This window comes from Anaeroplasma bactoclasticum (assembly GCF_003550015.1).
Taxonomy (GTDB): Bacteria; Bacillota_I; Bacilli_A; order Acholeplasmatales; family Anaeroplasmataceae; genus Anaeroplasma; species Anaeroplasma bactoclasticum.
The window spans coordinates 1-57,671 of the sequence record NZ_QXEV01000001.1; the positions used below are offsets into that span (position 1 = coordinate 1).

At 31.2% G+C, this 57,671-nt stretch carries 49 protein-coding genes and 1 tRNA gene (1 of these 50 running past the window's edge); 43 read left to right on the plus strand and 7 right to left on the minus strand.

Features of this window, described 5'->3' with window-relative positions; translation table 11 throughout:
* Nucleotides 1-72: 72 nt before the first annotated feature.
* The 3 genes from EI71_RS00005 (at nucleotide 73) to EI71_RS00015 (ending at nucleotide 3,036) form a co-directional block, all read left to right on the plus strand.
* Entirely contained in the window at nucleotides 73-825 is a 753-nt protein-coding gene (locus tag EI71_RS00005; RefSeq protein WP_162849603.1) for an SDR family NAD(P)-dependent oxidoreductase, read from the plus strand.
* A 225-nt stretch (nucleotides 826-1,050) separates the two neighbouring features.
* Nucleotides 1,051-2,016 (plus strand): double-stranded RNA binding motif domain-containing protein, encoded by a 966-nt coding sequence (locus EI71_RS00010; protein ID WP_119015189.1) that lies wholly within the window; start codon nucleotides 1,051-1,053, stop codon nucleotides 2,014-2,016.
* Nucleotides 2,017-2,091: 75 nt separating this feature from the next.
* On the plus strand, nucleotides 2,092-3,036 hold the full coding sequence (locus EI71_RS00015; protein WP_162849604.1) for an alpha/beta hydrolase: 945 nt from the start codon (nucleotides 2,092-2,094) through the stop codon (nucleotides 3,034-3,036).
* A 17-nt stretch (nucleotides 3,037-3,053) separates the two neighbouring features.
* Here EI71_RS00015 and EI71_RS00020 read toward each other — a convergent pair whose 3' ends face one another.
* Complete coding sequence (locus EI71_RS00020; RefSeq protein ID WP_119015191.1) at nucleotides 3,054-3,869, minus strand: ComEC/Rec2 family competence protein; 816 nt, start codon at nucleotides 3,867-3,869, stop codon at nucleotides 3,054-3,056.
* 78 nt (nucleotides 3,870-3,947) lie between these two features.
* On the minus strand, nucleotides 3,948-4,901 hold the full coding sequence (locus tag EI71_RS00025; RefSeq protein WP_119015192.1) for a DegV family protein: 954 nt from the start codon (nucleotides 4,899-4,901) through the stop codon (nucleotides 3,948-3,950).
* Between the two features lie 159 nt (nucleotides 4,902-5,060).
* On the opposite strand from EI71_RS00025, the gene EI71_RS00030 reads away from it, so the two are divergent.
* From EI71_RS00030 to EI71_RS00055, 6 genes are all read left to right on the plus strand, one after another.
* On the plus strand, nucleotides 5,061-6,701 hold the full coding sequence (locus tag EI71_RS00030; protein WP_162849605.1) for a DAK2 domain-containing protein: 1,641 nt from the start codon (nucleotides 5,061-5,063) through the stop codon (nucleotides 6,699-6,701).
* 25 nt (nucleotides 6,702-6,726) lie between these two features.
* Nucleotides 6,727-7,287, plus strand: a complete 561-nt coding sequence (locus EI71_RS00035) for a 4'-phosphopantetheinyl transferase family protein (RefSeq protein ID WP_119015194.1) — start codon at nucleotides 6,727-6,729, stop codon at nucleotides 7,285-7,287.
* A 2-nt stretch (nucleotides 7,288-7,289) separates the two neighbouring features.
* Nucleotides 7,290-9,185 carry an AMP-binding protein gene (locus EI71_RS00040; protein WP_162849606.1) on the plus strand — a complete coding sequence of 632 codons (1,896 nt, stop codon included), beginning with the start codon at nucleotides 7,290-7,292 and terminating at the stop codon, nucleotides 9,183-9,185.
* Nucleotides 9,182-10,489, plus strand: a complete 1,308-nt coding sequence (locus tag EI71_RS00045; RefSeq protein WP_119015196.1) for a lysophospholipid acyltransferase family protein — start codon at nucleotides 9,182-9,184, stop codon at nucleotides 10,487-10,489. Before EI71_RS00040 ends, EI71_RS00045 begins: the two co-directional genes overlap by 4 nt.
* Nucleotides 10,489-10,884 (plus strand): lecithin retinol acyltransferase family protein, encoded by a 396-nt coding sequence (locus EI71_RS00050; protein ID WP_162849607.1) that lies wholly within the window; start codon nucleotides 10,489-10,491, stop codon nucleotides 10,882-10,884. The genes EI71_RS00045 and EI71_RS00050 overlap by 1 nt, the downstream gene beginning before the upstream one ends.
* Before the next feature lie 93 nt (nucleotides 10,885-10,977).
* Nucleotides 10,978-11,955: a diaminopimelate dehydrogenase gene (locus EI71_RS00055; RefSeq protein ID WP_119015198.1), complete on the plus strand. Its 978-nt coding sequence runs from the start codon at nucleotides 10,978-10,980 to the stop codon at nucleotides 11,953-11,955.
* Between the two features lie 16 nt (nucleotides 11,956-11,971).
* Here EI71_RS00055 and EI71_RS00060 read toward each other — a convergent pair whose 3' ends face one another.
* From EI71_RS00060 to EI71_RS00070, 3 genes are all read right to left on the minus strand, one after another.
* The gene (locus EI71_RS00060; RefSeq protein ID WP_119015199.1) at nucleotides 11,972-12,814 is read right to left on the minus strand and encodes a DUF3473 domain-containing protein; all 843 of its coding nucleotides are present in this window, start codon (nucleotides 12,812-12,814) and stop codon (nucleotides 11,972-11,974) included.
* Complete coding sequence (locus EI71_RS00065) at nucleotides 12,811-13,773, minus strand: alpha/beta hydrolase (protein ID WP_162849608.1); 963 nt, start codon at nucleotides 13,771-13,773, stop codon at nucleotides 12,811-12,813. Before EI71_RS00065 ends, EI71_RS00060 begins: the two co-directional genes overlap by 4 nt.
* 101 nt (nucleotides 13,774-13,874) lie before the next feature.
* Entirely contained in the window at nucleotides 13,875-14,165 is a 291-nt protein-coding gene (locus tag EI71_RS00070; RefSeq protein WP_119015201.1) for a hypothetical protein, read from the minus strand.
* Nucleotides 14,166-14,274: 109 nt separating this feature from the next.
* Here EI71_RS00070 and EI71_RS00075 point away from each other — a divergent pair, with 109 nt between their 5' ends.
* The 30 genes from EI71_RS00075 to holA all read left to right on the plus strand — a co-directional run bounded on the left by EI71_RS00075 (nucleotide 14,275) and on the right by holA (nucleotide 52,962).
* Nucleotides 14,275-15,348 carry a glycosyltransferase family 2 protein gene (locus tag EI71_RS00075; RefSeq protein ID WP_162849609.1) on the plus strand — a complete coding sequence of 358 codons (1,074 nt, stop codon included), beginning with the start codon at nucleotides 14,275-14,277 and terminating at the stop codon, nucleotides 15,346-15,348.
* 4 nt (nucleotides 15,349-15,352) lie between these two features.
* Nucleotides 15,353-16,414: an alpha/beta hydrolase gene (locus tag EI71_RS00080; protein ID WP_119015203.1), complete on the plus strand. Its 1,062-nt coding sequence runs from the start codon at nucleotides 15,353-15,355 to the stop codon at nucleotides 16,412-16,414.
* A gap of 49 nt (nucleotides 16,415-16,463) precedes the next feature.
* Complete coding sequence (locus EI71_RS00085; RefSeq protein ID WP_119015204.1) at nucleotides 16,464-17,654, plus strand: pyridoxal phosphate-dependent aminotransferase; 1,191 nt, start codon at nucleotides 16,464-16,466, stop codon at nucleotides 17,652-17,654.
* A gap of 11 nt (nucleotides 17,655-17,665) precedes the next feature.
* Nucleotides 17,666-18,244, plus strand: a complete 579-nt coding sequence (locus tag EI71_RS00090) for a hypothetical protein (RefSeq protein WP_119015205.1) — start codon at nucleotides 17,666-17,668, stop codon at nucleotides 18,242-18,244.
* 285 nt (nucleotides 18,245-18,529) lie between these two features.
* A complete protein-coding gene (locus tag EI71_RS00095) occupies nucleotides 18,530-20,071 on the plus strand; it encodes a flotillin family protein (protein WP_119015206.1) in 1,542 nt (513 codons plus the stop codon).
* 82 nt (nucleotides 20,072-20,153) lie between these two features.
* Entirely contained in the window at nucleotides 20,154-22,106 is a 1,953-nt protein-coding gene (locus tag EI71_RS00100; protein WP_119015207.1) for a hypothetical protein, read from the plus strand.
* 62 nt (nucleotides 22,107-22,168) lie between these two features.
* Nucleotides 22,169-24,229 (plus strand): CotH kinase family protein, encoded by a 2,061-nt coding sequence (locus EI71_RS00105; RefSeq protein ID WP_119015208.1) that lies wholly within the window; start codon nucleotides 22,169-22,171, stop codon nucleotides 24,227-24,229.
* Between the two features lie 41 nt (nucleotides 24,230-24,270).
* Complete coding sequence (locus EI71_RS00110; RefSeq protein ID WP_119015209.1) at nucleotides 24,271-26,316, plus strand: DUF1295 domain-containing protein; 2,046 nt, start codon at nucleotides 24,271-24,273, stop codon at nucleotides 26,314-26,316.
* 106 nt (nucleotides 26,317-26,422) lie between these two features.
* Nucleotides 26,423-27,832, plus strand: coding sequence for an amidophosphoribosyltransferase (locus EI71_RS00115; protein WP_119015210.1), 1,410 nt, complete (start codon nucleotides 26,423-26,425; stop codon nucleotides 27,830-27,832).
* A gap of 92 nt (nucleotides 27,833-27,924) precedes the next feature.
* Nucleotides 27,925-28,704: a 1-acyl-sn-glycerol-3-phosphate acyltransferase gene (locus EI71_RS00120; protein WP_119015211.1), complete on the plus strand. Its 780-nt coding sequence runs from the start codon at nucleotides 27,925-27,927 to the stop codon at nucleotides 28,702-28,704.
* Nucleotides 28,697-29,524: a glycosyltransferase gene (locus EI71_RS00125; protein WP_119015212.1), complete on the plus strand. Its 828-nt coding sequence runs from the start codon at nucleotides 28,697-28,699 to the stop codon at nucleotides 29,522-29,524. Before EI71_RS00120 ends, EI71_RS00125 begins: the two co-directional genes overlap by 8 nt.
* Nucleotides 29,525-29,620: 96 nt before the next feature.
* On the plus strand, nucleotides 29,621-30,913 hold the full coding sequence (locus EI71_RS00130) for an alpha-amylase family glycosyl hydrolase (protein ID WP_119015213.1): 1,293 nt from the start codon (nucleotides 29,621-29,623) through the stop codon (nucleotides 30,911-30,913).
* A gap of 54 nt (nucleotides 30,914-30,967) precedes the next feature.
* A complete protein-coding gene (locus EI71_RS00135) occupies nucleotides 30,968-31,606 on the plus strand; it encodes a YgjV family protein (protein WP_119015214.1) in 639 nt (212 codons plus the stop codon).
* A 443-nt stretch (nucleotides 31,607-32,049) separates the two neighbouring features.
* On the plus strand, nucleotides 32,050-34,047 hold the full coding sequence (locus EI71_RS00145; RefSeq protein WP_119015216.1) for a clostripain-related cysteine peptidase: 1,998 nt from the start codon (nucleotides 32,050-32,052) through the stop codon (nucleotides 34,045-34,047).
* 106 nt (nucleotides 34,048-34,153) lie between these two features.
* Entirely contained in the window at nucleotides 34,154-34,492 is a 339-nt protein-coding gene (locus EI71_RS00150; RefSeq protein WP_119015217.1) for a zinc ribbon domain-containing protein, read from the plus strand.
* A gap of 207 nt (nucleotides 34,493-34,699) precedes the next feature.
* Nucleotides 34,700-36,184: an NAD(P)/FAD-dependent oxidoreductase gene (locus tag EI71_RS00155; protein ID WP_211320980.1), complete on the plus strand. Its 1,485-nt coding sequence runs from the start codon at nucleotides 34,700-34,702 to the stop codon at nucleotides 36,182-36,184.
* Nucleotides 36,171-37,424, plus strand: a complete 1,254-nt coding sequence (locus EI71_RS00160; RefSeq protein ID WP_119015219.1) for an NAD(P)/FAD-dependent oxidoreductase — start codon at nucleotides 36,171-36,173, stop codon at nucleotides 37,422-37,424. The genes EI71_RS00155 and EI71_RS00160 overlap by 14 nt, the downstream gene beginning before the upstream one ends.
* Before the next feature lies 1 nt (nucleotide 37,425).
* Nucleotides 37,426-37,767 carry a DUF1667 domain-containing protein gene (locus EI71_RS00165; RefSeq protein ID WP_119015220.1) on the plus strand — a complete coding sequence of 114 codons (342 nt, stop codon included), beginning with the start codon at nucleotides 37,426-37,428 and terminating at the stop codon, nucleotides 37,765-37,767.
* Nucleotides 37,768-37,775: 8 nt separating this feature from the next.
* Nucleotides 37,776-39,284, plus strand: a complete 1,509-nt coding sequence (gene glpK / locus EI71_RS00170) for a glycerol kinase GlpK (protein ID WP_119015221.1) — start codon at nucleotides 37,776-37,778, stop codon at nucleotides 39,282-39,284.
* A gap of 115 nt (nucleotides 39,285-39,399) precedes the next feature.
* Complete coding sequence (locus EI71_RS00175) at nucleotides 39,400-40,191, plus strand: hypothetical protein (RefSeq protein WP_119015222.1); 792 nt, start codon at nucleotides 39,400-39,402, stop codon at nucleotides 40,189-40,191.
* 40 nt (nucleotides 40,192-40,231) lie between these two features.
* Nucleotides 40,232-40,888, plus strand: a complete 657-nt coding sequence (locus tag EI71_RS00180; RefSeq protein ID WP_119015223.1) for a YjjG family noncanonical pyrimidine nucleotidase — start codon at nucleotides 40,232-40,234, stop codon at nucleotides 40,886-40,888.
* Between the two features lie 121 nt (nucleotides 40,889-41,009).
* The gene (rpsP, locus tag EI71_RS00185; RefSeq protein ID WP_119015224.1) at nucleotides 41,010-41,255 is read left to right on the plus strand and encodes a 30S ribosomal protein S16; all 246 of its coding nucleotides are present in this window, start codon (nucleotides 41,010-41,012) and stop codon (nucleotides 41,253-41,255) included.
* An 11-nt stretch (nucleotides 41,256-41,266) separates the two neighbouring features.
* Nucleotides 41,267-41,512 (plus strand): KH domain-containing protein, encoded by a 246-nt coding sequence (locus EI71_RS00190; protein WP_119015225.1) that lies wholly within the window; start codon nucleotides 41,267-41,269, stop codon nucleotides 41,510-41,512.
* Nucleotides 41,513-41,591: 79 nt separating this feature from the next.
* Entirely contained in the window at nucleotides 41,592-43,727 is a 2,136-nt protein-coding gene (locus EI71_RS00195) for an alpha-amylase family glycosyl hydrolase (RefSeq protein WP_119015226.1), read from the plus strand.
* Nucleotides 43,728-43,848: 121 nt separating this feature from the next.
* Nucleotides 43,849-46,191, plus strand: a complete 2,343-nt coding sequence (locus EI71_RS00200) for a PD-(D/E)XK nuclease family protein (protein ID WP_119015227.1) — start codon at nucleotides 43,849-43,851, stop codon at nucleotides 46,189-46,191.
* Nucleotide 46,192: 1 nt separating this feature from the next.
* Nucleotides 46,193-49,276: a UvrD-helicase domain-containing protein gene (locus EI71_RS00205; protein WP_119015228.1), complete on the plus strand. Its 3,084-nt coding sequence runs from the start codon at nucleotides 46,193-46,195 to the stop codon at nucleotides 49,274-49,276.
* Nucleotides 49,277-49,351: 75 nt separating this feature from the next.
* On the plus strand, nucleotides 49,352-49,843 hold the full coding sequence (gene rimM, locus EI71_RS00210; protein ID WP_162849610.1) for a ribosome maturation factor RimM: 492 nt from the start codon (nucleotides 49,352-49,354) through the stop codon (nucleotides 49,841-49,843).
* The gene (gene trmD, locus EI71_RS00215) at nucleotides 49,840-50,565 is read left to right on the plus strand and encodes a tRNA (guanosine(37)-N1)-methyltransferase TrmD (protein ID WP_162849611.1); all 726 of its coding nucleotides are present in this window, start codon (nucleotides 49,840-49,842) and stop codon (nucleotides 50,563-50,565) included. Before rimM ends, trmD begins: the two co-directional genes overlap by 4 nt.
* Nucleotides 50,562-52,025 carry a 4-alpha-glucanotransferase gene (malQ, locus tag EI71_RS00220; protein WP_119015231.1) on the plus strand — a complete coding sequence of 488 codons (1,464 nt, stop codon included), beginning with the start codon at nucleotides 50,562-50,564 and terminating at the stop codon, nucleotides 52,023-52,025. The genes trmD and malQ overlap by 4 nt, the downstream gene beginning before the upstream one ends.
* A 1-nt stretch (nucleotide 52,026) precedes the next feature.
* Complete coding sequence (gene holA / locus EI71_RS00225) at nucleotides 52,027-52,962, plus strand: DNA polymerase III subunit delta (RefSeq protein ID WP_119015232.1); 936 nt, start codon at nucleotides 52,027-52,029, stop codon at nucleotides 52,960-52,962.
* Nucleotides 52,963-53,055: 93 nt separating this feature from the next.
* On the opposite strand, the gene rpsT is transcribed toward holA, so the two are convergent.
* Nucleotides 53,056-53,319, minus strand: coding sequence for a 30S ribosomal protein S20 (gene rpsT / locus EI71_RS00230; RefSeq protein ID WP_119015233.1), 264 nt, complete (start codon nucleotides 53,317-53,319; stop codon nucleotides 53,056-53,058).
* Nucleotides 53,320-53,531: 212 nt separating this feature from the next.
* Nucleotides 53,532-54,545 (minus strand): A/G-specific adenine glycosylase, encoded by a 1,014-nt coding sequence (locus tag EI71_RS00235; protein ID WP_119015234.1) that lies wholly within the window; start codon nucleotides 54,543-54,545, stop codon nucleotides 53,532-53,534.
* A 267-nt stretch (nucleotides 54,546-54,812) separates the two neighbouring features.
* Between EI71_RS00235 and pgsA the strand changes: the two genes are divergently transcribed.
* From pgsA to EI71_RS00255, 4 genes are all read left to right on the plus strand, one after another.
* The gene (gene pgsA, locus EI71_RS00240) at nucleotides 54,813-55,427 is read left to right on the plus strand and encodes a CDP-diacylglycerol--glycerol-3-phosphate 3-phosphatidyltransferase (RefSeq protein ID WP_119015235.1); all 615 of its coding nucleotides are present in this window, start codon (nucleotides 54,813-54,815) and stop codon (nucleotides 55,425-55,427) included.
* Between the two features lie 15 nt (nucleotides 55,428-55,442).
* The gene (gene recA, locus EI71_RS00245; protein WP_119015236.1) at nucleotides 55,443-56,423 is read left to right on the plus strand and encodes a recombinase RecA; all 981 of its coding nucleotides are present in this window, start codon (nucleotides 55,443-55,445) and stop codon (nucleotides 56,421-56,423) included.
* A 99-nt stretch (nucleotides 56,424-56,522) separates the two neighbouring features.
* Nucleotides 56,523-56,613, plus strand: a tRNA-Ser gene (locus EI71_RS00250).
* A gap of 158 nt (nucleotides 56,614-56,771) precedes the next feature.
* Nucleotides 56,772-57,671: the 5' end (the start) of a carboxylesterase/lipase family protein gene (locus EI71_RS00255; RefSeq protein ID WP_119015237.1), read on the plus strand. The gene runs 909 nt beyond the window's last position; the window shows 900 of its 1,809 coding nt (coding positions 1-900); the start codon lies at nucleotides 56,772-56,774; the stop codon falls past the right edge of the window.

Consider the following 57,671-nt stretch of genomic DNA (forward strand, 5'->3'; position numbering starts at 1 on the left):
TTATACCATAAATAGATATCGATTTATACTTTAAATTAAATTTGAATGTGATATCATTTTATTGGTGATACTATGAAACAATGTGTAATTACAGGCGCAAGCCTAGGTCTGGGTCGAAGTCTATCAAAAAAATATGCCAGTATGGGGTATTCTTTAATTCTTATTTCTAGAAATAAGGATAATCTAGAAAAGCTAAAAGAAGAATTATTAAAGGAATATAAAATAGATATTGATATCATCCCATATGATTTAACGAATGAAACCATAATTTTTTCAAAAGAAATTTTAAATTCTTATTCTAATATAGAAGTATTAATCAATAATGCAGGAATGGGAATTGCAGATTCTATTCTTTATCATGATCCAATAGATGAAGAAAAGCTCATCGATTTAAATATAAAAGCTTTAACTATATTATCTATTGAATTTGCTAAATATTTTAAAGAAAAGGGCTATGGCAGAATCATAAATATATCTAGTGTAGGATCTATGATGCCAGGGGCATATATTTCTAGTTATTATGCTTCTAAAGCATATGTATCTAGCTTTACATATTCTATTAATTTAGAATTAAAGCAATATAATGTATATGCAGTAGCTTTTAATTTACCAAGAATTGATACAGATTTTGATTTACATGCCAAAAGAAAATCAAAATTAAAAAAGGGCAAGAATCCTATGATAATTGCAAATAAGATATATAAAAAAATGAATTCTAAAAAAGGTATAATCAATATAGGCTTATCTACAAAGCTTATGAATTTACTATCTCACATATTTCCAAAATCATTGATTTCTAAATGTATTGGAAGTAAATTGAAATAGTTTTTATTAATAATTCTGGAGGATTTTTATGAAAAAGTATTCTATTTTATATGTTTCTTTTAATGAAGAGAATTATTCTTTATATGTATTTAATACACAATGGTTTCCTAAACCTATAACCTTATAAACCGGCAAGTGTCCGGTTTTTTTATTGACAACAAAATTTCCGATTGCTATAATAAAAACCTAAGGGATAATTATAAAATTAGAGAGGGAATAGTTATTATGAATCCACAAGACATTAAAAGAATTGAAAATATTATTCAATATGAATTCAAAAATAAAAAGCTTTTAGAGGAAGCTTTTATTATAGAGGCAGAACCAGATAATTATGCATGCTCCTCTGAGGTTTTTAGAATTCCAGGTAAAAGAGCTATTAATTTTGCATTAACTCAAATCGTTATGGAAAGATTTGGAGAAATGGGAGAAGATGGATATAGCTTAATTACGGATAAGGAAAGTGTAAATTATATACTTAATAATTTATATACTAGAGATGTATATGCTAGAAATATTCAAATGCTTGGTCTTGCAGAATATTTAAATATTCCTGAAGAAGATGTTTATGATGATATGACAAGAAGATTATTTGAAGCATTAGTTGGTGCTGTAACTATTGATTCAAATTGGGATTTGTCATCTATTACCCCTTTTGTTGGATTCTTATTGGATTCAGATTTTTATATTGAATATGGCTTTGAAGATTATGATAAGCATTATGTAGCTAAAATATATAATTGGTGTGTAGAAAATAATAAATCATTCCCTGTGTATAGATTCCAAATAGAAAATGGAAAACCTGTATGCAAAGTAAAATTTGGTCCATCTATTGTAACTGGTAATGGTAAGAGTAAGACTTTAGCTAAATTTGATGCAGCAAAACAGGTGTATCAAATGCTTGTGGATGGTGGATATATTTTAGAAAGAGATAGTGAAGGATATATTATTGGAGATTTAAAAATGTCTTTGGATGAGGCCGTTGCTTATTTAGATAGCCAATATCAAAATGGTGCAATTGGAGAAATCACGTATTCCTCTGCAGTAGATAGCGAAAAAGGCTATATAGGTGTTTGCACAATTGAAAGTGATACCTTTACAGCCTCTGCAGATGATTTAGATGAAATGGTTGCAATGAAAAAGGCAGCTTATAAAATGGTGAAGCATTTACTTGGATATAGAGTAGAAGAATAAATTGAAAAAAGTCTCTTGTAGACTTTTTTTTATTATATTTTTTGTTGTATAATTATGATGATTTGAGGTACAAATATGGAACTATGGCAGATTATAGTCCTTATTGTAGGTGGACTAGTTTTATTTTTAATAATTTCATATTTCATTTTTCTATATAGCTTATTCCTTGTGTTATTTAAAAGAATGAAGCATGAGGTTTTATTAACCGATGTTGATTTAGAAAAAACACATTATAAGCCTTTTATGGATATGGTCATAAGAAATATTAAAGTATTTTCTATGATTCCATATTATAAAGTATCTATTATGTCTAATGATGGCTATAAGCTATATGGAAAATATTATAAAAATGGAGATTCTAAAAAGACATTAGTCTTTTTTCATGGATACCATGCGGATCCATTAAATAATATAAATACACCAGGCTTAATGATGTTAAAGAAGGGGTATAATATATTATTAATTACAGAAAGAGCCCATGGGGAAAGCGAAGGAAAATATATCACCTTCGGTGTAAAAGAAAAAGAAGATGCATTATTATGGTTATCTTATTTAAATGATAATTATCACCCAGAAAATATTGTTTTATGGGGTGTATCTATGGGATGCGCAACAGTAGAAATGATATCAAATAAGCTCCCATCAAATGTATCCTTATTAGTTTTAGATTGTGGCTTTACAGGGGCATATGAAGAAGTATTATATTCTTTAGAAAAAAGATGTAAATATAAGCCTAAGGTTACAATGCTCTTTTTATCCATCTTTGCTAGACTTCATGGCTTTAAATTAGAAAAAGGAGTCGCAAAGGACTCCCTTAAGGGATGCAAGGTTCCTGCACTATTCATTCATGGAGAAAAAGATTCCATGGTTCCATTATCTATGGGAATGGAAAATTATAATAGCCATAATGGAGTAAAAAAACAGTTAATTATTGATGCAGGACACGCAGTATCTATTTATGTTGGATATAAAGAAATAGAAGAAGAAATAGATAAACTTTTAAATGAACATGTAAAATGAAAAGCCCACTAGGGCTTTTATTGTTTAATGGAGATAGAATTACCAGTTGATGTTATGGTAATATCTCCATTTTTTGTATAATAAGTCTTTACCCCCATTGCAGTTAAATAAGATTCAACTTGGCTATCTCTAGGCTCTTCTAATGAATCTGTAATAATTGCATAGGATGGATTGATCTTTTTAAAGAAGGTACTTGTATTATCTTCAAGCTGTCCATGGTGTGGAACCTTTAATACATCGGATTCTAAATTAGGTGCTTTACTATTTAATTCCTTTAATCTTTCCTTTTCTGCATCTCCTGCAAAAAGGAAGGAATTTTTATTATATACACTTCTTACAACTAAAGAAGAATTATTACTTTGACTATTATTATATGTTTTTGATTCTGGTGGATAAATTGTATAAGAAACATCACCTAAATAAAAGGATGTTTCTTCACTTACCTCTTTAGGAGTAATTTCTTTTTGACTTAAAGCAACCTTGAATGCGGATAAGACATTTGATGTTTTTACCTCATAGGTTTGATAAACCTCTTTTACTGTAAAATTGTTTACTACACTGGATGCACCACCAACATGGTCTTGGTCAAAATGAGTAATGATTAATACATCAACGGTAGAAACATTTAATTCCTTTAATCTGTTAATGAAATATTCACTACTATCTATAGTACCAGTATCAATAATCATATTTTTATCATCATACTGAAGTAGTATCGCATCCGCTTTACCTACATTGAAGAATGTAACTTTGTAATCCTTATTATTTTTACAGCTAGATAAGGAAGCTATAAAAATAATAGAAAGAAGTAAGAATGAGAATAATCTTTTCATTTAGGCACCTCCGTTTTGTTTTATTATAATATAAATATTTAAATAAAAAAAGAAAAATGGCTCATCTGAGCCATCAATCTACTTAGAATTTAAGATTTGTGTAATATATTCCTTTTCTACGGATAAATCCTTAGAAATTTCTGTACCAAAATAATATGCAGCACATAGACCAGGTCCAATGTTGATACCATTTTGTGGATGAACTGTATTTACAATAACTTCCTTAGGCTGGAACTTTTCTTCAATTCTCTTCTTTAATTCTAATGCCTGTTTTTCTCTTGCAGTTTGAGCAATGAAGATAATTTGATCCTTTGGATCACGAATTGTCTTTTCAATATATTTAATACATGCATCATAGAATGCATTATCACCCTTAGTTTTACCAAGAACGCTAGGTAAGCCCTCATAAGAGAATTCAGCTAAAGGCTTAATACCAATCATTTGACCCATGAAAGCCTTAGGTTTAGAAATTCTACCTTTCATAGCTACAAAGGATAGGTCATCTAAGAAGCCCATCTGGTGGCATTTTGATTTATTTTCCTCAACCCACTTTGCACATTCCTCTAAAGTTAATCCTTCAGCTCTTTTTTCTGCAGCACGAACAACTAATAAGCCTAATCCTGTAGAATAACGTAAGGAATCAATTACGATAATCTTTCTATTAGGGTATTCCTCTTTTAATTGTTCAGCAGCCTTAGCTGCAAAATTATAAGTAGCACTTAAACCAGTAGAAATAGTAATAACTAATAAGTCTTCTCCTTTATCTAAATACTTCTTATATTCTTCTTTGAATTCATCAATAGAAGCAGGAGCAGTAGTATATAAGGATTGTTTTGTTTCAGGATTGAAATTCTTTTTTGCTTTAACATCCTTATAGAATTGCTCTGGGGTTGTAAAATCCCATTCTAGTGTAGTACGTCTTTCTGTACCATCAGGTAATGTCATATGTCCCATGACATACTCAATATTAAATCTTTCTCTTAGATCCTTTGTTAAATCGCATGCAGAATCTGATAAAATTACAAAACTCATAATATATAAATCTCCTTTTGTTTTGAAATCTAATCTATTGTACCAAAAAAGCCATATTTTGTAAATCGACAATGTGACATGAAAACGGTCCTTTGTTTACAAAGGACACAAATTGTTTTATAATTAGAATGTTAGAGTATGTCTAATCTGAGGTTTTATATGAGTGTTATGAATTTAGACGGAATAATGTTCCGTAATATGTGTAAGGGTGGTTTGGATGCAATCCTTGCGGTGGAGAAGAAAGTAAATAGCTTAAATGTATTCCCAGTACCCGATGGAGATACAGGTACAAATATGAAGCTAACATTAGAGCATGGAGTAAATGATTCTTATGATACGAAAAGTATTGGAGAATTCTCTTTAAAACTAGCTCGTGGAATGCTACTTGGAGCAAGAGGTAATTCTGGAGTTATATTATCTCAGCTATTTAAGGGCTTATCTCGTCATTTAAAGAATTTTGAAACTATTTCTGCAATCGATTATAAGGATGCGTTAATCTTAGGATATGAAACAGCCTATCAAGCAGTAATTCATCCAACGGAAGGTACTATTTTAACTGTTGCAAGATTAGGTATTGAAAATATTAAAGATAAAATTACAAATTCTACTTCATTTGAAGAATTATTTGCATTATATATTGCATCGATGAAGGATATCCTAAAGGAAACACCAGAAATGCTTCCAGTATTAAAGGAAGCAGGAGTAATTGATTCTGGTGGAGCAGGTTTAATTGCAATATATGAGGGAATGGAGGCAATCATTCTAGGTAAGGAGGTTCCTCATATTTTATCTGTTGATGATAAGAAGAAGGAAGAAGAAATCCTATTTAATGAGGATTCTGTTTTAGAATATGGTTACTGTACAGAATTTATCCTTCAGCTTCAGAATTCCAAATGTGATATAAAGAATTTCAATTTAGATCTATTTATCAAATTCTTAGAAGCTCATGGAGATTCTATTGTAGCATTAAAGGATGAATCTATCGTTAAGGTACATGTTCACACAATGGCTCCTGGTGATATTTTAAATGAAGCCCAAAAGTATGGTGAATTTATTACATTTAAAATGGAAAATATGTCGATTCAGCATAATGAGGTTATAAAGGAAAAGAAAGAAAAACTTCCTCATAAGCATATTGCCTATATTGCAGTTGCTCAAGGAGAAGGCTTTAAAAACCTATATAAGGATTATGGCTGTGATATCATCTTAGATGGTGGTAAAACATTTAATACCTCTGCAGAGGAATTCTTAAATGCAATGGATATGATTGATGCAGATGAAATCATTATTTTACCAAATAATAAAAATGTTCATTTAGCTGCAGAACAAGCAAGAAATATTAAAGATAAGGATCATATTCATGTATTACATACAAATTCCTTAGTTGAAGGATATTTTGCATTCTCTATGATGGATACTGTAGAAGAAGATATTGATGTTCATCAACAAATAGAAAACATGATTTCGGGAATCGAATCTGTTCATAGCTTTGGTGTTACTATGGCAGTTAAGGATTCTAGCTATAATGGTATTTCCATAGCTAGAGGAGATTACATTTCTGTATTAGATGGAGATATTGTATATACATCAAAGGATAAAAAGGAAGCTGTTACATTAGGCTTAAGGAAGATTTCTGATATTGACGAAAAGGAAATTATTATCTTATTTAAGGGTAAGAATTTATTAGAAGAGGAAAAAGATGGAATTATAGAAGCATTAGAAGAAGAATATCCTAATGCGACAGTAGGTGAAATTGATGGAGATCAAGATACCTACGGAGTATTAATTGGTATTAGTTAAAATCTTTAAAAAAGGAGTTTAAGGTATGATAACATTATACATTTATACAACAGATCAAGTTAAAGAAGTAGAATTACCAAAGAATTTAGATGAGCATTGTAATAAATATACACATTCTGTAACTAAAAGCTTATCTAGATATTCTTATTATTTATTACAAGGAAAGCTTGCAAAAAGTGGATATGACCCTAAATTAATTACCTTTGATGCTAAGGGTAAGGGAACTCATCCTCATATTTCATTTTCATTATCTCATTCCAAAGATTATATTGTAATTGCAATTTCAGAGGCATCTGTTGGTGTAGATGTTGAGGAAATCGTAATTGATGAAAAGCTAAATTTAGCTGCTAAAATCTTAACCGATGAGGAATATGAAATATTTGATAGAAAGCTAGATAAGAATGGTTATTTAACAGAAAAATGGACCCTTAAGGAAGCATTCGGTAAATTTTTAGGTATTGGTCTTACCAATTCTGTATTAATGACTACCGTTGAGGGCTTTTCATTAAATGTTAAGGGTGCAGTTGTATCTGTATACCCTAAACAGCCAGTTAAGATGTATTATAACGAAAGAGAGATTAGCTAATCATGGAGAATGTCAACAAGGTCGTTGATATAAGATGCAAGGGCCTTATTAATTCAAATCAACAATTTGAAGATATCTTTAGAGTAATGTTTTCTAAGGAAGATTATATATTAGGTGAATGGAACGATGGCTATAGAATAAAAACGATTAGCTATGGTGAGGCTAAAAGTAAAATATTAAATAAGGCGTATTCTATTAATACTATGTATCCTACTTTAAAGGATTCTTATATCGGTATTGCGATGGAATCTAGTGTCGAATGGATTATTACATTTTGGGCCATTTTAGCTTCTGGAAATAAACCATATTTAGTTAATTTAAGACACCCTAAGGCCTTAATTAATAATTTACTTAAAAGCTTAGATGTAAAATATTTAATTGAAAAAGAAAAAATGGATTATGATGCAGATGTCATTTTATATGATGATCTAACAGAAGAATCTTCTAATTTTACACCTAAGTTTTCTAATGAAATGGCACTATCTACAAGTGCTACTACCTTAAGAGAAAAGATTATTTTCTTTAGCGGAAATGAAATTGCTGCACAAATTTTAAATTGTAAGCAGGTATTAAAGGAAAATAAGCAGGTAAAAAAGCATTATAAGGGTAGATTAAAACAATTAGTATTCCTACCTCTATATCATATATTTGGCTTTATGGCTACATATATGTGGTTTTCTTATTTTGGTAGAACTATGGTTTTCCTTAAGGATTATTCCTCAGAAACCATTTTGCATACCATTCGTAAGCATGAGGTTACTCATATTTTTGCAGTACCTTTATTTTGGAATACCATTGAAAGAGAAATTCTTAAGGGTGTTAAGCAAAAGGGTAAAGAAAAGAAATTTAATAAGGGTTTAAATTTATGCTTAAAGCTACAAAAGTTATTCCCATCCTTAGGCTTATCCTTATCCAAAAAGCTTATGCATGAGGTTACCGATGAATTATTTGGTAAATCTGTATTATTCTGTATATCTGGTGGTTCTTATATAAAAGGGGATACCTTAAGAGTAATTAATGCATTAGGATATCCTTTATATAATGGATACGGAATGAGTGAAATAGGAATTACATCTGTAGAGCTAGGTTCCCTTAAGGATAGATTAAAAAATGCGATTGGAAAGCCTTTTGAATCTATTAAGTATCAGATTAAGGATAATGAATTATATGTATCTGGTACATCTATTTCTCATAAGATGAAGATTAATGGGGAATATGTATATAATAATGATACTTATCCAACTAAGGATATTGTTAAAAAGGATAAGGATAATAGATATTATATTTTAGGTAGAAGTGATGATTTATATATTGGTCCTAATGGAGAAAATATTAATCCAGATCAAATTGAAATGGAATTTAATCTATCTAAGGCAAATCGTTTTTCTATTTTAAATATTGAAGATAAATTATCCTTAGTTATTGAAATATCTAAATATTTATCTAAGGATGCAATACTAGATATTTATAATGAAGCAGTAAATAAAAATAACAAGCTAGATAGCTCCTTAAGAGTAGAAAAAATCTATTTTACTTATGATAAGATTCAAGCAGATACTGCAATTAAGGTATCAAGACAATACTTATTAAAAAAGCTTAAGGATAATGAAGTTAATTTAATAAAAATAGATGAAATTAAAGAAAATAAAGAAGATATAAAAGTAAATCCATTAATCTTAAAAGAGGTTATGGATGAATTTATGAATGTATTAGCCTTAGATAAGGTAGAAGAAAATTCTAATTTCTTCTTTGATTTAAATGGTTCATCTTTAGATTATTTTTCTTTAATTTCTGCATTAAATCAAAAATTCAATATAACAATTACATTTAATCAAGAAAAGAATTTACATACACCTATTGACCTTTCTTTAGAAATAGAGAGGTTAATTAACTTATGAAAAAGTTTTTAACTTGGCTATTCTATTGGATTGGCCATGTTACCTTATGGCCTATCCAATGGATATATTATAGAAAAAAAGTATATTATGAGGATAAAAAGGTAACAAGTAGGAAAATTAAAGGACCAGCATTAGTTGTATCGAATCATAAGGGATTAATGGATTTCCCTATGGCTATGTTTTTATTTCCATTCCATAAGCTATACTGCTTAATGAGTGAGCTTATTTATAACCATGGTAAGCTATTAGCTTGGCTAACAAAAATTGTTGGTGGAGTTAGAGTAGATAGAGTCAATTATGATTTTGGATTTATGGATAAATCCTTGCAATTATTAGATAAAAAGAAGCTTTTAATTGTTTATCCTGAGGGTAAGGTTGAAACTAGTGATAAAATGTATCCATTTCATCCATCCTATATCTTAATTGCTTTAAAAAGTGGTGCCCCAATTATCCCTATTTATACAGATGGTAAATATAAATTTAAGGAAAGATGTCATGTAGTTATTGGTAAAGCTATCTATTTAGATGATTATTGTACTAGTGAAAATCCTTCAAAAGAAGAAATAGATTCTTTAAATAAGATGATAAGAAATAAAATTAGAGAGCTTGAAAGAATCTGTAAGGCTAAGGTAGCTAAGGATACGTATAATCATGGTATTCATTTTAAATTTTTCTTCCGCGATTTAGGTAGATTATTAGCATTCTTGATGAATGTTCATTTTAAGGCTAAGGTTTATAATAAGGGTAAGCATAAGAAGAATTTAAAAATTAAGGGTGGTGGAGTTATTGTTGCAAACCACTCAAGCTTTGCGGACCCATTAGTATTATTAAATGTATTTTGGAGAAGAAGAATATTTATATTAACTGCTGAAATTGTATTTGATGGCCATCCCCATAGATCTTGGCTATTAAATCAATTAGGCTGTGTAAGAATTGATAGAAATATAAATGATATTGATGCAATGCAAAAATGCTTAGATATTGTTAAAAATGGTAATTTACTTGTAATATTCCCATCTGGTCATATTGATAAATATGGCACAATTGATGATTTTAAGGGTGGAGCTGCCCTAATGGCAATTCAAGCAAATGTTCCAATTTATCCACTTTATTTAGGCCCTAGAACATCTAAAATAGGAAGAAATCCTGTATGGCTTGGGGAAAAGATTGATATTGAAAAATTAAGAAGCCATGATAGGCTAAATAAAGAGGATTTAAATAATATATCCCAAGTATTATATCAAGAGGTTAAAAGGCTTGAAGCTATTGCGTTAGATACTAATTCCAAAAAGGAGAAAAAATAATGCCAAAATGGTCTTTAAGAGAAGCAAAAATGGGGGATATCATAAGAGTATCTATTGGTAAGAATATGCATCATTATGGCATTTATGTATCAGACTCTGAGGTAATTCAATATGGAACTGGTATGGATATATTTTCTAAAAAGGAAGATGTATCAATTATCTCTACTACCATTGATGACTTTATAAATGGTAAATTCTTAGAGGTTAGAGAGTATTCCGTAATAGAGAAATTAAAGAAGAATAGCGTAGCAAAAACTATCTCTTTAGCAAGAGCAAGGCTTGGAGAGGCCAAATACGATATATTAAATAACAACTGTGAGCATTTTGTAAATGAGTGTGTATTTAATAAACATGAAAGTCTAGAGGCCGAAAAATATTCGGAGAATCTTAAGTGATTCTCCGTTTTTTTGTATAAAATTTGGTACAAATTCATATTTAACTGTCTTAATATTCGTGGTAAAATTGTTACATAATATGGAGGTATGGAAATGATTCGAATTGGTATTTATGGCTATGGCAACCTAGGAAGGGGTTGTGAGGCAGCAATTAAGAAGAATCCAGATATGGAGCTTGTTGCAGTATTTACTAGAAGAAATCCTAGTGATTTAGTAATTGCAACACCTACTGCAAAGGTAGTTAGCGCTAAGGATGTACTAGATTATAAAGATAAAATTGATGTTATGGTAATTGCAGGTGGTTCTGCAACAGATTTACCTTTAATGACACCAGAATTAGTTAAGAACTTTAATGTAATTGATTCCTTTGATACTCATGCAAATGTACCATCTCATTATAAAAATGTAGATGAGGCAGCAAAGAAGAGCAATCATATTGGATTTATTTCTTGTGGATGGGATCCCGGTATGTTTAGCTTAAATCGTGCAATTATGCAGGCTATTTTACCTGATGGTAAGGATTACACCTTCTGGGGAAAGGGTGTATCTCAAGGACATAGTGATGCAATCAGAAGAATTGAAGGCGTAATAGATGCAAGACAGTATACAATTCCTGTTAAAGAGGCATTAGATAGAGTAAGAAGTGGTGAAAACCCAACTCTTACTACAAGACAAAAGCATACAAGAGAATGCTTTGTTGTTGCTAAAGATCCTAAGGATTATGCAAGAATTGAAAAAGAAATTAAGGAAATGCCTAATTACTTTAGTGATTATGATACTACAGTACATTTCATTACCCTTGAGGAATTAAAGAAGAACCATAATGGTATTCCTCATGGTGGTTTTGTTATTCGTAGTGGTAAGACATCAGATGATATCAATCATGTCATTGAATATTCTTTAAAGCTTGATTCAAATCCTGAATTTACAGGCTCTGTAATTATTGCATACGCAAGAGCAGTTTACCGTATGAGTAAGAGAAATGAGAGTGGCTGCCGCACAGTATTTGATGTAGCACCTAAGGATATTCAAACCGTTTCTTACGAAGAATTATTAGCACATACATTATAAAAAAGAAAAAAGACTGCTAGGCAGTCTTAGTGTATTCACCTAAGGATTTGAATTCAAATCCTTTTTTCTTTAAATATTTTATAATTCTTTCAATTTTCTTTAAATAAGATTTTCTACCAATTCTTACAAAGAACCATTCTACAAATTTAATGTCCTTCATATGAGGGGCTTTTTTTCTTGAAACCTCATATGGGTGAACATAAAACATATAGCAGTCTGTATTTCTAATACATTTCCAAATATAGTATTTAATTACAAACCAAGGAACTAATCTTATATATCCTCCACCAGAAACAGGTAAATGTCCACTATAGGCTCTTACTCTATTTGGTGTAATCTCAAAGAAGGAATCTTTTTTATAGCATAAATGATTTAATCTTTCATAGGTTTCTAAATTTACTTTTCCAGAATTAATAGCTAAATGGAAATTTAAGCTAGAAGAATCATAACTAAATCCATTTCTTTTTAAAATTTCAATATAAGAATCTAATATTCCAAAGCATGGAGCTCTATATCCTTTTATTATTGTATGAAATTCATCTTCTAATATCTTTTTCGATTTTAAAATAGATTCTTCAAATTCCTTTTCATTCATGGATAAAGGAGAAGTATGATCAAAGCCATGAAGTGCAAGCTCATGACCATTTGTAATAGCTTCCTTTAAAAATGGTCTTGCAAGAGGAAGGCTTGAGCATAATGTGAAGAAGGTACCTTTAATATTATATTTATCTAAAAGATGAACATAATCAATCATAGCTTCTTCACAGGAATATTTTTCCTGATACTCTACATTTCTTCCTTTAAAGCACTCAATATCATAATAGGATTCTACATCCATTGTCATAAAGGCATATTTCATAGATTTCTTTCCTTTAAGAAGGTTTTAATTGCATTATCATATTCCTCTTGATTATTAATACGAATATGAGAATGAGCACCCTTATCAAACCAAACAAACTTTTTATCTGATTTACATAAATTATATAAATAGGTTGCATATTTTGGTAAGGAGAAGATATCTTCCTTAGAATGAATCATTAATATAGGCTTAGTTAATTTCTTTATTTGTCTTTCTGGTTTGATTCTTAATTGGTTACTACCAGTATGAAAGAATATAGCAAGCATAACTAAATATGCTAAGAAGGATGCAACAGGAGCACCTTCAGCAATCATATGAGTTTTCATTGTTGCATGGAAGCTTTTAAACATACCATCGACACATAATCCTGTAACATAGGATGGACAATCCTTAGAAGTAATGGCATTTAAGCAGGTTGCAGAGCCAATACAAATACCATGATAGAAGACCTCTTCATTATGGAATTTATCATGAACTAATCTAGTCCATCTAAGTAAATCCTTAGCCTCTTTAATACCAGCAGTAGAATGCTTACCATCCGATAGCCCATGAGCTCTTGGGTCAATAACTAAAATGTTATAGCCAGCCTCTTTATATGGTTTAGCAAAATAATATGTATATAATAAGGATTCTGTTCTACCTTGGTGGATGATGGCACATTTTTTATTGCCAAAATCAAAATATCTACCAACTAGATGTAATCCATCATAAGAAGTGATTTCACAATCTACTCCATATTCTTTATTTTCTTCGCCCCAAGCTTCTCCAATTTCATACATTTGAACTTGTTCAACATTATCTGGTGCAGAGCATGCTCTACCCCACATTTCTTTATTCCTTCTTATTAATTGCTTCCTATAAACTTTTTCTGCAATGATATAAAATGGAAGTATTCCAAATAAAAATAGGAAAAGAATAATGGATGCGATTACGATTAAAACAATCATCCAAGGTTCCATAGAATTCTCCTTTCAAAAATAAAAGCATTTATATCTTACAATATTTTTCGTCTCATTTCAAAGAAAAAAAGAAGTGCTCGACTTCTTTTTCATCGCCTGTATTAATAAGCTACATTTTTAAGTATTACAAAAATATATAATGCAAACATTAAAATGGCTAAAAAGCAACCAATTGAATTAAGAACAATACCAGTTACAGCCTTATTATGTTGGATTACAGATTTTGTACCTAAACAGGATAATACTAAGCCTGGGATACCAAAGCCTAATCCTAAATATAATCCAGCCATTGGAATAAAGCTTACAAAAAAAGCAACAAATCCACTGGCAAAGCCTGCGATTGCGAATGCCCTCCATGGACCTCTTGGTTCGTTATTTGTTTGATTTTCCATGTTTACACTCCCCCTTTGCCATAATTATACTATATAATTCATGAATTGAATAGAAATTTTCTTTTTGGATATGGTATAATCATTTTATAGATTTAAAAGGAATATTATTATGGAAGCAAAAGAATTAATTATTGTAATTCCGGCATATGAACCAGATTATTTATTGCCAGAATTAATTGACAAATTAAATGAATATTTTACAGGTCATCAAATGATTGTAATCAATGATGGATCTAAGGGAAAAGATGAGCTATTTGAACAGGTTAAAAATAAAGAGAATGTAACTTTATTAACTCATGAGGTAAATAGGGGTAAGGGAGCTGCCTTAAAAACAGCATTTGCCTATATTAAAACTTTAGGTGAAAGTTATGTAATCGTTACTGCAGATAGTGATGGACAGCATAAGCCAGAAGATATTTATAGAGTATATAATTTCTACAAGAAATATAATCAAGGATTAGTATTAGGCTCTAGAAAATTTGATGGAGATATTCCAGCGCGTAGTGCATTTGGTAATAATTGTGCTAGATTCTTGCTTCAAATGTGTAATGGAATAAGATTAAATGATACCCAAACTGGCTTAAGAGCCTTTGGGTCAGATTTAATCCCATTCCTATTATCTATTAAAGGAGACCGCTACGAATATGAAATGGATATGCTAGCACTAGCATCTAAAAGAAGCATTCCAATTCATGAAATTGCAATTGAAACAATTTATATCAATAATAATGCTTCCTCTCACTTTAGACCAGTAAGAGATTTTACAAGAATTTGTAGTGTTATCTTAAAGCATACATTACCATTATTTATATCTTTATTCTTTTATATATTAGGCTTTGTATTCTTATATTTACAATTTAAAAATCATGAAGCATTAAAAGAATATCGATTTGGTATTGGTATAGTTGCATCAGGTATCTTTGCACTATTCATTCATTATGTAATGAATGCATTAAATATATGTAATGGAAATCGTTATGTATATAAGAATAAAAGAAGTTGTATATATTACATATTTGGAAGCTTACTATTAACAGAGATTACCTTAGGTATATCTTATATGCTATGGTATTTAACAAAGTTAAGTGTATTAGCATTTATTTTAGGTATAGTGATTTCTTTTGTTTTATTAATTTTAGAGGTTTACATCTTCGCATTAAAATCCAAATTATACGAGGAGTGATAATATGAACGAGAAGACTTTAAAAAGATTAATTCAAGCAGCTGGGATTTTAGCAAATCCTACAACAGGACCTTCTGTTGCTGTATTTATGAATGTCTATGATAAGGCCTTCTCTAGATATGAAAGGCCAGATTATAGCTTAGTCCCTGGCCTTTATTTTTATGATAGAATTAAAGAGGATTTACCAAGAGAAGAAATATCCTTTATGAGTGGTAATGTAAGATTACAAGGATATTATTATAAATGTAAAAATCCTAAGGGATTAGTTATAACAGCCCATGGACTACATAGCGGGGCTGATGATTATTTGCCTATTCAAAAATATTTTTATGATCATTCCTTTAATGTATTTTCCTTTGATTACAAAGGAACATATTCTTCGGATGGAGATTCTACTGTTGGAGCTTGCCTAGCTTTAGTAGATTTAGATTCTGCAATCAAATTTGTAAAAAGTGATGATAGATTTAAAGGATTACCTATCTTTTTATTTGGACATTCCTGGGGAGGATATGCCGTATTATCTGTATTATCTATCCATAAGGATATTAAAGCCTGTGCGGCGATATCTCCTATGGTAAATGGTCATTCGATTATTAATGATAAAGCTTATGAATATGCAGGGCTTATGTCTTATATGACAAAGCCATATATTATTGTTTATCAAAGATATTTATTTAAAGAATATGTAGATTATGATGCAGTAAAGGGTATTAATGAATCTAATATTCCATGCTTTATCGCTCATGGAATAGATGATAAGGTAATTAATTATTTTACCCAAAGTGTAACTGCAAAAAAGGATTTGATCACAAATCCAAATGTTATCTTTTATGATAGTATAGGATATCATGGAGATCATAATGATATATTATTATCCTTTGATGCAATATGCTATAAAAAGGAAATAGAATCTATATTAAAAATAGAAGAAAATAAGAATCCAAATTTTAATTTAGATGATAAAAGAGAGTTTTATAAAAATATAGATCATAAAAGATATTCTAGTCCGAATTTAGATATTATGGATCCTATTTTAAATATGTTTTTAAATACATTGGATAAATAAGATAAAGTTGTGGTAAAATAGTTTTAATAACTTTTTGGAGGAAATGATTATGGTAAATGAGAAGAGTTTTCTATTAGGTAATACTGGTTCTGCAATAAGAGAACTATTTGAATATGGTAAAAAAAGAAAGGCTATAGTAGGAGAAGATAATGTATTTGATTACTCTATTGGTAATCCATCCATTCCATCTCCTAGTATTGTAAATGAAACATTAATAAAGTTATTAAAAGAAAAAGAGGCTACATCCTTACATGGATATACATCTGCAGTTGGAGATTTGAATGTAAGACGTGCTATCGTAGAATATATTAATAAGACTTATTCTGTAAATGAGAAGCCAGAGCTTGTTTATATGACTTGTGGCGCTGCAGCATCCTTAACTATAACAATGAATGCAATTTTAAATAAAGGGGATGAAATCATCGCTCTTGCTCCATTCTTCCCAGAATATAGAGTATTTTGTGAGAAGGCAGGGGGTGTATTAAAGGTAGTTCCTTGTAGAAAAGAAGATTTCCAAATTGATTTTGATTTATTAGCTAAATCTATTACAAAGAATACGAAAGGTATTATTATTAATTCCCCAAATAATCCTACAGGAGTTGTATTTAAAGAAGATACAATAAAGAAGCTTGCAAGCTTACTAGAGGCAAAGGAAAAGGAATTCAATACAGATATTTATATTATTTCTGATGAGCCTTATAGAGAATTAGTATACGATAAAGAAACTATCGTTCCTTATGTAACAAAATATTATGCAAATACAATTGTATGTTATTCATTTTCTAAATCTATTTCTTTACCTGGTGAAAGAATTGGTTATATTTTGGTTGGCGCAAATTGTAAGGATGCCATAACTGTATATAAGGCTATTGCTGGAGCTGGTAGAAGCTTAGGATTCGTTTGTGCTCCTGCATTATTCCAATATATGATTCCATCTATTTTAGGTCATACATCTGATTTATCTATCTATAAGAAGAATAGAGATTTATTATATAAGACTTTAACAGATTATGGTTATCAAATAGCTTTCCCAGATGGAGCATTCTATTTATGGGTTAAGGCTTTAGAGGATGATGCAAATAAATTTGCAGAGCATGCAAAGAAATTTGAATTATTATTAGTACCTTCCGATTCCTTTGGAATGGGAGGCTATGTAAGAATTGCTTATTGTCAGGATCCTTTAATGATTGAAAGATCACTTCCTGCATTTAAGAAGCTAATTTTAGATTATAAGAAGTAGAAGGTATAAAAATGGAGATTAGAGAATGGAATTCAATTACTGCCTATGCAGTATATAAAATGAAGAAATGCTTCTTTGACTCCATTTTTTCTATTTTGGGGCTTTTATTCATTTATTTTGTTATATTGGAATCCTTCTATCATTTAGAATGGGTAAAGAATGGTGAATTAACATTTGATATTCCTAATTTTTTAAATAATTTCTTTTTTACAGTAATTGTTATTTTTATTACTTTGGGTTTTTTTGTATTCGCATTACTTATATATTTAATAATTGTAATGATTAAAGAATATAAGAAAATAAGATATTATAAAAAGCCTAGGTTTTCTATTATAGAAATAAAAGAAATAGAATATGATTATAAGCTATGGCAAACAGCCTCTAAGAATACTTTTCATTCTCAGGCAATTAAAATGCGGATAGATAGTGAAGAAAGATTATTTAAAACACCAATTATATTTACAAATAGTAAAAGAATTGGAGTATTTAAGATACCACCGATTTTGCAAAGCCATTCTTATGTTAGAGGTAGATGTGAAATTGGCTATGATCCTAAGAAAAATGAGGCAGTTATATTGTCTATACTATAAGTATAGAGTCTATCATGTACGATTTTTTACGATTTTTGTTGACAACAATAAAATAGTGTTATTAAATAATAGTGTAAGTGAATAATCCTTTTATCAATAAGGGAGTAAAAAGCCAGGCAACTGGGATGTTGACTCGTCAGAACGATAACGTAAGTTATCCGGGCACATTGAAATTTTGAGACTTTTGATACTAATGTGTCGGGAGTCTTTTTTTTGAGAGTGCTGATGGGTTAGGGAGAGGGATTGTTACTTCAAAAAATTGAGCATTTCAAGGAGGGTATATAAATGAATGCATTAATGTTTTTATTATCTGGCGGCGGACTTGCAGCATTAATTATTGGTATTGTTGTAGTTGTCGCATTGTTGATTGTATTCTTCGCTTGTGGTTATGTTAAGGCTGCACCCGATACTGCAATCATCATTTCTGGTGCAGGAAAGAGAAAAATCTTAATTGGTAAGGCAGGATATCGTCTACCATTCTTCCAAAGATTAGATAAGCTTTCCTTAAGGGTTTTCCAAGTTGACATTAAGACAGATGAGGCTATTCCTACATCTAACTTTATCAACATTCGTGTTGATGGTGTTGCTAACTTAAAGATTTCATCTGACCCAGAGCTATTAGCTAGAGCTGCAGAGGCTATCTTAAATATGAGAGAAGATGAGCTAATTAAGCAGGTTCAGCAGGTTTTACAGGGTAACATGCGTGAAATCATTGGTACAGTTGATATCAAGAAGCTAGTTCAAGATCGTCAGGGTGTTGCTCAGAGCGTTAAGGAAAATGTAGTTCCTGATATGGCTAAGATGGGTATTGAGGTTGTTAACTTTAATATTCAGTCCTTCTCTGATGACAACCATGTAATTGAGAACTTAGGTATTGATAATATTTCTCAGATTTCTAAGGATGCTGCAATTGCTAAGGCTAATGCAGAGCGTGATGTTACAATCGCTAAGTCTTTAGCTGAAGAAGCAGCTAACCGTTCTCGTGTTGATGCAAATCAGAAGATCATTCAGCAGAATACTGAATTAAGCTTAAAGCAGTCTGCATTAAAGCAGCAGACAGATACTGCAAAGGCTACTGCAGATGCAGCATATGCAATTGAGGAGCAGAAGCGTCAGCAGGAAATCAACATCGCTAAGATCAATGCCGATATCGCAAAGAGAGAGCGCGAGGTTGAATTAGGACAGAAGGAAGTTGAACTTCAGGAAAGAAAGCTACAGGCTACAATCAACAAGCAGGCAGATGCTGAAAAGTATGCTAAGGAGCAGGCTGCACAGGCAGACCTATTCGCTCGTCAGAAGGCTGCAGAAGCTAAGAAGTACGAGTTAGAGCAGGAAGCTGAAATGCAGAAGATTAGAGCTGAAGCTGAAAGAGTAGCTAGAGAAAAGGCTGCAGAAGCATTAAAGTTTGAAGCAGAGGCTAAGAAGCAGGCTGCACTTGATGAGGCTGCAGGTATTGAGGCTAAGGGTAAGGCAGAGGCTGATGCTATCTTAGCTAAGGCAGAAGCTATGAAGCAGTATGGTGAAGCTGCAACATTACAGTTAATCTTAGATTCTAAGGTATTACCAGAAATGGTTAAGGCATACAGCGAGCCAATGGCTGCTGCAATGAGCCAGATTGATTCTATCACTATGTACGGTGAAGGAAATACTGCAAAGCTTAATGAGGAAATTACTCGTAATGGTACTCAGATCTTTGCTGGTCTTGAAAAGGCTACTGGTCTTGACATTAAGTCTTTATTAGCTGGTTATTTAGGAGGCAAGCTAATCAATAAGGCTGATGCTCCTAAGGCTATTAAAGAGCCAAAGGCTAAGAAAGAAACAGAATAATAATTTATGTAGGGGGTATCTTTGATACCCTCTATTTTTTTTCATTTATTTTTGGTAAAATTAAATTCTAGGTGGTGATATCATGAAGAAAAATCTATTATCTATAGCTTTACTATCTCTTTTTTCTATATCCTTTACAAGCTGTAAAGAAAAAGAAGAGATATCTACAACTATAGAAGAGACTATAGATTATAATGATTATTCCTCTTATGAAATAAAATCACCAAGCTATGATGTACCAAAAAGAAATAATAAGAATGAAGTCACCTACTTAGATTTATTTAACCTAGGAAATAAAATTACTATAAGAGTTGATATAAAAGATAGTGAGCTTCGAAAGCTTGAAGAGGATTATTTAGAATTTGAAAGAACCGGTATTAAAGGGGAAATTTATCGCCACTGTGATAGTGTAACCATTACTATGGTAAATTATGATAAAACCTTCTCCTGGGAGTTTTTAGATGTAGGAATTCGTCAAAAGGGAAATACCTCTAGAGGGCATGTGTATGAGAATGGTAGTCTTTCCCGCTTGAATCACTTTAAGCTATCCTTTGATGAAACCTTTGATAGTGAAGAATATGGAGCTGATAAGGTATCTTGGGTAGGACGTGAAGAAGAATATACCCTAAGAAAGAATAGAGATTTCTTAGGATTATCTGGCCTTGATTTAAGAAGTAATGCTCAAAAGGATTCAAGCTATATAAGAGAAATATACGCAAGCTATATGTATAGAGCTTCAGGCTTATTAACTCAATATATTGGCTTATCCAAATTTAATATTTTCCAAAGTGATCAAAAAAAGAATAATAAAATGGGTGTTTATAAGATTTATGAGCCTACCACAAAATCAATGATTAAAAGACATCTAACGGATGAGGATTTATATAATTTTGGAAACTATAATGATGAAAAGAATGGTGCATATGGAGCTAACGCTAAATATGGAGATTTATATAAAGCCAAATGGAGTGGAGATTTATCCTTTGATGGAATGTATGGCAATCTAGTTGGAGTTAAGGATATATTAAAAGGCGTCTATCCAACCTATGAAAGAAAAACCAATAAGGATATTGAATATGATGATCACTTGCTTAAGCTTGCAGGTATTGCAATATCCTATGGAAATTATGCAGATATCGATAAATATGTTGATTTAAAATATTTTGCAAAAACAGAAGCCGTTAGCTGGTTTTTAGGTAACCCAGATGATTTAAGAAACAATGTTAATAATACAATGTATTATGCAAAAAAGATTGATGGTAAGGTTATCTCTATTCCTATAGATAATGATAGAGTATTAGGTCTAACCTATGGATGGAATCCAGATAAAGAGGGATGCTCTAAAAGAGATATCTTTGATTTAGAAAGGGCTGGATATGAAAATACACAAGTATCGGATATCTATAAAAAGACTATACTTTCAGAAGATACCAATTTATCTAAGATTATTTATTTAAATCATATAAGGGCACTAGCTAAATCCTTGTGGGTAGAAAATGCTACATTTAATGAATATTATAATTTGGCTAAAAAGAATTATTCGAATTCTGTAAAAAGTGATTTTCATTATGTAGAATTTGAAGAGAATAATACTTATAATGATTTCACATTTAGTGAATATGTCACTGAAAAGCTAAAGCATGTCGATTTTGATTTAGACTTAGGAGAAATCAAAAACATAGGTGAAACTAAGGATTTACCAACCCTAGAGGATTTTAATGGATTCTATGGAGATTTATATATTTGTGGAGATATGAACCTTTGGAAAGGTACAACCTATCCTATGGAATATTTAGGGGATGGTGTTTATACAATTACCTTTATGCCATTTATGGATAGTAATGCATTATATTTGAAGATTTATGATGGAGAATATTGGAGAATCAATTGGTCTATAAAGGATGGTAAGCTATTGATGTATGATACAGATGCCATCTATATTTCAAATCCATCTTCAAAATTAGTTCTTACAATTACTATAAATACAATAACAAAAGAGGCTAAAATCAAAAGAAGCTATCAAAGCTCAACATAAATGGGCTTTTCTTTTTAAGCTTTTAATGTTAAAATGAATTCAGCAAAAAGGAGAAGAGAAAAATGAAGAAAAAAATTTTAGCATTAATCCCTTTTATTACGGCATTAACCGCTTGTTCTTTTACAAGCGCACCTAAGAAAACTACAACAACAAATGGCACAGAAGAAACTACTACTAGTGGTATTGGAGAGACTACTACTAGTACAACAATTGGTGAAACTACAACAGGTACTTTGGAAACAACTACAACAAATCCAACTCCTACAACAACAAATCCAATTGTTGTTGAGGATCATACAGTAATTCCTACATATACATCTAGTGATATTACTTTACAAGCTCCAGATTTTTCAACAAGAAGAATTCCAAATCAGGATTCTGTAAAATATGAGGATTTATTTAATTTAGGAAATACAGTTTCTATTTCTATTGATATGGAAGATAGTGAGCTTGAAAAATTACAAAGTGACTTAGATTATTATACTTCTACACACTGTAAGAGCCAGCTATATCGTCATTGTAAAAGTGTAACGATTACACTTAAAAATTATGAAAATACATTCTCTTGGACTATAGAAGATGTAGGTATTCGTCAAAAAGGTAATACATCTAGAAAGGATGAATGGCCAATTATAGATGAAAGTGGAAGTCTTGCATCCTTAAATCATTTCAAGCTATCCTTTGATGAAACATTTGATGACGCTGCATATGGGGCTGACAGAATCGATTGGTCAAGTGATGCAGCAGGGTATGCACTAAGAAAGGATAGAGAATTCTTAGGCTTAACTGGCTTAGATTTAAAATGGAATAAGAATTATGATGGAACTCATATTAAAGAAATTTATGCACATAAGCTATATAAGGCTTGTGGTTTAATATCTCAAAATGCTGGATTATCTAATTTTACAATTAATCAAGTAGATAAATCAGAAAGCTATGATATGGGTGTATATACTATTTATGAGCCAGCTAAAAAGTCATTAATTAAAAGAAATTTACAAGATAATGATATTATGAATTTTGGTACTTGGAATGAAGAAAAGAAGGGCTCCTTTGGTGCTAGTGATTCTAAGTATGGTGATTTATATAAATGTAAATGGGGTATTGATTTAACATATAACAATATGAATGGTGATATTGGTGTTGGATCTATGGATGGTACATATACTCCATTGTATGAAAGAAAAACAAACACAAGTGATACTACATATTCGGATTCCTTACTTAAGGAATTAGGTAGAGCTGTTGCAACAGGCAATATCGATAAGATTAGAACAAAGCTTGATATGGAATATTTCTGCGCAACAGAGGCAGTAAGCTATTTTGTTGGTAATCCAGATGATTTAAAAAATAATACCAATAATACAATGATTTATATGAGAAGAAGCGATGGAATGGGTATTACTATTCCTATCGATAATGACCGTGCCTTTGGTATTACTAAGGATTGGAATGTTCATGATGGTATGATTGATGTTGGACCTATGGATACAAATATGGCTCCTAGTGGTAATTCTGTAATTAATTTATATAAGAATACTATTTTAAAGAGCGGTAGTGCTTCAAATAAGCTATATTTAGCTTGGATTACTGCACTTTATAATAGTGATTGGTTAAAGGATTCTACATTTGAAGAATTATTTAATATTGCTAAAAATACATATGAAGGTACTGTATCTTCTGATTTTGATTATATTGGATTTAGTTTAACAGATTCTAATGTATCCTTCTCTAATTACATAACAGCTAAAAAGAATTTATGTAAGAATTATTTAGATACTAATCCAGAAGATGGTGGAGATGAAACAGATGGTGATTATGGTAACCTTTATATTGCAGGTTCTCTAAATGGCTGGAGTGGAAAAGATTATCCATTTACTTATTTAGGAGATGGTGTTTATACAATTACATTTACTCCTAAGAATGTAAGTGGTAATAAGATTGAATTTAAGATTAATAATGGTGAAGGTTGGGATGTCATCGACTGGACTATTGATTTATCTAATAATGAATTAGTTATGGAAAAGAGTGGTAATTGTGTATTAACTGGAGTTACAACATCTTCTGTAATTACAATTACATTTAGTACTATAACAAAACAAGTAGATATTCAAATTTTATAAATGAAAGAGCCCATAAGGGCTCTTTTTCAGGAGTTGGTATAATGAGTGAAGCAGAAAAAAAGAAAAAGTTTATAGGCATTTGCTTCTTAGGAATCATATATATTGTTGCGTTTTTCTTAGGAATATTAATGTTCCTATTTACTGCAGGATATATGAATGATTTATGGAGACTACTAATATCTTCTATGACATCTATGGTAGTTATCTATATTGTTGGAATGGTATTTAATACCTCAAGCTTTATAGACCCTTATTGGAGCTTACAAACACCTGTATATATGTTATTTTTAATGATATATTATAATGCCTTCAATGTAGGTACTATATTATTCTTTTCTGTATTTACTTTCTGGGCTATAAGATTGACCTTCAACTTTTTAAGAAATTATACTGGTCTTCATTATGAGGATTGGAGATATAGAAATGCTAAAAAGAGATTTAAGGGCTTCTATTTTATTATTAGCTTTTTCGCATTTCACCTATTAACAACTCTGTCTGTATTTGCATCCTCCTTGCCAATGTATTATTACATCATTGATGGATTAGATTTTGGCTTATGGCAGTTAATTGGTTTAATTATTATGACACTTGCGGTATATGTTGAAACACAAGCCGATAGTGAAATGTATCATTTTAGAAAGAATAGAAGTAGTGCTTCTTTAGTTTATGATAAAAAGCTATGGAAGCATGTAAGGCATCCCAATTACTTAGCTGAATTTATTCTTTGGGCGGGCGCTTCCTATGTTTATATAAGTGCGGCCCCATACGATTGGTTCTTTATATTCTGTAGTATGCCTGTAATATTTTTAATTATTGTTGCGACATTTATTGCAGAAAAGCATTATTTAAGCTATAAGCCAGATTATAAGATTTATAAGAAGAATACATTTATGTATTTACCTATTCCTAAAAAGAGGATACCTTATTTAAACGATAATAATAAGGCTTGGGTAACCTTCTATGGACAGGCACAATCTAAGGGTAGACCGGATGCGATGAGATACGCTAAGGATTTAACCTTAAGATATCCTATCTTTGTCCCATTTGGAGGAAGCCATATAAGAATTACTTTAGATAATTACTGTGTCGATGAGGATATCCATATTGACCATGTGGTTATTGCAAGAGGTAAAAGCTTATCGGATTTACAAGAAGACCCTATCTATGTGACATTCCAAGGAGAAAGAAGAGTTCATATTTATCCTCATATGGAAATTACATCAGATCCAATTCCATATAAAATGGAATCGGATGAATATTTAATTGTAAATATTTATATTAAGGGATGCTGTAATTTAACTGGCTGTGTAGATATTATAGGTCCATTATCGAAAGGATATTTTGCCTATGGAGATCAAAGCTTAAAAGAATCCTTAGATAAAAACACATCCAAATCCTTTAGCTGGGTTCATTTTATTTCTAATATCGATATTTATACAGATAAAACCAATGAATGTGTCGTTTGTTATGGAGATTCTATTACAAGCCAGGATTGGCCAGATTATATGGAGCTTCATTTAAGAGAAATGGGCATTAAAAATGTTGCAGTGGTAAGAAAGGCTGTATCTGGTACTCGTATATTAAGAGAATATGATTGTATAACCTATCAATCCTATGGCTTAATGGGTAAAAAAAGATTTTATCATGAAGTATCTAGTGTTTCTGGCTGTAAGAAGGTAATTATTCAGCATGGTATTAATGATATTATTCATCCAGTTGGAGAGGATATCAATCCATTTAGACCAATGAGTGATATGCCAACAAGCGAAGATTTAATTACAGGTCTTGAAAGATATCAAAAAATTGCAGAAAGATTAAAATTAGAAACCTATTATGGTAATTTACTTCCAATTTATAACTGGAGAACCTATGCTAAATTTAGAGAAGATGTTAAGAATGAAGTAAATGATTGGATTAGAAAGCAACCTAATTTTATTGATTTTGAAAATGAAATTGGTAAAAAGGAAGATGGTATTTGGTATTTTAAGGATGAAATGGATTCATCTGACCATTTGCATCCATCCAAAAAAGCATATCAAGCAATGGGTAATCTAGCTGCAGAGGTACTATATTCCAATAATAAATAATTTGCTAAAGCGTTTTATTTGAGAAGAGTAACAAAATACTCTTCTTTTTTTTATTCCCTTTTGTTAAAATGATGATAGTTGTTTTTGTTTTAGCGGAGGAAAAAATATGGGCGGATTTTTCGGGGCAGTATCCAAAAAAGATTGTGTCTTTGATTTATTCTTTGGAATTGATTACCACTCTCATTTAGGTACTAGAAGAGGTGGTATGGTCGTTTTAAATGAAAAAGGCTTTAACCGTTCGATTCATAATATCGAGAATGCACCATTTAGAACAAAGTTCGAAAAAGATGTATTAGATATGAAGGGGAATATGGGTATTGGATGTATATCTGATTATGAGCCTCAGCCTCTTTTAGTCAGAAGCCATCATGGTACATATGCCATTACTACAGTTGGTAAGATTAATAATACAAAGGAAATTGTAGATGAACTATTTAAAAATGGCTTTTCTCACTTTTTAGAGATGAGTGGTGGAGATATTAATCCAACAGAGCTTGTCGCAAGTATTATTAACCAAAAGGAAAACTTAATTGATGGTTTAAAATATGTACAAGAATTAGTGGATGGTTCTATTACTTTATTATTATTAAATGAAAAGGGGATTTATGTTTCAAGGGATAAGTATGGTAGAACTCCTGCTTCTATAGGATATAAGGAGGATGGAGATTATTGTGTTACCTTTGAATCATTCGCATATCTAAATTTAGGATATAAGCCATATAAAGAATTAGGTCCTGGTGAGATTTGTATTATTTCTAAGGATGAGGGTGTAAAAACCTTAGTAGCACCAGGAAATAAAATGAGAATTTGTACATTCCTATGGGTATATTATGGATATCCATCTTCAAGCTATGAAGGCTTAAGTGTAGAGAAGATGAGAAATTCTTGTGGTAAATATATGGCAAGAAGAAATACAGTTAGACCTGATTGTGTTGCGGGTGTACCAGATTCAGGTATGGCACATGCGATTGGTTATGCCAATGAAAGTGGTATTCCTTTTGCTAGACCATTTATTAAATATACTCCTACATGGCCTAGATCCTTTATGCCAACTATGCAGGAAAAGAGAAATTTAATTGCTAAAATGAAGCTTATTCCTGTCCATGATTTAATTGAAGGAAAAAGATTAATGCTTATTGATGATTCCATTGTAAGAGGAACTCAGATGAGAGAAACTACAGAATTCCTATATAAAAGTGGAGCGAAAGAGGTACATATTCGTAGTGCTTGTCCACCACTTGTTTATGGATGTAAGTATTTGAATTTCTCTAGATCGAAATCCGAAATGGAGCTTATTACAAGAAAAACTATTTTAAAGCTTGAGGGTAATACAAATCCAGAAACATTAAAGGAATATACAAATCCAGATTCAAATAAATATAAAACAATGGTAGAAGAAATTGGAAAAGAATTACATTTCACATCCTTACAGTTTAATCGTTTAGATGATTTAAAGAAGGCTTGTGAAATTGATGAGGATAAGCTTTGTACATATTGTTGGGATGGTAAAGAGTAAGAGACTTTTAGTCTCTTTTTCTTTATTTGTCAAACTTGACAAATTATTATATTTATAATAAACTAAATCAGCGTTATAGAAAGGAGAGCATTATGGATAAGGTTATTTATTATTCTGATGAATTAAATGATGAATTTTCAGAAGCTAAAATAGAGCCTAGGGTTATTGATGGATCTTATGTATATGTATATAAGAGCCTATGGAAAAAATTCACCCATTTCTTTTGGCTTAGAATTGTTGCTCATCCAATTGCCTCTTGTTATTTAATATTTAAATATCATCATAAATTTATTAATAAAAAAGTAATAAAGCCATATAAAAAGGATGCATACTTTATATATGGAAATCATACACACAATATTTGTGATGCCTTTATCCCACCAAAGATTTCTGGTTGGACAGATGCTCACGTTATTGTAAATCCTGAAAATGTATCGATTAAGGGTATGGGTAATGTTGTGGAATCCTTAGGTGGAGTGCCACTACCTTCCAATAAAGATGCAATGAAAAATTTTATCTCCTGTATCGAAACAAGAGTAAAAGAAAAGAAGGTTATTGCAATTTATCCTGAGGCTCATATTTGGCCGTTTTATACAAAAATTAGACCATTTAAGGATATGTCATTTAGATATCCTGTAGAATATAATAAGCCAGTATTTTCTTATACAAATGTTTATTTAAAGCGTAAGCATGGTAAAACTCCTACGATTCATACATATATCGATGGCCCATTCTTCCCAGATACTACTTTATCTAAGCCAGAGGCAAGAAAAAAGCTTAGGGACCAGGTATATAATCAAATGGTTTTAAGAAGTAAGGAAAATACAGTAGAGATTATAAAATATATTAAGAAGGAGGAATCCCATGATTAATGTATTATTTTGTGGAAATGATAAGGTTTTTGATGGAATGCTAACAACAATGCTTTCTATATTTGAAAGAACCAAAACAAAGGAGCCTTTTCATTTTTATATTTATACAATGGATGTTTCTTATTTAAATCCAAAATATTTAGCTTTAACGAATGAAATGGGAGAATTCCTAGATAGTGTTGCTAAAAGATATAATCAAGATAATCAGGTTACAGTAGTAGATGTATTCCCATATTATAAGGCTGAATTTGCAGGAAGCCCTAATGAGGGATGCTATTGCAGTCCATATACCTTATTAAGATTATTTGCAGATATGGTACCAAATATGCCAGATAAGCTTTTATATTTAGATTGTGATTTAATGTTTAATCGTGATATAGAGCTTATATGGAATATTGATGTTAATGGCTATGAATATGCAGCTGCAAGAGATCATTATGGTAAATATTTAATTCAACCAAATTATATTAATGCAGGTGTATTATTATTTAATTTAGCACATATGAAGGAAACTGGTCTTTTAGATAAGGCAAGACAATTAATTAAAACAAAGAAGCTTCCTTTTGCAGATCAATCTGCAATCTTACGTTCTACAACAAAAAAGAGAATGCTTCCTCAAAAATATAATGATCAAAAATTCTTACATAAGAATACAATTATTCGTCATTTTTCTAAAAGATTATTTTGGTTACCTTATCCTCATACTGCAAATATTAAGCAGTGGAAGATTGATGAGGTACATAAGATATTTAAATATCATCAATTTGATGATATCTATGAGGTTTATATAAAACTTAAAAAGGAATTTGAAGCGAAATAGCATTGCAATTTAGCAATGCTTTTTTGTTGTTTAAAATCGTAATCTAAATTATAATAAAAATAAAGGGGTTCTATTAAAAATTTAAGGGGGCATATTATGGCTAAAACTACAAGCATCAGTTTAAGAAATAAAATTATTTATCAGGTTTTCCCAAGACAGTATTCTAAGACTCATGATTTAAAAGGAGTTACTAAGGACTTAGAAAGAATTAAGGGACTAGGTGTAGATATTATTCAGCTTTTACCAGTTCATCCTATTGGAATACTTGCTCGTAAGGGTAAGGTTGGCTCTCCATATTCTATAAAGGATTATCGTGCGATTAATCCAGATTATGGTACAATGGATGATTTAAAGGAATTATTTGATAAGGCACATTCCTTAGGATTGAAGGTTATTATGGATATTGTATTCAATCATACATCTAGAGATTCCATATTAACTATGGAGCATCCAGAATGGTTTTATCATAAGGAAAATGGTGAATTTGCAAATCGTGTAGGAGATTGGAGCGATATTACAGATTTTAAGTTTGAATATCCAGAATTAGAAAAATACTTATGTGATACATTACTTCAATATGTAAGGTTAGGTGTTGATGGCTTTAGATTTGATGTTGCATCCTTAATACCATATAATTTCTTTGCGTATACATTCCCACTTCTTAAAAAAGAGAATCCAGATTTATTCTTTTTAGCAGAAACAATTCATTTATCCTTTGGTAAATATTTAAGAGATATGGGATATGATGCAATTAGTGATCCTGAGGCATTTACATTATTTGATGCAGAATATGAATATGATGTAAATAATCATTTACAAAAATATATGAAGGGTGAGGCTGGAATTCAAGAATATTTATCTAGAGTAGAAGAGCAAGAGGCTCTATATCCTAAGAATTATGTTAAGGTTAGATTCTTAGAAAATCATGATTTTGGTACAGCTAATTCTTTATTAAAGGATGATTTAAGATTAAAGAATTTATTAGTTTTATCTTATTTTACTCGTGGTATGGAATTCTTATTTAATGGAATTGAGGTATGCTCAAGACACCTACCTAATTTATTTGAAACAGATGAAATAAAGTGGAAGGATTATAATAAGAGTGGCATTGTCGATTTAATCATTAAAATGAATGAAATTAAAAAGCATAAGCCATTTATGGATGGCGTATGGAATTATCATATCATTACGGATTCTGTTGTAACTTTATCTTTTAAGGATAAGGATGAAGAGTTAATCGCAATTGTTAATTTAAATCATGCCTCTGGTATGGTAAATACGGAAATTGAAGGAAGATTTAAAAATTTATTAACTGGCGAGGTATTCCCACTAGATAAATACTTAGATATTCAAGAAGAACCTATGGTACTTTTGAAAATTCAAGAATAATTTCTTGTTTAATTTAAAAATCGGTGTATAATAAGCCGGAAGAGGAAAAAGAATATGCCAAAAGAAACTATAAGTATTATTGCGTTAGTTATTTCCTTTATTGGAAATGCTTTATTTACAAGTTCATCTTTGTTTCACAGCAAGAAAAAGATTATTGCAATTCAAAGCTTCTGTCATGGCTTAAATGGTACTGCCCAGCTGATGCAGGGTGGTTATGGCGGAATGGTTCAGGATTACACAATGCTTTTCAAAAACTTTGTCTTATTATTTGTTGACGAAGCGAAGAAGAAGCTAATCTTGTTTATAAATATCTTATGTATTATTATTGCACTAAGCGTTGGTATTGTTGCAATTCAACTATGGACAGAAAAACAATGGTTTCAATATCTACCTGTTGGTGGTATGTTTATATATTCTGTTTGTTCTACATTTGTATTTGCTAAATCTGGCTTATCTAAGAATTTTACTGAGGTATTATTAAAATCAGCATTAATTGTAAATGGTATATGCCAATGTATTTATGGTGTATTATTACCACTCCTACCAAATACAATATTTAATGCGATAACTATTATAATTTCTATTTATTCTATTATTCGAATTGCTATCAAGGTTCATAAGGATAAGAATAAACCTAAAGAGGATATAGAAGATTTATATCAAGAAGAAAACATAATTAATGAAGAAGAATAGAAGCGAATTTTCGCTTCTTTTTTTTGCTTTTATAAGTCATATCATATATTTTAAGCAAGTGTCTTGCCTTTGTATAAATATAGGCATAAAGATTATTTTACAAAACAGACAGTTCGTTGTATTTTGTTTGAATGTTTGTATGAAATGTGTTACTTTTCCGAATAAAATTTCGTTTATTCACAAATTAAGGCATTTTGTTAATCAAAAAATGAATAAAATCAAATATTTTTGAATAATGTTTCAAAATAATGTTGATATTTTGAATAAAGTGTGTATAATACATAATAAGGGATGCGAGTTATGGGATCACTTAGGGAAAGATTTGTAGTTTTTTTAATAAAAATACAATGATTGGAATGTTTAGTTTTTTGCCGTAAAGGATTAAGCATTTTTTTTATTTTTTAGGGGATTTATAGTTTGTATCTTTTGGAGAGGAGAAAAAAATGAAAAAAATTATTTCAAGAATTGCTTTTGCTTTCATGGCATTTGCTTTAGCGTTCGTTTTCTTAGGACAGGTTTCTGTAAGAACTAGTGCTAGTGAAGTAAAAGCAGAAAGAACTTTAAGAGTTGCTGATACTAATTATAAATTAGTAACTTCAAAATCTCAGTTAGTAGTTGGTAGAAAGGTTATTATTGCTGCAAATAATGCAAATTATGCAGTTTCTGCAACTCAGGGCTCTAGCTATAGAGGAGCTGAGACATTTACAAAATCAGGAAGCTATGCTATTCCATCTTCTAATGTTGGTTTATTCACATTAGCAAATGGTACTAAGAGTGGTACATATGGCTTCTATGATGATAACTATGGATATTTATATTCAACTTCTAATGGTACATTAAAGGCTGATGCTGCACATGATGGTTATTCATCATTCACATTAACTTTTGCAACTAACGGAAATGTTACTGCTAAGGTTTATAGCAAGTCATTATATATTAGATATTATTCTGGAAGTGTTGCTTTCGCATGTAGCACAACTAAGAGCAATATTTATTTATATCAGGCAGAAGAGGCTACTACAGAGCCAGAACAGCCAACCACAGTAGCAGTTACTGGTGTATCTTTAGATAGAACTAGTGCAACAGTAGAAGCTGGTAAGACTTTTGCTTTAACAGCTACAGTTAAGCCATCTAATGCTACAAATAAGTCTGTAACATGGGCATCTTCTAATACAACTGTAGCTACAGTATCTAATGGTACTGTTACTGCTAGGGCAGCAGGTAGTGCTAATATTACAGTAACAACTGCTGATGGTGGTTATAAGGCTACTTGTGCAGTTACAGTAACTAAGGCATCTTCTACAGAACCAGAACAGCCAACAACAAACAAGGCTGCTTGGACAATCATGATCTATATGTGTGGTGCTGACTTAGAGTCTAATTATGGTTTAGCTACATCTGATATCCAAGAAATCTTATCTGTAAGTGGACAGCCAAGTGATGTTAATATCATCATCCAGACTGGTGGAGCAAAGAAGTGGAAGACTACTTATGGTATTAATGCAAATTATACTCAGAGATATCATGTTGCAAACAAGAAGTTAGTATTAGATAGCCAAACTTCACTTGTTAACATGGGTCAGGCATCTTCCTTCGCAAGCTTCTTACAGTGGGGCTTAACAAGCTATCCAGCTGAAAAGACTGGTGTAATCATGTGGAACCATGGTGGAGCTATGAGAGGTGTTTGCTACGATGAAAAGAATAGCGATGACTGCTTATTAAACTCTGAGGTTAAGAGTGCATTATCTACTGCATTCGCTAACACTGGTAGAACAGCGAAGTTAGAATTCATCGGTTATGATGCATGCTTAATGAGCGTACAGGATGTTGCTGAATTCAATTCTCAGTATTTCAACTACATGATCGCATCAGAAGAATCTGAATCTGGTTATGGTTGGGATTATGATACTTGGGTAGATGATTTATATGCAAAGAAGAGCACTACTACAATCTTAAAGGCTGTTGTTGACGGCTTCATTCAGGACAATGGTGGTACTTATTCATCATCTAATAACCAGACATTAGCTTACTTAAATTTAGCTTATATGGCTGCTTATAAGAATGCTTGGGAGACTATGGCAACTAAGCTTGCTTCTAAGTTAACTTCTTCTAATAAGAATAGCTTCAATACTTTAGTTAAGTCTGTAAAGCATTATGCAGATAGCGATTATACTTACTTCGGTACATTCGATGCTAAGGATTTCGTTAATAAGCTTGCTGCAAATTCTACATTCAACCCAGGTTCTACTTATACTAATGCAGTATTATCTGCTTTCAACAATTTAGTAGAATACAGTTCTTGTGGTAGGGGTGCAGGTAACTCTTATGGCTTATGTATGTTCTGGAGTGTTTCTTCTTACTGTGCTAAGGGAACATACTATACAGCATCTCAGACTAATTTCTCTAACTGGAGAAGCTTAGTTTCTACATACGGCGCATAAAAATTTGGGCATAGGCATAAGGCTTATGCCCATTTTTCTTTACAAGGCTTCCTTTTTAAAATAAAATATAAGTAGAAGATTCGATTTTAAAAAGGGAGGTTCATTTATGTTTTGTACTTGCTGTGGTAAAAAGATTATGGATGGCTGTAATTTTTGTCCGGAATGTGGAGTAAAACTAAATATGAATGCGATAAGAGGGGATGAGCTTAAAAATAGAGTTCCTCTAGGGGAGGCTAGAAATGTAATGCTTATTACAGGAGTTCCTCAAGAATTATATTTTTATAATGGATTATATTATTATGATAAATTCTGTACAAGGCTATTCCCTATTGGTATGATTGCTATGCCATATAGAAATCCAGGCCTTGCAATGCCTTCCTTTTTAGGTTTTGGTATGCTTCATCTTGCTGCCTTTGGGCTTATGAATAAGTGTGGAAAGAAGTAAAGAAAACGAAAATTTGTTTATATTTTTAGAAAGCTTTAGAACGAAAGTTTTAGAGCTTTTTCATATTTTTTCGAAGATTACTATCATAGTGAATTTTTATGACTATCATAGTGATAGAAAAACAATTAATTAGATAGTAAATATTTCATTTTTCTCCTCTGTTAAGTGTTTTAAAATTGTGTCAACAGTGATATAATTAAGTGAGTTATGAGAACGCTTACAAAGGAGATGGAGTATATGTATGATGTCATAATTATCGGTGGAGGAATTACTGGTTCATCTATTGCTTATGAATTTTCGAAATATAATTTAAAGGTTGCAATGGTTGAAGCATCGAATGATGTTGGTGCTTCAACAACAAAGGCAAACTCTGGTATTGTACATGCTGGATATGATCCAAAGCCAGGTACCTTAATGGCAAAATTAAATGTTGAAGGTTCTAAAATGTATAAAGAGCTTGCTCCTAAATTTAATGTCCATTATTCTAATATTGGTTCTTTAGTTATTGGTAAGAAGTCTGATGAAGATAAAATATTAGAATTATATAATAGAGGCTTAGAAAATGGTGTTTCGGATATGTCTATCTTAAGAGGAGAAGAAATATTTAAGCTTGAGCCTAATTTAAATAAGGACATTACTATAGCCTTACTTGCAAAAAGTGCAGCCGTTGTATCTCCTTGGGAGATGTGTTTAGCGTTTAGTGAAAATGCCGTTAGAAATGGTGTTGAATTATTCCTATCCTTCAAGGTTACTAATGTAACTAAGGTGAATGATTATTTTACAGTAGAATCTAAGGATAAGGTTTTAAAGACAAAGTTTGTTATAAACTGTGCAGGTGTATATGCTGATGAAATCTATAATATGGTTTTAAAGGACCAAAAAGGCTTTAAAATCGTTCCTGTAAAGGGAGATTATTATTTATTAGATAAGGAAGAAGGAAAACTTGTAAATCATATTATTTTCCAAACTCCGTCTAGCTTAGGTAAGGGTGTATTAGTTTCTAAAACCTGTCATGGAAATTTAATTGTAGGACCTAATGCAAAAGAGATTATGGATAAAGAAGATGTAGGCGTAGATCAAGAATCTTTAGATTATATTAAAAAAATGGCTAAGAATACTTTAGAGAATATTAATTATAGAAATAATATAAGAAATTTCGCTGGTCTTCGTGCGAAGATTTTAGATTATGATGACTTTTTAATTGGAGATTCCTTAGTTTCTGGATTTATTAATTTTGCAGGTATTAAATCTCCTGGTTTATCTGCAGCTCCTGCCTTTGGTCCTTATGCAAAAAGAATTTTAATGTTCTTAGGATTACCGTTTGAATTAAATAATAAGTTTAAGATAACTCCACTTCCTAAATTCTTTAAGGATATGACAAAAGAAGAAATAGATTCAAAAATTAAAGAAAATGAATTATATGGAAGAATTATTTGTAGATGTGAAACAGTATCGGAAGGCGAAATAGTAGATTCCTTAAAAAGACCAATTCCTGCATTATCTATTGATGCAATTAAAAGAAGATGTAATGCCGGAATGGGAAGATGCCAAGGAGGATTTTGTGGTCCTAAGATATTAGAAATTATGACAAGAGAATTAAATCTTGAGCCAAAGGATATTTTACAGGATAAGGAAGGCACAAATATTGTTTTAGATTATACAAAAGGAGGCATTCACCATGAAGGAATATAATTTAGTAATTATTGGTGCAGGACCTGCTGGATTATCTAGTGCATATGAGGCATATAAGGCTGGAGAGAGAAATATATTAATCATAGAAAGAGATTCTCATTTAGGTGGGATATTAAATCAATGTATTCATAATGGATTTGGACTTCATAGATTTAAAGAGGAATTAACTGGTCCAGAATATGCAATGAAATTCATTGAATTATTAAAAGAAACCAATGTAGAAGTTAAGAGCGACTCTATGGTTATTCATATTACAGAAAATAAAGAAATCCATTATTTAAATACAAAAGAAGGATATCAAGTAATTAAAGCCAAAGCAATTATCTTAGCTATGGGCTGTAGAGAAAGAACTAGAGGAGCTATTTCTATCCCAGGAGATAGATGTAGTGGTGTATTTACTGCTGGTGCTGCTCAAAAGTATTGTAATATGGATGGTTATTTGGTTGGTAAAAGAGTTGTCATTTTAGGCTCTGGTGATATTGGACTTATTATGGCAAGAAGAATGACTTTAGAGGGAGCAAAGGTTTTAGCTGTTGTAGAGCTTATGCCATACTCTAATGGTTTAACTAGAAATGTTGTACAGTGCTTAGAGGATTTTAATATTCCTCTATACTTATCCCATACAGTTACAGATGTTATAGGACATGGAAGAGTTGAAAAGGTAATTGTATCTAAAGTAGATGAGAATAAAAATCCAATTAAGGGTACTGAAATGGAATTTGATTGTGATACATTATTATTATCTGTAGGATTAATTCCTGAAAATGAATTATCTAAAGAAGCTGGTGTTCAATTAGATAAAAGAACAAACGGCCCTATCGTATATGAAAATATGGAAACATCTATTCCTGGTGTATTTGCCTGTGGTAATGTACTTCATGTACATGACCTTGCGGATAATGCATCGATTGAGGCAGGACGTGCTGGAGTTGCTGCTCAAAAATATATTGAAAAAGGTAATGATTTATCTGGATTATGCTTAGAAATAAAGAATGGGGAAGAGGTATCCTATACAGTACCTCAAAAGGTTAGAGTAAATAATTTAGAGGATTCCTTAAATATATTCTTTAGAGTGAGAAGTGTTATGAAGGATAAATATATTTATGCTATATCTAAAGATAAGGTTTTAGCTAAGGTAAAGAGATTATATTTAGCTCCAGGTGAAATGGAATCTATTAAAATACCTAAGGATAAGCTTATGGATTTAGAAGAAGATATTATTATAAAGGTTGGTGACTAAAATGAAGGAATTAATATGTATAACATGTCCAAGAGGATGTCACCTAACTGTAGATGAAGAATTAAAGAAGGTTACAGGTAATTCCTGTAATAGAGGAGAAGCCTATGGGCTTCAAGAGGTATTAGACCCTAAAAGAGTGATTACCTCAACTGTGACAATCCTCGGTGCAGATTTAAAAAGATTACCAGTAAGATGTGATAAGCCTATATCTAAAAAGCTAATGCTAGATGTAATGAAGGTATTAGATACAGTTACTGTAAAATCTCCGGTAAAATGTGGAGATATCATTGTTAAAAATATACTTGGAACGGATGTAAATATTATATCCTCAAGGGATTTATAGGAGGAATTATGGAACAACCTACAAAGAAAAGAAGATATATTATTGCCCTAGATCAGGGAACAACATCCTCACGTGCAGTCGTCTTTGATAATTCAGGTAAAATCGTTCAAGAGGTACAAAAGGAATTTAAACAAATTTACCCTAACCCAGGCTGGGTAGAGCATGATGCGATGGAAATATATGCAAGCCAGTATTCTGTTATGACAGAAGCAATTGCCCAGTGTGGTATTAGACCTTGGCATATATTAGCTATTGGTATAACCAATCAAAGAGAAACTACTATTGCTTGGAATAAAGAAACTGGTAAGCCTATTTATAATGCCATAGTATGGCAATGTAGAAGAACCTCAGCGATTGTAGAAGAGGTTAGAAAGGCAGGACTTCAGGATTATATTAAAGAAAATACTGGTTTAGTATTAGATGCCTATTTTTCTGCAACAAAAATGAAATGGATACTAGATAATGTTGAGGGTGCAAGAGAGCTTGCAGAAAGTGGCAAGCTTATGTTTGGTACTGTAGACACATGGCTTATGTGGAAGCTAACTGAAGGTAAAACTTTCGCAACCGATTATACAAATGCTTCTAGAACTATGCTATTTAATATAAAGAAGCTCGAATGGGATAAGAAGCTTTGTGATTATTTTGGTATTCCAATTTCTTGTCTTCCCGAGGTAAAAAAATCTAGTGATGATTTTGGTACTGTATCTATTTTTGGATACGAAATTCCAATTGCGGGTGTTGCAGGTGACCAGCAGGCAGCCCTTTTTGGTCAAGCTTGCTTTAAAGAAGGCGAAATCAAAAATACCTATGGTACAGGATGCTTCTTACTTATGAATACTGGGTCAAAGTATGTTGAAAGTAAAAATGGCTTAGTTACTACTATAGCTGCAAGCTACAATAATGAAATTCAATATGTTTTGGAAGGATCCGTATTTGTTGGTGGTGCAGTTGTACAGTGGTTAAGGGATGAGCTTCATTTAATTACAGATTCTTCCGATACAGAATATTTTGCACAAAAGGTTAAAGATAATAATGGAGTATATGTTGTACCTGCATTTACAGGTTTAGGTGCTCCACATTGGGATATGTATGCAAGAGGTACAATCTTTGGCCTTACAAGAGGCTGTAATAGAAATCACATCATTCGTGCTTGCCTAGAAGGTATTGCATATCAAACAATGGATGTAATGGATGCAATGAAGCAAGATACTGGCTTAAAGATTTTAGATTTAAAGGTAGATGGTGGTGCATCTAAAAATAATTTCTTAATGCAATTTCAAGCCGATGTATGTGATTGCAAGGTTGAACGTGCAAAGGTAATGGAAACGACAGCTCTAGGTGTTGCATATTTAGCTGGATTAAAGGTTGGAGTATGGAATTCCATCGATGAAATAAGAACTATCTGGGCAGCAGATGCTTGCTATGTGCCAAAAATGGATATAGAGAAAAAGAGAGAATATGTTAAGAAATGGCACAAGGCAGTAAAAATGTGTCAGGGCTGGGAAAAAGAAGAATAAAGCTAATTAGAGACCACCAAGGTCTCTTTTTATTTATTTATTTTGTCTTCTTTTCTTTACATTATTTCTTCTATTTGGTAAAATAGAATAATCTCATTTAAGGAGTTGTGATACTATGTTAACAAAGTGGAAAGAAGGTATCCCATCTTATAAGGATACTGATTTATTAACTAAAAATGATATCTATAAGATGGCAGTAGATTATGTTTCAGAATATGAAGAAGGAAACATAAAGCTTTTTTGCTTTTCTAAGGATTATGATATAAGAACAGGAGTATCTATTACTGGTCGTACTGGCTATGATGTTGTATATATCATGGTAAGATCATCTTTAGCTCCAGAGCAAGTAAAAATGACAGAATTTGAGCGTCATGTATTAATAGCTAAAAGCTTTATTTATGGTCAATCTTGCTATTTTGCATCAGTATCTATTGGTAGTAAGGATGAAGCAAGAAGAGAAAAAGGATTAGCTTTAAAGGATGATGATTATTACTATACATATCAGGGACTTGAGTATGTACCAAGAGCAAACTATAATCAGCATGAGATTTTATTATTACAGGCCTTAGAGGAATTAGGCGTAGGCTATTACATAAAAAATGCGGATAATTTTAAAAAGCTTATTGGGGACGATTGTAAAGTATATTTAGAGGATGGTACTACAATTAGTGGCTATAATAATGTTTGCAAGCATTATGATAAGTGCTTTTTAGCTTTAAAAGAAAAGGGAGTTAAAACAGATTATTTCCTATCTCGTGCAGAAAATGATTCTGTTGTATATATCGAATATGTATCCGATGGCTCTGCAACTGGTACATTAGTATATGCTAAGGTATCTGATGAGGATGGTTTAATTCAAGAATTAAGATATGATTCCCCATTAAAGCATAAGGTTTCATTTAGATAATTAATTTGGGGCAATAAGCCCCTTTTTTTAAGGAGAGTTTATGAAATGTATATTATTTGATATCGATGGAACATTAATGGATTTTAATCAAGCAGAAAGAAATGCTTTTATTAAAACAATAAAAAACTTTACAGATATTATTCCTAATGATGAAGATATAAAGATGTTTTCAGATATAAATGAAAGATTATTTAATGAATTTGCTAAAGGAAATTTAACAAGAATTGAATTTCAAAAGAAAAGATTTAGAGAAATCATGAATCATATGCAAATTGATGGAGATGAAGAAATCTTTAATTTATGCTATAGAAGTGCAATAGAAAAAGAGGCTACACTTTATGATGGAGTAATAGAGGTATTAGATTATTTAAAAGGGAAATATCGATTATTTATTGCATCAAATGGAATGAGTAAGGTTCAATTACAAAGATTAGCTATCGCAAATATAAAGGAATATTTTGAGGACTATTTTATATCCGACGATATAGGCTATGCTAAGCCAGATAAGAATTTCTTTTTAAGAGTAATGGAAAGGGTTGGTAATAATAATCCTAAAGATTACATAATGATTGGAGATAGAATGGATGCGGATATTATAGGTGCAAAAGAAGTTGGAATGGATGGTATTTTATTTACAAAGGATGCTTTAGATTGTACTACAATAAAGACAATAAAGGAATTAAAGAATATTCTTTAAAAAATAATTAATGTGTCAAGAAAAAATAATTAATGTGTCAAGAAAAAATACTTGACACCTTTTTATTTTGTGCTATAATCTTTCTCGTATTATAAAAAACTTAAAAAGGAGTGTATTATATATGGTTAAAATTAGATTACAGAGATTTGGTGCTCATAAGGCTCCTAAATATCGTATTGTTGCAGCAGATTCAAGATCCCCAAGAGATGGTAAGTTCTTAGAGATTTTAGGAACATATAACCCATTAACTAACCCAGCTACAGTAACTGTAGATGCTGAAAAGGTTAACGCTTGGATTGCTAAGGGTGCACAGCCTACAACTACTGTTAAGAACATTTTAGTTGCAAACAAAGTTATCGCTAAGTAAGAGGTTTTGCTATGGTAAAGTTTGAAGAGTTAATTAAAAACTTAATTCTTCCTTTAGTAGCTTATCCTCAGGACGTTGAAATTATACGTTTGAATGATTCTGAAGATGACCTTCAGTATCAGGTAAAGGTAAATCCAAGTGACTTAGGCAGAGTAATTGGTAAGGGTGGCGCTATTGCAAAAGCTATTCGTACTGTATTATATGCTGGAGCTTCTAAAGAAGGAAAGAAGATACACCTAGATATTGACAGTAAGTAAAAAGAGGGGAAAACCCTCTTTTTGTTTTGCAAAAAAATTGTTATAATAGAATAAACAAAACAAAAAAGGAGAAATTTATATGAAAAAATATTTTAGTGTACTTGCATTAAGTCTAGGTGCTTTAGTCTTGGCTTCATGTGGAAATGATGCAGTTTCAACAACGGAAACAGTTGTAACTACTACAGAAACAACAACGGAAACAACAACGGAAACAACAACTACTACAAAACCTACTCCAACAACTACAGTGGATAATCCAATAGATGTGAAAGAGTTTGATTCGGCTGTAACTTTAGGTACAACTAGTGGTGATTATGATTTGGCTGATAATATTCAAGATGGAACAATATTACACGCTTGGAATTGGAGCTATAATACAATTAAAGAAAACCTTCCTGCAATCGCTCAAAGTGGTTACTCTGCAGTACAAACTTCACCAGTACAGCAAAGCAAATCATCAGCTAAAACTGGTGGATGGAAGAGTGAATGGTTTAAATTATATCAGCCAGCTGCATTCAGCATTGCGGCAGATTCTTATTTGGGTACAAAAGAAGAATTGGCAGAAATGTGTGAAGAAGCAGAAAAATATGGTATTAAGGTTATTGTCGATATTGTTTCAAATCATTTAGGCAATAATGAGCAAGGAGATCCACTTTCTATATCTGATGCAGTTGGTACTTATGAACCAGAATTGGTTGCAGATGCTCCATTTGCAAAGTATTTCCATTCCTTTGCTCAAAATGTTAGTGATGATAGTGCATTGACTGTATGCTACTATAGCTTATCTAATCTTCCAGATTTAAATACTTCAAATAAATATGTTCAAGAGAGAGTTGCATCTTTACTTAAGGAATGTATCGATTGTGGTGTTGATGGATTTAGATTTGATGCTGCAAAACATATTGAAACTCCAGATGATGGAGACAGATTTGGTTCTGATTTCTGGCCAACAATTTTAGGTGCTGCTTCTGAGTATTCCAAAGAGAAGTTTGGCAAGGATATGTATTATTATGGAGAAATCTTAAATACTTGTGGTGGTGGAAGAAATTATTCTTTCTATACAAAGTATATGAGTGTTACAGATTCAAAGTATTCTGACAACTGGCGTAAAGGATTAAATGCTACAGCAACAAAGAAAATTTTAGGTAATACAAAGTATTCCTTTAGCGGGGATGGAACTAAGGCTGTTGTTTGGGCTGAATCTCATGATACCTTCGCAGATGGCACAAGTGCTACTCAAAAGCAAGAAGCAATGAACCGTGTTTATGCATTTGAGGCAAGCCGTGGTGGCGCAACTCCTTTATACTTTGCAAGACCTAATGCCGCAACGGGTATGGGTGATATGGGATCTAAGGCTTGGAAGAGTGCTGAAATTGGTGCTGTTAATCGTTTCCATAATGATATGATGGGCGAAAATGAAACTATTTCTTATCAGCCAGGGTTTGTAGTTACAGAACGTGGAGATAAGGGTATGGTTATTATTTCTACAAATCCATTAGCTGTTGCTAAAAACTTCACAGTTAATGCATACGCAATTAAAGATGGAACTTATTATGATCAAGTAACAGGTACTGAGGTTGTTGTATCTGGTGGTGTTGTATCTTCTAGTATTTCTGCTTGCGGAATTATGGTTTTAGAGCAAGTGACACCAACAATTTATCCGACAGTTTCATTAACTGATGAAATTGGTTATTTCTATGATGATTTCTTAGTTCGTGTTGATGTTACTCATGCAACATCAATGTCCTATTCTATTAATGGTGGAGATGCAGTTACATTTAATGGCTCTGCTACTATGACATTAGAACCAGATGCTTCAGGTGTTGCAACACTAACTATTACAGCTTATAATGGTGAATTAAAGACAGAAGAAACATATAGATATTATCAGGTTGAAAGAAAAGAAGGGTATGTTGCAATCTCAGGATTAAGAGATCTTGCAAGCAATAATTATTTAGCTTGGGTATGGCCAACAGGTAAGGCAGGTCATTGGGAAGAAGTTGCTATAGATGGCAATGTTGCATATATTAAAGTTCCTACAGATGCTTCAGGAAACTCATTAATATCTACATCTAACTATTTATTATGTGCGTTCCCTAAGGATTTTGATGTAACTGTATTATATGGAACAAGCGAAGATGTTTGGTCTCAGAAAACAGGACAAACTGCCGATTACTCTATGAATGCTGATGTAATTGAGGTTTCAACAATTTAAACTATATAAAAATTCAGTCTGATTAAAAATCAGGCTGTTTTTTTAAAAAAATTTTTAAAATAGACATCAATAATGTCAATAATGCCTTTATAATGGTAAAAAAATAAGGAGGATAGTCCCTATGCAGCTAAAAGAAGGATTTATCGTATGTGATAATCAAGTAAAATTGAGAATATTATCTAATTTAAAGGAATTTAAAAGATATATGTTTATATCCTATAAGGAGCTTATCCATAAGTTTTATGGATATGTTAAGGAAAATGCTATATTTTCTTTAGTATCTAATTATGGAATATCCTATGACCTAGCAAAAGAATATATGAGGTATGCTCCTTATACGGAAAATAAGGCATATAATGACATAAAGCTAGATAGTCTATATAAAGTTAAATCTTTCCTAGAAAAAGAAGATTTAATAGAAAAAGATCCATATTTCATATATCAATTAAAACAATATCCTATTACCTTTATGGATATTAAGGAAACAAAGGAATTTGAAAAATTAACAAGTGAGTTATCTAAAATAACTGAAGTTATTCTTATGCCTAAGGAAACTAAGAATTATCAGCCTAAGGTATCTGAATATGACACGATTTTAGATGAACTATATGATATATGTAATCAGATTAAAATTCTTCATAAAAAAGGAATAAAGTATTCCAATATCTATTTAATGAATATGAATTCCGATTATGAATTCATTCTAAAAAGACTATCAGAAAGCTATAATATTCCAATTGCTTTTAAGCCAAATAAGAATATCCTACATACTCGCTTTGTAAAAGACTTCCTTAAATTATCTATGGAAAAGGAATCATTTCAGGATATATTAAAAGAATTAAATGATTCCATATTTTTAAAGCCTTTAATTCAATTAATTACTACCTATTCCTTAGAAGACAAAAAGCCTATAGATTATATTGATTTCTTTAAAAAGGCATTTAAATCCTTTAGTTATGAAGAAAAAATATATGAGGATATGGTAAATATATCCAGTTCAACTATTTATGAGGATAATGATTATGTTTTCTATTTAGGCTTAAATCAAGGAATATCTCCTAAAATTTATAAGGATGAGGAATATTTACCAGATAATTTGCTAGAAAAGTTATTCCTTCCAACAAGTATAGAAAAGAATAAAGAGGAAAGAGAAAATCTAATTTCTTTGATAAGAAATACAAAGAATCTTTATCTATCCTATGCAATAAGAAAACAAACCTTAGAATTATTCCCATCAAGTATTATTCAGGAATTAGGATTAGAAACTATAAAAAAGACTCCTCTTTATGGTTATTCCAAAGATGAGGATATGCTAAGATTATCTGTATTATTATCTATTTTTGATAAGACAAAAGAAGAAAATATGGCCCTAGATTATTATGATTTAAGTGATATTCCATATAATACATTTGATAATAAGTTTAAAGGAATAGATAAAGCTCATATGATAGATAGATATAAAGAAGAAGGCTCTATATCCCTATCCTATTCTACAATGAAGTATTATTTTGAATGTCCATTCCATTATTATGCAGAAAAGATATTAGATTTATCCTCTTATGAGGATTCAATCGCAACAAGAATAGGTACCTATTCTCATGCAATATTAGAGGATTCTTATAAAGATGATTTTTCCTTTTTAGATTCTTCTTTAAAGCATAAAGAAGAAGGAATAAAGGATATCGATATAAAAGATGCCAAAAAGGCAAAATTCTATTTTGAGCAGATGAATGAGGTATTAGTAAATTTAATTGAATATAATAAAAACCATGAAGCATTATCTAGCTTAAATAAAGTAGAATGTGAAGCACATATATCTTATATGGAAGGAAATCTTAAATTTCATGGCTTTATTGATAAGCTTTTATATACAGAAATTAATGGCGAAATTTATGCTGCAATTATGGATTATAAAACAGGTAAGGATTTTATTACCCTAGATAATGTAGAAGATGGCTTCCATTTACAGCTTCCTTCCTATATGTTTTTATTATCTAAATATGAAAAATTTAAGGATAAAAAAATCCATATTATTGGTATTTATCTACAAAAGGTAAATCTGATTGCGTTAGATAATTCCAAGGATATCAAAGAACAAAGAGAAAAAAGCTTTAAGCTTCAAGGATTTACTATCCTTGATAAAAGCTTAATTCCTTTACTAGATCCTTCTTATAATAAGAGTGATTATATCCAATCTATGGCTACCATTAAGGATGGCTCTTTTGGTAAATATGCAAAAGTAATGGATGAAGAGGAAGAAAATGAATTGATTCAGCTAGTGGATGTATTTATTCATAGGGTAAGGGATGGAATTATGGACGCATCATTTTCTATTTCTCCAAAAAGAATAAATAACAAGGATCAATCCTGTTTGTTCTGTCCATATAAGGATTTATGCTTTAAAACATATGGGGATTATATTCATTTAAAAGAAAAGAAATTCCAAGATAAGGAGGGTGAATAATATGGGTTGGACTACGGAACAAGATGAAGCTATCCATAAAAGAGGAGAATCGATTATTGTATCTGCAGGAGCAGGTAGTGGTAAAACTGCAGTTTTATCCGAAAGAATATTAGATTATTGCTTAAATGGTGGAGATATAAGAAGAGTCTTAGTTTTAACATTTACTGAAGCTGCGGCAGAGGAAATGAAAGAAAGAATAAGAAAAAAACTTAAAGAAAACAAATTATTTACTCAAGCAGAATATATTGATTCTACATATATAACAACCTTTGATTCTTATTCCTTATCTATTGTAAAAAAATACTATTATAAGCTTGGCTTAGAAAAGGGTATTGCTATTATGGATGGGGCCTTAATTTCTATTAAGAAAAATGAAATTATTCGTGATTTATTTACAGAATATTATTTAATGGAAGATGAATCCTTTTTATCCTTCCTAAGGAAGTATTCTTTGCAAGATGATAAGCAAGTAGCAAATATGGTCTTTGATATGACATCAAGACTTGAGCTTATTGTTGATTTAGATAAATTTATAGAAGAATATGAGGATAGATATTTTTCTAATGAAAAGATAGAAGAAATTCTATCTTCCTATATGGAATATGTAAAAGAAGAGGTTAGAAGCTTTATAGATTCCTTAAAGGAATTGGCGAATGAAGCAAGCTATGATCCAAAATTAGAATCCTTTTATTTACCATTAAGTGAATATTTATCTCATTTATCTATTGATGATACATATTCCAATTTATATCAGCAAATTGCATTATATGAATTTCCAAGAGCTTCTAGATACTTTGATGATAGATTAAAGGAATTACATAAGATTGCTAAAGATAAGCTTGCTTTAATAAAGAAGGATGTATTTAAAGAATATACTACCTTAGATATGATGAGGGATGAAATCTATTCTACAAAGAAGGATGTATTATTCTTATTATCTGTTTGTGATAAGGTATTAAAAAGATTATTTGAATATAAAAAAGAACAAAATATGTTTGGATTTATGGATATTGCAAAGCTTGCGATATCCTTAGTTAAAAATGATTCTTTAGTTAAAGAGGAATTAATGAATTCCTATGATGAGATATTAGTAGATGAATATCAGGATACATCGGATATTCAAGAAGCATTTTTATCTTTACTTGAGAATAATAATCGATATATGGTAGGAGATATTAAACAAGCAATTTACCGCTTCCGTAATGCAAATCCTTATATTTTTAAAGAGAAATATAATAAATATGCAAGCCATGATGGTGGATATAAAATTGATTTAACATATAATTTTAGATCTAGACAGGAAGTATTAGATAATATTAATCAATTGTTTAATTCTTTAATGAGTGATTCTTTAGGTGATGCGAATTATAAAAAGGATCATCAAATGCAATTTGGTCAAAAAGATTATTTGGATTTGAAACAAAATATTGATTTTAATATGGATATTTTATCTTATGAAAAGGATGAAGATATTCCATTTGAACAAGCTGAAATAGAAGCATTTATTATTGCAAGAGATATAAAAGAAAAATTATTAAATGGTAATCAAGCCTTACGTAAGAAGAGCTTTTCTAAGGTATCCTATAATGATTTTGCAATATTAATATCTACTGCAAGTGAATTTTTAACATTTAAAGCTATCTTTGAATATTTAAATATTCCATTATCTATAGAAGCATCCTTAGATTTAAAGGAATCTATTTTACCAACATTATATAAGAATATTTTAACTGTATTATCTGGAATTAAATCAAAGGATTATAGTAAAGAGTATTATCATTCCTTAGCTTCTATAGCTAGAAGCTTCTTATATGAATATAGTGATGAGGATATTTATAGATTAATTTATTTAAAGGAAGATTATCCAATTCTAGAGGATATGAAAAATCTATTAATAACAGATGAAATATCCTATAGTACCCTATTCTATAACATTAATAGTATTATTCATGTTTATGATAAATTATCTAAAATTGGAGATGTTGATTCATCTTTAGTTGTATTAGAGTATATTCATAATATATTTAAGCAATTTGATACCTTAGGCTATGATATTCATGAGGCATCTCTATATTTATCTACTTTATTAGATTCTGGTATTAAAATGGAATATAAGCCTGGTGTATCTGCTTCCGATGCAGTAAGAATTATGACTATTCATAAATCTAAGGGATTAGAGTTCCCATATGTGTATTTCCCATTGCTTACAAAGGGATTCAATCAAGCAGATATGAAACAATCGATAGGTTTATCTATGAAATATGGTATATTTATTCCATTTGTCGATGAGGGGAAATCATCTACAATTATAAAAACTCTATATTCCAAAGAGATTAGAGATGAGGATGTATCTGAAAAAGTTAGATTGCTATATGTTGCCTTAACTCGTGCAAGAGAAAAGATGATTTTACTTCTTCCTAAGGAAGAGATAAAGAATATAAGTCAAAAGAATATCAAGAGCTTTAGTGATATGATTTATTATGCAAATAGCTTATCTAGCTATTTTAAGGATATTCATCTAGAGGATTATCATTTAGAGGATTATAAGGCATCCCTAAAGATGAAATCATCCTTTAATGGAGATTATAAAATAGAATATGAAGAAGATTGTATGCCTAACGAGGTATATAAAACTCAAATTTCAAAGGAATTAAAGGAATTACCTTCAAAGGAATTAAAAAAATCGATTGAGCTTGGTTTAAAATTCCATAGAGTATTAGAGGTTATGGATTTTAAATCGATAGATTTAGATAATATCCCTATGAATCCATTATTAAAGGAGAATTTATCTGTTTTATTAAATGATCCATTATTTCAAAATATACGTAATGGAAAATATTATCAGGAGCATGAATTTGTATTTTCTAAGGATGATTTAAATTATCATGGTATTATTGACCTTATGGTAGAATATTCGGATCATATTGATATTATTGATTATAAGCTTTCGAATGTAGATAGTGATGCTTATAAAAGACAATTAGGTATTTATAAGGATTATGTACAAACTATATCTAGTAAGCAAGTAGATTTATATTTGGTTTCTATTATCAAAAAAGAAATTAAAAAAATTGAATTAGAATAGAAATGGCTTCGGCCATTTTTATTGATTTTCAGGCATTAAAATAGTATACTAAAAATAGTTAGTGAGGTCGATTTTATGAAGTATTTTATGTGTGGCCATATCATGACAACTCATGGTATTAAAGGAGATTTAAAGGTAAAGAGCTATTCGGATTTTGATCGTTTTTATAAAGGAGCAAGATTATATATTTTACATGGCAAGGATTATGTAGAAGTTGAAGTTTTAAAGGCAAGTGAATTTGGTAATTATTATTTAGTTCGCTTTAAGGATTTAGAGGATATTAATTTAGTGGAAAAATACCATAGTGATGATATTTATATTTCTGAACTTGATCGTAAGGATTCCCTAGATAAAGGAGAGTTTTATTATTCCGATTTAATTGGTAAAAGGGTTGTGAATGAAAATATGGAGGATAGAGGTATTGTAGAAGAAATAAGAGAAATGCCTCATGCGAAGTATTTAGCTATAAGATATAATGAAAAGATTCATCTAGTTCCATTTATTGAAGAATTTATTGGAGATATAGATGATAAAATTGTTGTTAAGGAAATCGAGGGATTATTTTGAAAATTAAAATCTTAACCTTATTTCCGGATATGTTTACCGGATTTATTCATGAATCAATTATTAAGCGAGCTATAGAAAAAGGTGTAGTTAGTGTTTCTTTAATTGATATAAGAGAATATTCGTTAGATAAGCATAAGCATGTTGATGATACACCATGTGGTGGTGGAGCTGGTATGGTTATGGCTTGTGATGTTGTAGATAGGGCAATCAAAGCCAATAAAAGTGAAAATAGCCATATTATTATGATGACTCCCCAGGGTGCACCATATAATCAAAAGAAGGCTTTAGAATTATCTAAGATGGATGAAATTATGATTATATGTGGACATTATGAAGGATTCGATGAAAGAATAAGAAGCTATGTAGATGAAGAGATTTCTATAGGAGATTTTGTATTAACTGGAGGAGAGATTCCAGCAATGGCGATATCGGATTCGGTAATTCGTCTTTTAGACCATGCCATTCGAGAGGAATCCCATCTAGATGATTCATTTTCTACAGGATTATTAGAATATCCACAATATACAAGGCCTATTGAATATGATGGTATGAGAGTACCTGAGGTACTTTTAAGTGGAAATCATAAAAATATTGAAACATTTAGAAAAAAAGAATCTTTAAGAAGAACATATCTTAAAAGACCAGATTTATTAGAAAATTATAAATTAAACAAGGAAGAAGAAAAACTTTTGAAAGAAATCATAGAGGAGGAAAAAGTATGAGACAAGCAGGAGTATTACTTCACATTTCATCATTACCTAGCGAGTATTCCATTGGTTCTATTGGAAAAAGTGCTTATCAATTTGTGGACTTCTTAGAAAGATGTGGTCAGCATGTATGGCAGATTATGCCAATTGGTCCTACATCCTATGGAGATTCTCCATATCAAGGGGTTAGTGCATTTGCGTTTAATCCATATTTTATTGATTTAGAGCTTTTAGTGGAAGATGGATTATTACTAGAAGAGGAATTACCAGCAAAGAAAAGAGCATATCGTGCAGATTATGGAGATTTATTCTATAATCGTTTTAATGTATTAAGAAAAGCTTTCGCCAGAAGAAAAAAAGTTCAGGCAAAGTTTAAAAAATTCCGTGATGAAGAAGCTTATTGGTTAAAGGATTATGCCATTTATATGGTATTAAAGGAAAATCATAATTATGCATCCTGGGATACTTGGGAGGATGATTTTAAATATAGAAACCCTAGTGCTTTAGCTAAATTTGAAGAAACTGAAAAGGATAGAATCCTAGAGTGGCAATTCTATCAGTTTATCTTCTATGATCAGTGGATGAGATTAAAGAAATATGCAAATGCCCACGGTGTAGATATTATGGGTGATATGCCAATTTATTGTGCATATGATTCTGTTGATGTTTGGAGTAATCCAAATGATTTCCAGCTGGATGGAGCATTAAAGCCATATGCAGTTGCAGGATGTCCACCAGATGCGTTTAGTGCGGATGGACAGCTATGGGGTAACCCACTTTATAACTGGGGCAGAATGAAGCAAGAAGGCTATCATTGGTGGGTAGCTAGAGTTAAACACGCACTTAAGGTATTCAATATTTTACGTATTGACCACTTCAGAGGCTTTGCAGGCTATTTCTCTATTCCATATGGTGCTCCAAACGCTAAGGGAGGACACTGGGAGGATGGTCCTAGATATCAGCTATTCGAAAAAATTAAGCAGGAATGTCCTAATGCCAATATTGTAGCTGAGAATTTAGGCTTATTAACTCCAGATGTAGAGGAATTATTAAATCAGTGTGGCTTCCCAGGAATGAATATCTTCCAGTTTGAGTGGGGAGATTGGAATTATAATGTTCCTATTTATAAACCATATCCAACACATAATGTATTCTATTCTGGTACTCATGATAATCAGATGATTACATCCTTCTATGAGTCTTTAGATGAATGGCATAAACAAAAGATTAATGGCCTTGTTGGTATTAATTGGGGCGATAGACCAAATAGAAAGATTATTGAATGGTGTATGAGAACTGCCTGTGATTTATGCATTATTCCACTTCAGGATTATTTGGGATTAACAGATGAAGAAGGAAGAATGAATATTCCATCTAAGGCAAATGGTAATTGGCAGTATATGGCAAAGCCAGAGGATTTCTCCATAGATTTAACAAATTATATTACTTGGATAACAAAGGATTCAAATAGATAATATGTATAATTACATCATAACTACGGATGACATAAGTGCCGCAAATGAAAAAATTGAACAAATAAAAAGTAGCCTGTCATCCGAGTATGATGAAATAAGCTACGATATAGAAGAGGAAGGACTATATTCATTAGTTGATGAATTAACTACAGTGTCCTTATTTGATTCTTTAAAATTTGTGGTAGTTAAAGGAGCAGAAGCTATTACTAAGGCTTCCGATGCCCCTCTTAAGGAATTGTATTCAGCAATGAATGATAGAAATTCCGAAAATGTATTGATATTCCTATTTACTAAAGATACTGATTATCAAAAGTCAGAAAAGTTTAAGAATTTAAGAAAGTATTCTACCTATATAGATATTAGAATAAAGAATATTCCATTAGATCAATATGCAAAGAATGTATTTGAAAATGATGGTTATAAGATTACAGATCAAACTTTAGCATTATTGATTACTTATGTAGATTCCTTATCTAGCTTAAAAAGAGCAATCGAAATACTTGAGCTTTATAAAGCAGAAGAAAAGAAAATTTTAACAGCGGATATTGAGCTTATGATTACAAAGCCATTAGATAATGATGTATATCAGCTAATTAGTGCATTTTTAATAAATCATACAAAGGAAGTATTCTCTATTTATAAAGATTTAAAGGTAGTAAGTAAGATTCAAGTATCCTTTTTAGTATCTTTACTAATTAACAAATTTCAAGAAATGTATAATGTATCCATATTATTAAAGGGTGGAATGAGTCAAAATGATATTGCAGCTTTATTTAATGTTTCTCAAGGTAGAGCATATTATATGGTGAAGAATGCAAAATCCTCAAATTTGGGTAAAATCAAAGCCAATCTTGAAGATTTAGTTAAACTTGATGCAGATATTAAAAGTGGTAAGATTAAGGAAGACTTAGGTCTTGAATTATTCTTCTTAAAGTAATATAAAAACCTCCTGCCTGGAGGTTTTTTATATAACAAAAAAAGCATCTCATATGGATGCTTTTTTGTTTAAACTTTAGTTAAACAATATCTATTACTTTAATGTATTAACTGCAGAAGCTAATTCAGACTTATGTCTAGCAACATAATTCTTATGAACGATGCCCTTAGCCTGTGCCTTGTCTAACTTCTTATAAGCGTAGCTTAAAGCCTCCTGAGCCTTAGCAGCATCTTTAGCCTCAACTGCAGCGAATACAGCCTTCATTGCAGTTTTTAAAGATGATTTGAATGCTACATTTGCTTTTCTAGCCTTTTCATTTGTACCAACACGCTTAATCTGTTGTTTAATGTTTGCCATAGTTTTTCACCTCCGCTATCACATGCAATGACAATTATATCATTACAGAAATACTAAATCAAGTAAAAAATTAATTTTTTCCATGTATAATACTATCACTGTTTTCTATAGCGTTTTCATGGATTTCTTCATATCCAAATAGGAATATTCTTTCAAATTCTTCATCTGAAATTTCTGGTATAGTATTAGAGAAAAGCAGCATTATGTGCTGCTTAAAATGGCAAGAATTTTTTATATGCAGTTGGAAGTCCAATCGTGTTTAAGATTTCATCTTTTGTATAGGAATTATAATTTAATAAGTCTTTTGAATAGCATAGATAAGCCTTAATATTCCAAAGCTGATGCGAGAATATATGCTTGCCTTCTTTTATAAATTCAACATTATAAATATCTATATTATATTTATTCTTTATTTCATCAATGATTTCATAATCCATTAAAAAGGAATTAATTAATATAGGGGCTTGTAATCCTTTTAATACACCATCTTCCTTTGGAAGAAGTATGTATTTATTTCCATCTGTAATAAATATCATAGAATATTCTAAATATTGTTTTTCCATCTTTTCTTTTTTCTTTGGATAATCTAAAACTAGATTTTCTCTTTTTGCCTTACAAAAAGAAGAAAGAGGACAAATATCACATAATGCAATCTTTGGCATACAAACGGTTGCCCCTAAATCCATTAATGCTTCATTAAACATACCAGGTGTATCTGGGATAATCTTTTCTATTTTTTCTTTATAATACTTTTTAGTAGTATCCTTTAATATATCCTTATCATCTAAATATAATCTAGAAAACACTCGAAGTACATTTCCATCCACTGCAGCTATTTTTTCGTTATACGCTCTAGATAGTATGGCTCCTGCAGTATACATACCTATACCTGGAAGATTAATTGCATCCTTATAATCTTTTGGAAATTCACCATTATATTTATTTACTATTTCTTGAGCACATTTTTTTAAATTCTTGGCTCTAGAATAATAACCTAATCCTTCCCATAGCTTATATAATTCACTATCTTCTAGATTTGCTAGCATAAAAAAATTAGATGCTTTATTTAAAAACCTATGATAATAGGGCTTAACAGCTTCAACTTTTGTTTGTTGAAGCATAATTTCACTAATATATATTTCATATGGAGAGACATCGCCTCTCCAAGGTAAATCTCTTTTATTTTGGTTAAACCAAGTAAGTAGAGGTATTACAATTTCTTTCATAAAATCACCATAGCAATTATATCATATTTTTGATAAAAAAGAGGGGAAAAGTATATATATTTTGAGTAAATTTTAGTGAAGTTGGGAAATGAAAAAATGGCTTAACTACGCCAATTTTTCGTGATATAATTTAGGTATAGACCAAAAAGAAGAAATGTTTGGTTTTATAATGGTTTTCTTTTGTAAAAAGAAGATGAAATATTTCTTTTTAAAAATGGCTTTCTATGATATAATATTTTTGATATTTTTTATAGGGAGTGATTTGGTATGACATTGCCGAATAAACTTACTATCGGTAGAATTTTAGCAGTACCTGCAATGGTTACTGTTGCATGTATTCCATATTTAAGGGATACAAATATGTTTACTATCGATGGAGTAGGATATTTAACGATTGCTAATTTTATAAACTTTATATTATTCATTTTAGCTTCATTTACAGACTTTTTAGATGGAAAGATTGCAAGAAAATACAATCTAGTAACAACATTTGGAAAGTTTGCAGATCCATTAGCGGATAAGATGTTAGTGTTGACATCCTTCTTAATCCTTATGACACAAGGATTAACAGTTAGAGGCTGGCCTAGTGAGCTTGGTATTACACCACTATGGGCAGTAGCTATTATCTTAATTCGTGAGCTTATGGTATCTGGTATAAGACTTGTGGCAGCCCAAAAGGGTATTGTAATTGCTGCAGGATGGGCAGGAAAGGTTAAGACTTTTGTAACTATGGTTGCATTAGCATTTGTTTTCTTAGCTACAATTCATATTTCAATAGCTATTATCGCATTAATTTTAGTTTATGCTTCAGTAATCCTTACAGTATATTCTGGCGTTGTTTATTTCATTAACGCAAAAGATATGCTACTTGAATCAGTATAATAGGAGGAAAAATATATGGCAGAAGTCACAAGAGAGCAAGCTCTTGAAAATGCACTTAAGACCATTGAAAAAGAGTTTGGTAAAGGCTCTGTTATGCGTCTTGGGGACCGTGTAGATCAGAAGGTTGAGGTTATCCCAACTGGTTCTATTGGACTTGATAAAGCGTTAGGTGTTGGTGGATATCCTAAGGGAAGAGTCATTGAAGTATATGGTCCTGAATCTTCAGGTAAAACTACATTTGCCTTACATGCGATTGCAAATGCTCAGGCTGCTGGTGGTTATGCAGCATTCATTGATGCAGAGCATGCATTAGACCCAGTTTATGCAAAGAATTTAGGCGTAGACGTTGAAAATTTAATTTTATCTCAGCCAGATTCTGGTGAGCAGGCTTTGGAGATTGCAGAAGCATTAATTAAGAGTGGATCTGTAGATATTATTGTAATAGACTCTGTTGCAGCGTTAGTTCCTGAAGCAGAATTAAATGGTGATATGGGAGATTCCCATGTAGGCTTACATGCGAGATTAATGTCTCAGGCAATGCGTAAGCTATCTGGTATTATTGCGAAAACAAATTGTGTTGCGATTTTCATCAATCAGATTCGTGAAAAGGTTGGTGTTATGTTTGGTAACCCTGAAACAACAACTGGCGGTAGAGCATTAAAGTTCTTCGCATCTGTTCGTATGGAAATTAGAAAGGGTGAAGCTATCAAGGATGGTACAATGGTTATTGGTAACCGTACAAGCATTAAGGTTGTTAAGAATAAGGTTGCACCTCCATTCAAGACTGCAGAAGTAGATATTATTTTTGGTAAGGGTATTTCTAAGATTGGTGAAATCGTAGATATGGCTTGTCAAGCAGATATTATTCATAAGTCTGGAGCTTGGTTTTCTTATGAAGGAAATAAGATTGGCCAGGGCCGTGAGAATGCTAAAGAATTCTTACTTAATAATTCAGAAATTGCAAAAGAAATTGAAGATAAAGTTAGAGCTTTATAAAAGATTCGAAAGAAGATTTTGGGGACTTCATAAGTCCCCTAATTTCTTGTTGACTTTGTATTTTCAATTTGCTATAATGATGTAGCAACCTTGGTAGATGTCGACGTACTCAAGAGGCTCAAGAGGCTTCCCTGCTAAGGAAGTAGGTTGGGTAACTGGCGCGAGGGTTCGAATCCCTCCGTCGACGCCACGTAGGTAAAATGCGGCTTTCATAAAGAAGGTCGCTTTTTTGTTTACATTTTTTTAAGATTTGTTTAAAACATTGTAAAAAAATAAACCCTGTTCACTTTTGCTCATTTTAACTCTATCATTTTGTGATATAAATATAAGTGAAGCGAGGGGATTTTTATGAAGAAACATATTGTATTTTGGATAATATTTCCGATTGTTACACTATTTTTAATCGCAATAACTTTATTCTATATGGATTTGGCAAATGGACCAATTATATATCTTATTTTAGAATTAATCGCTATTGGAGTATATATTGCATTTAGCATAATACTAATTAATAAGAGGAAAGCAATAAGATTAATCCCATTTTTAGCTATGGGTATTACTACTGTTTTACTTTTTATGCTATCTCATCCATCCAAAGCGGTAAAAAGAGCAGTGGATGGTCCATATATGGAAACAGAAGTATTAACATTAAAAAATGGTGATGTAAAAGGATTATATAATGAAGATAAAACGGTTCGTGTTTATGCATCTATTCCTTATGCTGCTCCACCTGTTGGCAATTTAAGATGGAAGGAGCCTAAAGAGGTTTCTAATTGGGAAGGGGTACTAGATTGTACGAATTTTGCTCCTATCTCTATGCAAAAGGAAAGTAATGCGATTACAAATACTTTAGTAGATATTTATGCGGAAAAGAGTTGGCACCCAGATTATAATTCTTATCCAACGCAATATATGAGTGAGGATTCCTTATATTTAAATATTTGGAGACCTAATACAGAAGAAGAAAATCTACCTATATTGGTATATATCCATGGAGGCTCACTCACTGGTGGTAATTCCAATAGTAGTGATTATAATGGAGAAGCAATGGCCAAAAAGGGTGTCATTATGATTACTGTTGCTTACCGCTTAGGTGTTTTTGGCTATTTGGCTTTAGATGAACTTCAAAATGAATCACCAAATGGAACAACTGGTAATTATGGATTATTAGACCAAATTCAAGCATTAAAGTGGATTAATGAGAATGCAAGCTACTTTGGTGGCGATAAAAATAATATTACGATAGCC

Coding starts and splice junctions, on each gene's coding strand:
- EI71_RS00070 (WP_119015201.1), bottom strand. CDS start 14,165: ATGGAAAATCAAACAAATAACGAACCAAGAGGTCCATGGAGGGCATTC.
- EI71_RS00025 (WP_119015192.1), bottom strand. CDS start 4,901: ATGAGTTTTGTAATTTTATCAGATTCTGCATGCGATTTAACAAAGGAT.
- EI71_RS00090 (WP_119015205.1), top strand. CDS start 17,666: ATGGAGATTAGAGAATGGAATTCAATTACTGCCTATGCAGTATATAAA.
- EI71_RS00035 (WP_119015194.1), top strand. CDS start 6,727: ATGATAACATTATACATTTATACAACAGATCAAGTTAAAGAAGTAGAA.
- rpsT (WP_119015233.1), bottom strand. CDS start 53,319: ATGGCAAACATTAAACAACAGATTAAGCGTGTTGGTACAAATGAAAAG.
- EI71_RS00125 (WP_119015212.1), top strand. CDS start 28,697: ATGATTAATGTATTATTTTGTGGAAATGATAAGGTTTTTGATGGAATG.
- EI71_RS00030 (WP_162849605.1), top strand. CDS start 5,061: ATGAGTGTTATGAATTTAGACGGAATAATGTTCCGTAATATGTGTAAG.
- EI71_RS00150 (WP_119015217.1), top strand. CDS start 34,154: ATGTTTTGTACTTGCTGTGGTAAAAAGATTATGGATGGCTGTAATTTT.
- EI71_RS00175 (WP_119015222.1), top strand. CDS start 39,400: ATGTTAACAAAGTGGAAAGAAGGTATCCCATCTTATAAGGATACTGAT.
- EI71_RS00040 (WP_162849606.1), top strand. CDS start 7,290: ATGGAGAATGTCAACAAGGTCGTTGATATAAGATGCAAGGGCCTTATT.
- EI71_RS00120 (WP_119015211.1), top strand. CDS start 27,925: ATGGATAAGGTTATTTATTATTCTGATGAATTAAATGATGAATTTTCA.
- EI71_RS00065 (WP_162849608.1), bottom strand. CDS start 13,773: ATGGAACCTTGGATGATTGTTTTAATCGTAATCGCATCCATTATTCTT.
- EI71_RS00110 (WP_119015209.1), top strand. CDS start 24,271: ATGAGTGAAGCAGAAAAAAAGAAAAAGTTTATAGGCATTTGCTTCTTA.
- EI71_RS00005 (WP_162849603.1), top strand. CDS start 73: ATGAAACAATGTGTAATTACAGGCGCAAGCCTAGGTCTGGGTCGAAGT.
- EI71_RS00145 (WP_119015216.1), top strand. CDS start 32,050: ATGAAAAAAATTATTTCAAGAATTGCTTTTGCTTTCATGGCATTTGCT.
- holA (WP_119015232.1), top strand. CDS start 52,027: ATGTATAATTACATCATAACTACGGATGACATAAGTGCCGCAAATGAA.
- EI71_RS00205 (WP_119015228.1), top strand. CDS start 46,193: ATGGGTTGGACTACGGAACAAGATGAAGCTATCCATAAAAGAGGAGAA.
- EI71_RS00045 (WP_119015196.1), top strand. CDS start 9,182: ATGAAAAAGTTTTTAACTTGGCTATTCTATTGGATTGGCCATGTTACC.
- EI71_RS00130 (WP_119015213.1), top strand. CDS start 29,621: ATGGCTAAAACTACAAGCATCAGTTTAAGAAATAAAATTATTTATCAG.
- EI71_RS00050 (WP_162849607.1), top strand. CDS start 10,489: ATGCCAAAATGGTCTTTAAGAGAAGCAAAAATGGGGGATATCATAAGA.
- EI71_RS00015 (WP_162849604.1), top strand. CDS start 2,092: ATGGAACTATGGCAGATTATAGTCCTTATTGTAGGTGGACTAGTTTTA.
- EI71_RS00100 (WP_119015207.1), top strand. CDS start 20,154: ATGAAGAAAAATCTATTATCTATAGCTTTACTATCTCTTTTTTCTATA.
- EI71_RS00020 (WP_119015191.1), bottom strand. CDS start 3,869: ATGAAAAGATTATTCTCATTCTTACTTCTTTCTATTATTTTTATAGCT.
- EI71_RS00115 (WP_119015210.1), top strand. CDS start 26,423: ATGGGCGGATTTTTCGGGGCAGTATCCAAAAAAGATTGTGTCTTTGAT.
- rpsP (WP_119015224.1), top strand. CDS start 41,010: ATGGTTAAAATTAGATTACAGAGATTTGGTGCTCATAAGGCTCCTAAA.
- EI71_RS00075 (WP_162849609.1), top strand. CDS start 14,275: ATGGAAGCAAAAGAATTAATTATTGTAATTCCGGCATATGAACCAGAT.
- EI71_RS00010 (WP_119015189.1), top strand. CDS start 1,051: ATGAATCCACAAGACATTAAAAGAATTGAAAATATTATTCAATATGAA.
- EI71_RS00105 (WP_119015208.1), top strand. CDS start 22,169: ATGAAGAAAAAAATTTTAGCATTAATCCCTTTTATTACGGCATTAACC.
- EI71_RS00095 (WP_119015206.1), top strand. CDS start 18,530: ATGAATGCATTAATGTTTTTATTATCTGGCGGCGGACTTGCAGCATTA.
- EI71_RS00165 (WP_119015220.1), top strand. CDS start 37,426: ATGAAGGAATTAATATGTATAACATGTCCAAGAGGATGTCACCTAACT.
- rimM (WP_162849610.1), top strand. CDS start 49,352: ATGAAGTATTTTATGTGTGGCCATATCATGACAACTCATGGTATTAAA.
- malQ (WP_119015231.1), top strand. CDS start 50,562: ATGAGACAAGCAGGAGTATTACTTCACATTTCATCATTACCTAGCGAG.
- EI71_RS00200 (WP_119015227.1), top strand. CDS start 43,849: ATGCAGCTAAAAGAAGGATTTATCGTATGTGATAATCAAGTAAAATTG.
- EI71_RS00135 (WP_119015214.1), top strand. CDS start 30,968: ATGCCAAAAGAAACTATAAGTATTATTGCGTTAGTTATTTCCTTTATT.
- EI71_RS00235 (WP_119015234.1), bottom strand. CDS start 54,545: ATGAAAGAAATTGTAATACCTCTACTTACTTGGTTTAACCAAAATAAA.
- EI71_RS00085 (WP_119015204.1), top strand. CDS start 16,464: ATGGTAAATGAGAAGAGTTTTCTATTAGGTAATACTGGTTCTGCAATA.
- EI71_RS00055 (WP_119015198.1), top strand. CDS start 10,978: ATGATTCGAATTGGTATTTATGGCTATGGCAACCTAGGAAGGGGTTGT.
- EI71_RS00190 (WP_119015225.1), top strand. CDS start 41,267: ATGGTAAAGTTTGAAGAGTTAATTAAAAACTTAATTCTTCCTTTAGTA.
- EI71_RS00060 (WP_119015199.1), bottom strand. CDS start 12,814: ATGAAATATGCCTTTATGACAATGGATGTAGAATCCTATTATGATATT.
- recA (WP_119015236.1), top strand. CDS start 55,443: ATGGCAGAAGTCACAAGAGAGCAAGCTCTTGAAAATGCACTTAAGACC.
- glpK (WP_119015221.1), top strand. CDS start 37,776: ATGGAACAACCTACAAAGAAAAGAAGATATATTATTGCCCTAGATCAG.
- EI71_RS00160 (WP_119015219.1), top strand. CDS start 36,171: ATGAAGGAATATAATTTAGTAATTATTGGTGCAGGACCTGCTGGATTA.
- pgsA (WP_119015235.1), top strand. CDS start 54,813: ATGACATTGCCGAATAAACTTACTATCGGTAGAATTTTAGCAGTACCT.
- EI71_RS00195 (WP_119015226.1), top strand. CDS start 41,592: ATGAAAAAATATTTTAGTGTACTTGCATTAAGTCTAGGTGCTTTAGTC.
- EI71_RS00155 (WP_211320980.1), top strand. CDS start 34,700: ATGAGAACGCTTACAAAGGAGATGGAGTATATGTATGATGTCATAATT.
- EI71_RS00080 (WP_119015203.1), top strand. CDS start 15,353: ATGAACGAGAAGACTTTAAAAAGATTAATTCAAGCAGCTGGGATTTTA.
- EI71_RS00180 (WP_119015223.1), top strand. CDS start 40,232: ATGAAATGTATATTATTTGATATCGATGGAACATTAATGGATTTTAAT.